Below are 54,414 nucleotides of genomic sequence, written 5' to 3' on the forward strand. Positions count from 1 at the left end.
CGTTCATGCCACCCATTCACGCGCGGCGCGGGAAATGAAAGAGCCCGCTTTACAGCGAGCTCTTTTGTGCTTTCGTCCTTCGACTACGCCCCAACAACTTCGTCGTTAGGGCTGCTCAGGATGACACACGTGACACAGTTGTTTACCGGTAGGACGGCTTCGATTGGAAGCAATCGCGGCAGTAAACCGGCTTGTCGCCGCGGGGCTGGAACGGAACTTCCGCTACGCCGCCGCACTGGCTGCAGGTGGCCTTGAACATTTCGCGCTGACGTCCGCCGCCGCCGCCGCTTTGCGAGCGTCCGGCTTTGCGCACGGCGCGGCAATCCTGGCAACGGCTGGGCTTGTTCGTGAAGCCCTTCATCGCGTAGAATTCTTGCTCGCCCGAAGTAAACGGGAACTGACGTCCGCAATCAACGCACGTGAGCATTTCATTGTTATACATGTGAACTAACGAGTCTCCTCAAGAGGGGTGTGATATTCGTACTCGGGATCCGACTCGCTAGTACTCTTGGGAGCCGCGGGACTTCACTCGGTAACCGCACCACTATACACCAAAACGGCCCAAAAGGTTACAGGGGGCCGGAATTGACGGCCCCCGGGGCGATGTGGCATACTGCCGCGGGGGCTCGGGCAATCGTCCGGGCCGTCTTAAATCCGCCGCGGGGGCCACCCCAAGGCGGTGGTGACGGGCAACCGGCCCGCCACCTGGCTAGGGTCGCCTGGATTCCCGGCGGCCGCCCAACCACCTAGTCGAAAGGACAACCCGTGGCGACCAAAACCAAGCGCCCGCCCAAAGAGCGGCGCCCCAAGCGCAAGCCGTGTAATTTCTGCGCGGACAAAGTACTCGACATCAGCTATCGCGATCTCAACCGCCTCAAGAAGTACGTCTCCGAGCGCGGCAAGATCGTTCCTCGCCGGATCTCCGGCAACTGCGCCAAGCATCAGCGCATGCTCACCGTCGCGATCAAGCGCGCGCGGATCATCGCGTTCCTTCCGTACGTCTCGGAGTAGCTGCCTGTGAAGCTCATCCTTCTGGGCGACGTCAAGGCGCTAGGAAAGAAAGGCGACGTCGTCGACGTTGCCGAGGGATACGCGCGCAACTTTTTGCTGCCGCGCAAGCTTGCGACCGAAGCCGACCGTGGCGCTTTAGCGCAACTCGGTTCGCAACAGAAGGCCAAAGAGCGCCGCGACGCCCAGACGCTAGCCGACGCGCAAGCGCTTGCCGACCGTTTGGCCGCGGCGAAGCTGGCGGTCAAGGCGAAGGCCGGCGGAAACGGCAAACTGTTCGGAGCGGTGACCAACGCCGACGTCGCGTCGGCGATTCAGGAAACGCTGTCGGTGGCCGTCGACAAGCATAAGATCGAGATCAAGAGTCAAATCAAAGCGCTTGGTTCGTATCCGGTGGAAATCAAACTGCACAAGAACGTCGTTGCCAAGACGACCGTCGACGTGGTCGCAGCGTAGCGGCAGCCGTGGGCAGCGCGCAGCTTTACGTCACGCGCTTTCGTCGGAAGTTCGGTGTCGAAGACGAGCTAAGCCGTTACGTCGGCGCGCTCTATGAGATGTTGTCCTCGGTGCTCGGCCAAGACAAAGTCGTGCTCCGTGCGGGCAAGGTCAACGCGCTCAAGATGATGCGCTCGCATCATCTGCCCGACCGCCTGTGCGCTCTGCAGCGTCTGGTCTTCGAAGACCCCACGCTCGAGCGCGCGACGACCCGCGCTCAACAGCGGCGCGTCATCGCGGAGATCGAGGAGGCGATGGCCGATCTCATCGCGCAGCGCCACGCCGAAGAGGCGATCGAGCGGCGCGTCAATGAGAAGATGGCCGAGCGCCACCAGGACTACCTCAAGGACCTCAAGCTCGAGGCGTTGCGGGAGACCGGCGGTCCGGAGACGCCCGCGTCGCAGGCCAAGCTCGAGGAGCTCGAAGCCCTGTCGGCGCGCACGCTTGCGGCCTCGGCGCTGCAGCAGCTGCGTCCCCAGTCGCTGCGCGAGATCGTCGGTCAGGAGGCTGCGGTCAAAGCCCTGCTCGCCAAAGTCAGCTCGCCGTACCCGCAGCACGTCATCCTGTACGGTCCGCCCGGCGTCGGCAAGACCACGGTCGCGCGCTTGGCGCTCGAAGTCGCAAAATCGCGACCGTACACGCCGTTTGCCAAAGACGCGCCGTTCGTCGAATCGAGCGGCACGACGCTGCGCTGGGATCCGCGTGAAACGATCAACCCGTTGCTGGGCAGCGTTCACGATCCCATCTATCAGGGCAGCCGTCGCGAGTTCGCCGATGCGGGCGTGCCCGAACCGAAGCTGGGGCTGGTGACGCGCGCGCACGGCGGCGTGCTGTTCATCGACGAAATCGGCGAGATGGACGCGTCGCTGCAGTCGCGCTTGCTCAAGGTGCTCGAAGATAAGCGCGTCAAGTTCGAGTCGTCGTATTACGACGAAAACGCGCCCAACGTCCCCGAGTACGTCAAGCGCTTGTTCCGCGAGGGTGCGCCTGCCGATTTCATTTTGATCGGCGCGACGACGCGCGAGCCCGACGACATCGATCCCGCGATCCGCTCGCGCTGTGCCGAGATCTTCTTTTCGCCGCTGACGCAGCATCAGATCGTGACCATCGTGCAGGCCGCGATTCGCAGGCTGGGCGCCAAGGTGGCGCGCGGCGTTCCGCAGCTCATCGCGTCGTATACGATCGAAGGCCGCAAGGCCGTGCAGATCGTGGCCGACGGATTCGGTCAGGCGCTCTATCGTCTTTATCCCAACAAGCGTGCCGCGGTGACGAAAAATCCCACCATCACCGAAGACGACGTGCGCGCGGTCGTGCAGACCAGCCGCCTCGTGCAGCACACGCCGGTGAAGGCCCGCGCCAAGCGCGAGATCGGCAAAACCTTCGGCTTGGGCGTGCTGCATTATCTCGGCAGCATCATCGAAATCGAGGCCGTGGCCTTTGCGGCGTCGCAGCACGGCAAAGGAACGGTGCGCTTCAACGAAACCGCCGGCACGATGGCCAAAGATTCCGTGTTCAATGCGACCAGCGTGCTGCGCGCGCACGCGGGCGTCGACATGGCCGACTACGACGTGCACGTCAACGTCGTCGGCGGCGGGAACATCGACGGGCCGTCGGCCGGACTGGCGATTTTCTTGGCGCTGTACTCCGCGGTCACCAAGACGCCGCTGCCGCAAGACGTCGCGATTACCGGCGAGCTCTCGATCCAAGGCAAGGTCCGCGGCGTCGGGGGAATCGTCGAGAAGCTGTACGCGGCGCGCCAGGCCGGAATGCGCTGCGTGATCGTTCCCAAGGAGAACGCGCGCGAGATCGACGCGTCCCTGGCCGGCCTCGAGGTCCTTCCGGTGACCGGCGTGGAGCAGGTTCTGCGCGAGCTGGGCCTCCATCGCCGCCGCGCACCGGCTAAAAACCGCCGCCGGAGCCGCTAGCCCGGCTTCACACTGCCACCCGTATGGCACACTGGGCGGCTACTATCGACAAATGATTCGCAGAATTGTGGCGTCGTGCACAAGGCACCCACAAGGTCATTCACCGCGTCCGCGCTGAGGTAGGCGGCCATGTCCTTGAGTGCGCGCTCCTTCACGCAGTCCATCGATCGCATTCCGCCGCATAATCTCGAGGCCGAGATGGCGGTGCTCGGTTCGATCCTCGTCGATAAGAACATGCTCGAAGTCGTCGACGAAATTTTGCGTCCGGGCGATTTCTACGCCCACGTCCACGAAACGATCTACGACGCGCTGCTCGGTATCTATCGCAACGATAACCGCGCACCGATCGACAAGATCGTTCTCTCCGAAGAGCTCAGACAGCGCGACGCGCTCGAGCGCGTCGGCGGATTACCATACATCAACGCGCTCATGGACACCGTGCAGACGGCGGCCTCGGCACGCTACTATGCGACGATCGTTCACGAAAAAGCGATTTTGCGTTCGCTCATTTCGGCCGGCACCGAGATCACGCAGCAGGGATTCGAAGGCGAAGAAGACGTTACCGAAGCGCTGGAGCGTTCGCAGAAGCTCGTCTTCAATATCGGACAGCGCGGTGTCACGCAGTTCCAGCAGCCCAAAGACCTGCTGCGAAAAGCGTTCGACAAGATCGACCAGCTCTTTCACGCCAAGGGCGATCGCACCGGACTCACGTCGGGCTTTTCGAAGATCGACGACGTCACCGGCGGCTTTCAAGAGGGCAACTTCATCATCGTCGCGGCCCGGCCGGGCATGGGCAAGACGTCGTTCGCGCTCAACATGGCGGTCGCCGCGGCTCGCGTCGACGAGTTGCCGATCGCGTTCTTCTCGCTCGAAATGTCCAGCGACGAACTGATTCAGCGCTTGATTTGCTCTGAGGCTCGCATTCAGATGCACGACGTGCGCCGCGGCAACATCAAGGGCGACCAATGGGAAGACCTTTCGCGCGCGATGGGCACGCTGCACGAGCTGCCGATCTTCCTCGACGACACCGGCGGTCTCACCGTCAGCGACATCCGGCATCGCTGCCGGCGGCTCAAATCGTCGAACGGAAAGTTGGGGGCGATCTTCGTGGATTATCTCCAGTTGCTGCGGCCGTCGGTCGCGTCGCGCAACGCCAACCGCAACGAAGAGATCTCGGAGATTTGCCGCGCGCTCAAAGAGACCGCCAAGGAGCTCAGCGTTCCGATCGTCGCTCTCGCGCAGCTCAATCGCGCGCTCGAATCGCGCAACGAGAAGCGGCCAATGCTCGCCGACCTGCGCGACTCCGGTTCGATCGAGCAAGAGGCCGACATCGTGACGTTCTTGTACCGCGAGGGCAAGTATCACGAGGCGACCGAAGCCGACAAAACCGAGTTTATTTTCGCCAAACATCGGAACGGTCCGACGCCCACCATCCTGCTGCGCTTTCAGCAGGAATATACGTTGTTCGTGCCTTATGGCGATGAAGCACACTACCCGCCACCGTAATGATGATGCACACGAAACTACGACTCTCGCACCTCAGCCTCGGGGTTTCGAACGTCGGAACGTCCGAGCGATTCTACGGCGATATTCTCGGCTTACCGGCGCAGCGCGTCGACGATCAAGTCGAAATTCGCTGGAACGATTTCGTGTTGATCCTGACGTCGAGCCCGCCGGCCGGACGCGGAAAGTTTCACTTCGGCTTTCGCGTCGATAGCGCCGAAGAAGTCGACGCTTGGGCCGCGCGCCTGCGCGATCGCGGCGTGGAAATCGTCATCGGCCCCTCGGGCGAGAACGGCCGTCGCCAGCTGTTCTGCATCGATCCCGACGACTACAAGCTAGAAATCTACAGCGAAGAACCCTAGCGTCACGGGGTTTCGGGGGTTTCGTCGTGCCCTAAGGCGGCGAAGAACTCCGTGGCCGTATCGCGCAGGGCGTCGAGCAGGCGGCCGAAATGGGGCCGAATCTCCTCGGCGTCGTCGACGCACAGCTCGACGGTAAAGAGCGCGTCGCACTCTTCCTCCCAAATCGCCGTCTTGACGAACTTCTTGCGCACGTTGAGCGCGTTGGCGATCGAAACGGCCTGTGCGAAGTCGCAATCCGACGCGAGCGCCCATCCCGAGCCCACCATCACGAAGTTCGGATCGTCGCGATAGCCGACGACGAAATACCGATCGCCTTCACTTTTGAACGTGATGCGCAGGGCCTCGTCGTCATCGTCGCGCGTAAAGAGCAGCCCTTCCTCCTCGATCGCGGCTTCGATCGGCGCAAGGTGATCGTTTTTCCCCAACGAGGCTACCGTTCGCCTTTCATGAACTGCCGGATGAACTTATCGGCGGCGGCCTTACTTTCGCTGCGATCGACGATGCGCTCGACGGCGGAGTTCCCGGCTTCGCGCAGCCGGCTCACGACGTTCCAAAAATGCTTGAAGAAGGTGTCCATGTCGACCGCTTGATACTCCACGGTGGCGACGAAGATGGTGTCGTCGTGCGCCAGGATGAAACGCGTTTCGGGAAAGTCCGTCTCGACGTCACCGAGCGCTTCGACCGTGTGCGTCCGGTCGCGTACCCAATCGGGTATCTCGTATGCGGTCGACAGCGTGTAGCGGTTGGGTTCCAGCTCGGAAACCGAGATCGAGAACATCTGCCCGCGCGTACGAAAGACGAGCTCGGACAACTCCCCGACCCCTTCGATCGGAGACGTCTCGACCTTGTGACCTTCGGTTTCCAGAAAACTCGCGATTTGCTCGGCGGCGGTCATCAAATCCGGATCTCCTGGTCCTCCGGCGCGCCGATGCTTTGCGCGAGATAACTGCGAGAGAGCTTGACGTACTCGCCCGCGGAGATGCGAATCCACGTGGCGGCCTCGCCCTCGATGGTCTTTTTGACCTTTGCGGGAGCGCCGGCGGCGACGACGCCCGGCGGAATCTCCGCGCGCTCGCCGACGACGCTGCCGGCCGCGATGAGCGCGCCCTCGCCGATCGTGCAGCCGTTGAGCAAGGTCGAGTTGCTGCCGATGAGCGCGTAACGTTTGATGTCGCAATCTTCCATGACGGCGGCGTGCCCGACGGTGACGTCGTCGCCGATGAGCGTGGCGCCGTCCTCGCTGACGTGCACGACGGCGTTGTCTTGAATCGAGGTGCGCGCCCCAACGCGTATCGGTCCGTTGTCCGCGCGCAGGACGGCGCCGAACCAGATGCTCGATTGAGGCCCCACTTCGACGTCGCCGATCAAGACGGCGGTCGGCGCGACGAACGCAGAGGGATCGACGCGCGGCCGCTTGCCGCGGTATTCGATGATCATTCGCCATGCTTCGCAGCCTCGCGCGGCGAACCTCGGTAGAACCGCATTATGCACAGACATCAGACTCCGCTGCGCGGCGTCAAGGCGACGCCGCAGCCCAAGGCAGACGATCCGAACTACACGGCAATCAACTACGAATATGCCGGGCGCGTCGGCCACATCCACGAGGTCGTGGAAATCGGCGGCCGCGAACTCGCGAAGGTCGGCTTCCCCGACCGTAAGATCGTCTATTACTTCCTCGACGACTTGGAGCTCGACGAGAGCGCCAAACGGGGCACGTTTCACGACGACGATCTCGCCCGCGGGTCTTCACACTAGGAGGAAGGGGCCAAGCGCCGGGTTGGGAGGCAAGGCCGCTCCGGCAGAAGGCAGGCGCTCACCGTTTGCTTCGGAGCTTCCTGATGAAACGTACCGTCGCTCTTGCCGTCGCCGCCGCGACGCTTGTCTCGTGTTCCGCGCCGGCCGGATCCGGCGCGCGCTTTACCCCGCAGAACGCGTCACCCTTTTCGTCGCTTCACGCGGACGCAGCGAGAGTCACCGGCGCATATTTCGTGCCGTCATTCGGCTGCGTCAACGTTGGCGGCTTGGCTGCCGGTCCCGGTAAAAAGATGTGGTTCACGGAGTTCGAGGGGGACGCAATTGGCTCCGTGACGACGGATGGAACGGTGAGCGTCTATCCGACGGGTTCGGGTTCGCAGCCAAACGGGATCGTGGCCAGACGTAAGACCGTTTGGTCGGGCGGTTTCGGCGGCACCGTGTTCAAAAGCACGGCGAAGGGAGCCCTCACGAGTTTTCCCATCGCGGGCGCGCACATTGGCAACCTCGTCGTCGGGCCCGACAAAAACGTGTGGTTCGGCGACTACGGAAACGACAAGGTTGGGCGAATCACCAAGACCGGTGCGATAACGGAGTTTGCGATGAATCCCGGATCTTATCCGGGCAGCATTGTGGTGGGACCCGATAAGAACTTTTGGATAGCGGAGGCTCGAGCGTTCCTGAAGATGAGCGTCAGCGGAGCGATCCTCAAGGTCTATAACGGCAACAAAAAGCTGACGAAGAACGAAACGCTCGACTCAATCATCGCGGCGCCCGACGGCAACCTATACTTTACCGAAAGCGCCAACGACAACCAGACTCCCGACAAAATCGGCCGGATCACGACCAAAGGGAAGATAAGCGAAATCGCAACGTTGCCGGTCTCCTCGTATCCCGATCGCATGGTCGTCGGTAAAGACGGAAACGTCTACTTTACGATTCACGAGATGCAGGCCGTCGGAGAGATCAACCTCGCCTCCGGCAAAGTTTCATACCACTGGCTCGCGATGACGCATGGCGATACCGGAGCGCAGTCCATAGCCGAGGGTCCCGACAAGCGACTTTGGCTGGGCGGCTGTTACACGATCTACGCCGTGTCGTATTAGCCGAAAAAAGAAGGGCTGGAGCGCGCCCTGTGGAACGAGGGGCGGCGCCATTTTCGAATGCGCCGACGTAGCTCAACGGTAGAGCAATCGCTTCGTAAGCGATAGGTTACCGGTTCAAATCCGGTCGTCGGCTCCATCATTTTACATCAACAATCTGAAGCCAAGATTTTCACGCGTTCGCAGCGAACGCATGTTTGGCATGGGACTTTCTCGCACTTGCCTTCGTGATGGTTGCACGCGCGTTACAAAGAAGAACGCATCACGGTACTGTTCCCTAAGGTGTCAGTTCGATCATCAACACGAACGGTACATCAGCAAGTGGAAAGCCGGCGCGATCGACGGCACGACTACGTCCTTTGGAAAACCGTCACTACACATTCGGCGTTACCTTCTAGAAGCGGCCGACTATCGATGTTCGATTTGTGGTTGGTGCGAACGGCACCCCAAGACCGGACTGGTGCCCCTCCACCTCGACCACATCGACGGGAACGCGCAAAACAATCGCCCAGAGAACCTCCGGCTACTTTGTCCAAATCATCATGCGCTTACGGAAACATACGGGAACGGCAACAAGGGAAACGGACGTCCGGGCCGCAGGGCTAGGTACCTAAAAGGCGTCAAGTTTTCGCCGCTGATGCATGGAAAAAGATGGATTAGCCCTCAACGACAGGGCGGTCGAGCTCTTTCGTAACGGGCGTGCCGAAGAGGCGCGCGCGCTTTTGGAAGCGTTCCTTAGCGAACATCCGCAGAGCGTCGTCGCGCGCGTCAATCTGGGTTATATGCTTTTCGCCGCGCGCGATTTCGACGGCGCGCTCGAGGCGTACGGGCGCGCCGCGGACTCGTATCCGGGCTCGGTGCAGGCGTACCATGGATTGTCTTCGGTCTACGACGCTTTGGGCGACGAGGAACGCAGCCGATGGGCGTTCGATCGCGCCTGCCGGCTCGAACCAATTCGCAAACGGCCATACCGGGGAACCGGCTCCCCAAAAAATGTGTTGCTGCTATGCTCGGCCTACATCGCTAACCTCAACGCATACGCGCTGCTCGACGCCCGTGCGTTCGCGATCACGACCGCGTTCGTCGAGTATGCCGATCCGCAGGCGCTGCGCGGGCACGACGTCGTCTTCAATGCGATCAGCGAGCCGGAACGAGCCGGCGACGCGCTCGACCGCGCGCAGTCGCTCATTGCGTCGCTCGGCATCCCCGCCGTCAATGCTCCGGCGGCAGTCCGCGCTTCGACGCGCGAGAACAACGCATTGCGTCTTGCCGGAATCGACGGTGCGGTGGTACCGCGCGTTCGGCGCATCCCGAAAAGCGCGCTCGTTGCGGGCGACGTCCCTTCAGGAACGGCGTATCCTGCGATCGTCCGTGCGATCGGCCATCACGACGGCCGGCACATGGAGCGGGTCGATACGGCGGAAGAACTCCTTGCGCGCGTCGCCCAACTTCCCGGCGAGGAGGTCCACCTCATCGGCTACGTCGACGTTCGATCCGAAGACGGCAACGTGAGGAAGTATCGCATGACGATCGCCGGTAGCGAGTTGTATCCGTTGCACCTCGCAGTGTCGAGGCGATGGAAAGTCCACTACGTCACGTCCGACATGGAAGATTCGCCCGAAAATCGCGCCGAGGACGAACGGTTTCTGCGCGATCCGGCTGCAGTCGTGGGCGGCCGGGCGATGTCGGCGCTGCACGCCGTGCGAGAGAGGCTAAAGCTGGACTACGGCGGCATCGACTTTGGACTCGACCGCGACGGAAACGCCGTCATCTTCGAGGCGAACGCCTCGATGTTCGTTCCCCCGGCTGGTAACGATGCGAAATGGTCCTACCGGCGCGAGCCCACGGCGCGCATCGTCGACGCAGTAACTAGATTCATGGTGTCGGCGTCATCGACGCGAGCGGCGTCGGACTGAGCAGCGGGGAAGGCGACGGCGTCGGCATTAGCGTCGGCAGCGGTCGCGGCGTCGGTATCGGCGTCATAACGGGCATGGGCGTGATAATCGGGTTAGGGGTTACTTGCGCGACCGGAACGCTTTGCGAGCGAGCGATTCCAAACGTCGTACCCAGGACGAGCAAAGCAAACAGAAGGGTCTTCATACTGCTTCTTTTACCCGAATTGCTAGGCCCGCGAACGTTTCGATTCGCGGGCCTCTTTTTGTGCTAGGGTGCGGCTAGTGCGACGAGGGCGCTATCCACAGCGTCGAGTCTTGCCACTTCACCTTGGTCGGAACGCAGTGCTGAACTTCTTGTCCGGCATACGTGACGTCGTTATAGAGGCTGAAATGGTGCTGGATTTCGACGCCCGGCGAAAACGTGCCGTAATCGGTGACGGTGCGCAAGAAGTGCTGCGCGGCGTTACGGTACGTGACCGCAAACGTGATTTGCGACGCTTTCTTCTTACCGTAGATGATGTAGTCGATTTGGGTTCCACTGGCATTCTTGCTCAACGGCTTGGGTGGCGTCACGAAGCACTGCTTGACGAGCACCGGCGCGGCGGCGGAAGCGGGTGCGACGCTCACGCCGGCGAGCACTGCGGCCAGTACCGTGAGGGCAGAAAGACGACCGAGAAGGCTCATAGGAATATATAGCTCCTTTCAGGCAGCCAGGTTATGCCCGCTCGTCGGCGGGCACCTGCCGGACGCTACTTGGAGACACCGGAAACCTGCGCTTCGGTAATGGCCGGAGCTTTATTTCCCCACGAGCTGCGAACGTAGGTCAGCGCCGCCGCGATATCGGCGTTGGAAAGCTGCGTTCCCCACGCAGGCATCATTCCGTTGAACGTTTTTCCGCTGACGCTAACGGCTCCCGACAAACCAAACTTCACGATGTGAATCACCTTCGCTGGATCGCCGGTGACGACCGGATTGCCGGCGAGCGGCGGAAACGCGCCCGGAGAGCCTTGGCCGTTGACCTGGTGACAGCTCGAGCAGTTGGTTTGATACACTTTGGCGCCGTTGCCCGCCGGCGCGCCTGCGGCCATCATGTTCGACGCCGACGTAGGAGCGCTCGTTGCCGGCGGAGATTCTCCCGGAGCCGCCGACTCGGCAGCCGCCGACGATTCCGACGTCGCGCTGGAGCTGCTGCTCTGCGAGCACGCCGTTATCGCGACGAATGCGACTGCGCCGGCACCGAGCATCCGCAAGAACGGTTGCATGGTCGTTCCTCCTGCGCGGAGGGCATTGTCGTACGGCTTGCGGTTTCCTGCGCCTACGCGGCGACGAAGCGTAACGCGAGACCGTCGATGCAATAACGCAGATACGTCGGCGAGGGACCGTCGTCAAAAATGTGTCCGAGATGTCCGCCGCACTGCCGGCAGTGCACTTCGGTGCGCTCTTCGATCAACTCGTGATCGGCTTGCTTTGCAATTGCGTTGGGCAGCACGTCCCAAAACGACGGCCAGCCGTCACCGCTGTCGTACTTCGTTTTCGACGTGAACAGCGCGAGATTGCAGCCGGCGCAGCGATACGTACCGACGCGCTTTTCGCCGATCAACGGGCTCGAGTTCGGCGGCTCCGTGCCGCCCTCGCGCAAAATATAGTATCGATCGTCGCCGAGGAGCTGACGCCACTGCGCGTCGGTATGCGTGACCGCATAGTTGCCGCTCGTCGCGCTGCGCGCGCGACCGAGCGTCGCCAGTGCCAACGCGCCGCCGCCCAGCGCCGCCACGAATGCCGCGCGCTTCATTTGCGCGCGATCGACGGAGTAATGTGACATGCCGCACCGCCGTTCTTCTCAAAATATCGCTGATGATACTCTTCGGCAGGCCAAAAGCGGGCTGCCGGTACGATCTGCGTCACGATCGGCCGCTGATGACGGCTCCGTTCGCGATCGCGCGACGCCGTCGCTTCGGCGAACTGCTCGGGCGAGTGGGTAAAGACCGCCGAGCGATACTGATCGCCGACGTCGGGACCTTGACGATTGAGCTGCGTCGGATCGTGAATCTCCCAAAACGCGTCGAGCAGTTGGTCGAAGCTCACGCGCTGCGGGTCGAACGTGACTTCGACGGCCTCGGCGTGGCCGGTCGTGTGGCCGCAGACTTCGCGGTACGTGGGGTTGTCGGTCCGTCCGCCGGTGTAGCCCGAGACGGCGTCGACCACGCCGGGGACTTGGCGGAAGGCTGCTTCGACGCCCCAGAAGCAGCCGGCGGCAAAGGTGGCGGTTTGGGTGCTCATACGCCTTAAGAACGCCTGCGGCCGGCGTCCGGATGCGTCGGTTATCCTCCGACCTCGTTGCGCAGCACGTCGTCGAGCGTCTCGCGCCGTACCCAGAGGCGATGCGTCCCCGCCTGAATGGCTGCGACCGCGGGCCGAGGGAGCCGATTGTAGTTGCCGGCCATGCTAAAGGTGTAGGCTCCGGTCGTCTGCATCGCCAGCAGCGCTCCGGGCTGCAGATCGCTCGGCAGCTCGGCGTTCGAGAGCTCGTCGTTTTCACACGTGCGCCCGCAAACGGTCATCGTCGTCGGAGCAGCCTTCGACGGCTCGACGGCGACGACGCGATAACGCGCGCCGTAGAGCGCCGGACGCGGATTTTCATACATACCGCCGTCGACGACGACGAACGTGCGATGGCTTTGACGCTTCACGGCGAGAACGCGATACAGCGTCGTACCCGCCGCCGCAACGATCGCTCGTCCCGGCTCGACGCCGATGCGCGGCGACGCGAGGCCGAGATCGCCCGCGCAGTCGCGGACGCAGCGCGCCACGTCGGCGATTACGGCGCCGGGGTCGAGCGCTTCGTCGTCGTCGGGATGCGTCGGTACGCCGAAACCGCCGCCGATGATGACGCGCTCGGTTCGCAGCCCGTGCGCGGCAAAACGCGCGGCGCCCTCGACGAGCGCGTGCGAGTTGGCGACGAACGGCGCGCTCTCGAAGATCTGCGAGCCGACGTGGGCGTGCAGTCCCACGAAGCGCAGCTGCGGATTGTCGAGTAAGATCTGCGCGGCCGCCGCCTCGTCGTGCTGCGCGACGCCGAACTTGGTGTCGCTGCCGCCGGTGCGCACGAACGCGTGCGTGTGCGCCTCGATTCCAGTGTTTAAACGCAGCATGACGTTGGCCGGTTGTCCGAACGAAGCCAGGCGCGCGAGCTCGTCGATCGCGTCGATGACGATTCGTCCCGCGCGCCCTTCGACTGCAGCGCGCAGCTCGGTCTCGCTCTTTCCCGCGCCGTGCAGCGTGATGCGCGCGGCGGCGAAACCGGCTCGCTCGGCGGCAACGAGTTCGCCCAGCGAACAAACGTCGAGGCCTATGCCGGGGTGCGCGGCGAGATGTCGACCGAACCCGATACAGAAGAAGGCCTTCGCGGCGTAAGCGATTTCAACGCCGTACCGATCGCACGCGACGTGAAGACTCGCAATCGAAGCGTCGACGGCATCGACGTTGATCGCGACGAGCGGCGTATCGTAGGTTTGCGCCAGGTCGGCGACGTCGACGCCGCTGATCAACAAGTCAGAACTGCTCCATAAAGCGATCGATCGTCGCTTGTTCGACGCCCGCGGCCAACATGCGTACGGGAAGAAGCTCGCGGCCTGCCGGCGGCGTTACGAGCATGAACGGTGAGCTATCGCCGGGCGAGCGGACCGTGCACCATTGCGTGGCCGCCGGCGCGAGCACCGTTTGGTACGGTTCGAGCGCGATCGTGACGTCGTTGCACGTGACCTCTAGTCGTGCGTCCAGCGACATGACGATCAGCGGCCGTTCGTTGGTCGCCATCGACGCGGGCTCCGGTCCGGCGGATGCGCGTTCGACGACGAAACGCGGGTCGGCGATGAGCGCGGTGCGTTCTATCCCCTCAAAAACGTACGGAACTTGCATCAGCGGGCCGGTCGTGCCCCGGCAATAATCCAGGACGTCGGCCGCCTTTTGTACGTGGAGCTCGCGCGGCTTCCCATCGGCGCCGACGCGATTCCAATCGAACATGCGGTAGGTCAAATCGCTGGCCTGCTGCGTTTCGAAGAGCACGATGCCCGCACCGATGGCGTGAACCGTGCCGGCCGGAATATAGACCGTGTCGCCCGCTTTGACCGGAATGCGCCGAAGAATGTCACCGAGCGTACCGTCGGCAACGCGCGCTTCGTATTCGGCGCGCGAGGTGTCGCGGTTCCATCCCAGCACCAGCTCCGCGCCGGGCTGGGCTGAAAAGACGTACCAGCATTCGGTCTTACCGTTGGGTTGATGCTCGACGCGCTGCGCGTACGCGTCGTCGGGATGCACTTGCACGGAAAGCCAGTCGTGGGCCGTGATGATCTTCGTGAGCACCGGAAAAATGCGCGACGGATCCAAATCGCCCAAAAACTGAGCGCCTAAGGTCGCGCGCAGGTCGGCCACGGTTTTCTTGGCAAACGCGCCGTCGGTCACCGGGTTGCTATCCCAGCACTCCCACGATTCGCCGAGTTTGGCGTTGGGATCGCCGTGCTTACCGAACTCGGTGACGAGCTCGTTTCCGCCCCAGATCGCGGGAGCGAGTTTTGGATCGAGCACGTAGGGATACAGAGTGCGGTCCATCACAGGGCCTATTCTCCGCCCTTACCGAAACTCCCAACCATGCAAAAAGAGATCTTGCACGAGGACGAGGAATGATCGCGGCGCTCGTCATCCTAGCGGCGCTCTCATGGCAGCCGGCTAGCGCCGACTATGTCGCGCTCAAACACGCCGCGCTCGCCGGCAACTTTCCGATCCACTACGTCGACAAAAAGCCGTCGGAGATGCCGCGCTACGACCGCGTAGCGTTTTATCCCGGTCCCGCCGACCCGCACTACATCTGGGAGAATAGCGCTGACAAGAGTTCTCCCGACCGTACGCGTTACGTCAATCGCGCGCTGATTCTCGCGGCGATGGATTTCGGCTCGGCGGGCGATCAGTGGAAGCGCTACTACGACGATCTCGTTGCGCAAGATAACGCGCAGCCCGCGCCGGTGTCAGATCCGTACCGTTATCGCCACGCATTTCTCGACGAAATGGGCGCCAAGCTCGAAGCGCTCGCACCGGCTATCCCCGCGGCGCCGGCGGATCCCACGATCGATGCCGCGGCGGCAAAGGTTTCCGAGCAGGACCTCGCGTTCGTCACGAACGGCTATATCCAGACGCCCGTGGCCGCCGAGGTGGCGGCGCTGCCCTCAGACGTGTTCGCGCGGTACGCCGGACCCCGTACCAAAAACACGTACACGATCTACGTCGTCGACCGAAACGGCCTGATCGACGACTACGAGTTTTATACCGATCGAGTTCCGGCGGGAAGCGACGATGCGGTCAGAGGCGCGTTCTTCGAGGCGATCGTCGACAGCGGCAGAGCGGGACCCGACCTCAAGGCGTCGTACGACGCGGCGGCCGACAAAACGCGCTTCGGCTTAATTCTCGCTCGAGCGTTCGACATGCAAAACGATCGTCTCGAAACATCGGGACGCGACGAAGTCGCGTGGATCTTCAAAACGCTGCGCGCCGGAATGAGCCGCGATCGCGTCAGCGCGCTGCTTAGGCGGCGCGATCTGCAAATCGACCAAAAGCCGCGAGTCGACGTTCTGGATTTTCCGATCCACTCGAGCATCGTGTGCAGCACGTCGATCCCGGTCGCGTTTACCTTCGATACCGCCGGACGTCTCACGCAAATCGAGCAGCAGCCGGATCACACGGTCTGCCTCTAGGGCCCCCACGGTTCATCCAAGGCTGAACCTTTACGATGGTACGCTGCCATCATGGAAGGCACTTCTCCCTTTCGGATCCTCGTCGATGCCGTCGACCTCGAATATGCGCGAAGAGAGTTCCGCTGTATTCGCCGCCCGAATCCCGAACTGCCGGCGCCGGCGTATTGGGATCGCGAGGGTAATGCATACGTGCCCGCCGATTACGAGGCGCAAGAGACCGACTTCGAACGTTTCGTTACGCGAGCACTCGCGGAGATCTCGCGATCCGGCGCCTCGTACGACGTGCAGTGGATTGACGATGCGTGGAAGGCCTACTGGGACGGTGTCTACGGCATCTGTCTCAGGGCGGCGACTCCCGAAAATGTCGTCCGTAAGAACGTCTTGATCGATCGCATTGAATCGATGTTGGCCAATCACCAGCCGGACGAACGGTGGCGCACGTCGCTCCTGCGAGCCGTCGACGAACTCGATGCGCTCGAGCGGCCGTTTTGCGCGTTCGACCGGCGCTACTTCGGCCGTCCGGTCTCGCGCGACACCTATGTCGAAAGCGTTCGCCGGCGCTACTCCACCAGCGTGGCACGCAACAATCCGCGGGCGGAGTTGCCGACGTAAACGGCTTGCCCGGAGCGAGCGTCCTCAAACGTCAGCACGGTTTCGCGCGCGCGTCCCGACGCGATCAGGCGGCCGCGGAGAATCCCCGGCAGTACGCCGCAGGCGATCGGCGGCGTCCACAGTACTCCGTCGCGCTCGATAAAGACGTTCGTGCGCGCTCCTTCGGTGAGCTCGCCGCGCTCGTTGCAGAGCAGTGCGTCGAAACAGCCGCGTTCGCGTGCTTCGGCGGACGCGTCGTCGTGGTGCGGTCGCCACGTCGTCTTGTGCCGCAAAAACGGATCGTCGCTGCGAACGCGCGCCCGCGAAAGGCCTATCCGAACCGGCTCCTCCGGCGTATTGGCATCCTCGGCTCGCACCTCGATCGTTCCATCGAGGTGAAGGCGGAGCCTCACGACCCTCCCCCTGTCATCCTGAGCGTAGGGCGAAGCCCGAAGTCGAAGGGCAGGCGCCACATCTGCTTCGCGCACCTCGATTCCAAATGCACGGGCGCTGCGGCTCAGACGTGCCATATGCAGCGCGAGCGTTGCATCGTCCGCATCGCCGGCAAACGTTTCGAGCAGCGCAAAAGGCGCCTCGGGGCGTAAGAAACGCGCCTTCAGCAGAATTTCCGCCCATTCGGCGGCGGCTTGCGAGTCGGCGACGATGCCGCCGCCCGTATCGTAGCGGCCCGTGCGCGCGGCAACGTCGAATTGCGCCGTGCGAATCGCGACGTTCCACCACCCGGTACGCTGCGGCGACAAAAAACCGATCGTTCCGCAGTAGACGCCGCGCGGCGCCGTTTCTGTTTGTGAGATGAAGCGCATCGCCGATCGCTTGGGCGCTCCGGTGATGCTGCCGCACGGAAACGCTGCGGCGAAGATCTGCGCCAGCGACGTGGCGGCCCGCAGCCTCGCCGCGATCGTCGACGTCATCGTCGCGTACGTCGGATACCGTTCGACGTCGAGAAACCGTTCGACCGTAACGTCATCGCTGACGCGATGCAGGTCGTTGCGCAGGAGATCGACGATCATCACGTGCTCGGCGCGGTTCTTCGGCTGCTCGAGCTCGTCGACGCGGTCGGGCGGCGCGGTTCCTTTCATCGGCTTGGTGCGAACGCACGCACCGTCGAACTCGAGAAACAGCTCCGGCGACCAAGATGCGATCGCGCGGTCGCCGTCGCGAACGTAGGCCTGATATCGCGCTCCCGAGCGCCGCGCATAATAGGCATAGAGCTCGTACGGATCCCCCCGGTACGCCATTGCAAACGGCAGGGTGTAGTTGACTTGATACACGTCGCCTTCGTAGATCGCGTGCTGCAGGCGCGCGATCGCGGCGTGGTAGCCGTCACGTTCCACGGTAGCGAGCAGCGGCGTGTGAACGACGCGCGCCGGATCGGGCAGCGCGACCGGTTTCGGCGCGTCGAAAATTCCCAGCGCCGCGTCGCCCGAATATCCGACGTACCCGGAGACCCACGATCCGGCGTCGAGCGCCGCTTCGCACCGGTCGAGAAGCGCGCCAAGCTGCGCCGCGGAGCGGGCGCGGACGACCTCGAGCGGATGCTCGAACGCGCTCGCGGAGTCCGAGCCCATCACCACGGCGAACTCATCCATAGCGGCTGCGCCGTCGTTCTAACAGCATGAAACGACCCGTATTCGCGCTAGTCTGCCTGCTCATCTTCACCGGTGCCGCCGGGACGGCGAAGACGTCGTTGCAGCCGGTTTTCGCGGCGCACGATTGGCTCAACGGACGCGCGACGCCCGCGGCGGTCGCCGGCAACGTCGTCGTGCTCGACGTGTTTACCGTCGATTGCTACAACTGCCAAAACGTCGTGCCCGAGCTGCGAACGCTGTACGCGCGCGACCGCATTCGCGGCCTCGCCGTCGTCGGCATTCACGCGCCCGAAACGCCCGCCGAGCGAGACCGTTCGTACGTCGTGCAAAGCTTGGCCCGCCAGGGAATCGTCTGGCCCGTCGCAATCGACAACGCATTCTCCCTGTGGAACGCATACGGCGTGAGTGCGTGGCCAACGCAGCTAATCTTCGATCGCCGCGGCCGGCTGCGCGAAACGGTCGTCGGCGATTCGCAGGACGCAGTAGTCGCTGCCGCCGTGGAGAAACTGCTCGCGGAGAGATGAGCCTCGACGTCGATTTCGGGAAAGCCGCAGCGGATTACGGAAAATACCGCGCCGGCTTCCCCGACGAACTTTTCGACCGCCTCTTCGCGGCGGCCATCGTGCGCCGGAACGATAGCGTGCTGGATCTCGGCACCGGCACGGGAACGCTCGGGCGCGGTTTCGCCCTGCGCGGTTGCAGCGTTACGGGACTAGATCCGTCGCAACCGATGATCGATGAAGCGCGCCGCATCGACGGCGAAGCGGGCGTTACGGCGGCGTACGTCACCGGCCGCGCCGAAGAACTTCCGTTCGAAGACGCGACGTTCGACGTCGTCTGCGCGGGGCAGTGCTGGCACTGGTTCGATCGCGCGCCTGCCGCGGTGCAGGCGAGCCGCGTGTTAAAAGACGGCGGTCGAATCGTTCGTCGCGCACTTCGATTGGATTCCATTGCCGGGCAACATCGTCGATGCCACCGAACATCTCATCATGCGCCACAATCCGCAATGGAAGATGAACGGCGGCAGCGGTTTGCATCCGCGCACGTTAGCCGACGTCGCCGTTGCGGGCTTTACGGAACTCGAAACGTTTTCGTTCGATCTGGACGTACCGTATACGCACGAAGCGTGGCGCGGACGCATTCGCGCCAGCGCCGGGGTTGCCGCGAGTTTGCCGCCTGCCAAGGTTGCGGAGTTCGATGACGATCTAGCCCGGTTGCTCAAACGCGAGTACCCCCACGATCCGCTGAGCGTCTTGCATCGCGTCTGGGTATTGACCGCTCGAAACTCTTAGTAGGCCATCTCCAGCACGTTCGGCGCCGATGTGTAACCGGTGCCGCCGCCGGCTATCCACAGGTTGCCGTTAGGGCCGATAACTATGCCGACGGATGATTGAAACACGTCGTTGGGGGTTCGCGTTTCGACGGCGTAGAGGTCGAGCGTGGGTGCGACGCCGGGCCCATTGTTCTCAACGCGCTCGATCTGCGGATGGTTGGCGAGTGCGAGGAAGATCGTGTTGCCGTCCGGTGCGACGACCATCGCGTTAGGCTCGTCGCTTCCAGTCGCGCTCGTGTACTCGCGAATCGACGCGGTGCTGAACGGCGTCATTGCGCCGATGGTATTTGGCGTGCACGTGTCGTTTGAAAACCAGAGCTGTCCGTCGGACGTTTGCGCGATTCCGGAAAGATTATAGTTGGGCCAGGCGGTGCCGCGGATGGTATTGTCCGGAACCGTCGCGATCTGCGGCGAACCCACCGAGTGGCCGGAGATCGCGTATCGATCGATCGCCTGGTCGTACCGATCGACGACGTAAAGTTTTCCGTCGATCTTACTGAGGAGCAGGCTTTGATTATTGCCCGCGGCCTCGGCAAACGCGGGTCCGGTGAGCGTTCCCGCCGTCGTGATATTTCCGATGAGGTTGCTGCAGTTCGACGTAAACCATAGGTCGCTGTTGTTCCCGGCAACGATCTTTTCGGGGCAAAACGTTCCGAGTCCGGTGACGCCGTATTCGCGCACCGTTCCGCCGGGAGCCGTGCCCCGCGGTATTTCACCGATTTGGTTCGCGTTATTTTCGGTGAACCAAACGTTACCGGCGGAGTCCTCGACGATAGCGTCGTAGGCGCTATCGTCGGTCAGCGCCGGCGTGTTGGCGTGGTCGAAAACCGCCGGCGTTCCGGTCGCCGTAAGGCGAACGATCGCGTCGATCCCGCCGGCTCCCTGCGTCGTCGTCACCCAGACGTTGCCGTCGGGACCGCTCGTTATCGCAAGCAGCGAAGCCGGCCCCACGCCGGTCGCGCTGAACGACGCGAAAACGTGCGGCGTCGGCACGAATTGGGCCGGATCGACGGTTGCGCCGCTTGCCGTGGCCCCGATCGTTGCCGAGAACATCGATTTGCCCGTATAGGTGAGCGTGACCGGCGTTCCGGGCGCGCTGACCCTCGTTGGACTTATGGAGGTCGCTCCCATTTTGTCCGTATCGATCATCTTCACCGGGACGCTGTAGTTACCGGGGCCGACGATCGCCGCGCCGCTTGCGTCGAAAGCGGTCAGGTACACCGGTATCTTTGCCGCGACGCCAGCGTTGGGATTGGGACTCTGCAGGGTCACCGAAATTCGCTTGATCACGCCTTCGAGCACGAGCGCGATTTGGGCGGCCCGGCCCGCTTCGATCGTCTTCACTATCTTTGCCCGGCTGAGAACCGCGTTTCGCGCGTCGTATAGCGCCACTCCGAACGTGACTTTGCCGGCCGGTACGCCGACCGTGAACGTACACTGCCTCGCACCGTCGATCAGGATGCAGTACTTAGTCTTGACCCAAAGCCTGAACGATCCGATGAGCTTCCCGTTTGCGGTAAGCTTCATCGTGGTCGAGTTCACCGAAATGTAATGCGCCCGATGCCGCGGGTGCTGTGGAATCCGTATCGAGACGTTTGCCGTCGCTTGCGGCTCGCGCGTTATACGAGCGATGCGCAAAGCCGGCAGGGCGTTTTGCTGCGGCACGACGACGCTTCCGCCGCATCCCGCCATCAGGGCCGTAAGAAGAAACGCGGCGGTACGCTGCTGCACGTTAGTAGGCCACCTTCACGATGGTGTTGGAGCTGTCGGTGGAATCGACGTATCCGTTACTGGTGAAGTAGAGATATCCGTCCGGGCCGACGGCCACGTCCCAAAAAATGCCGTTAACGCTGGGCGGCGTCTTTACGGCGAGATCGTAGAGCGCGGGTGCGGCTGCGTTTGCGCCCGGAATGACTTGCGTGACCTCGTTTTGACCGGATTCGGGCACCCATAGACTGCCGTCTGCGAGCGCCGTCAGAAACGCCGGTGACGAGCAGCCGGCCAGCGTCGGCACTCGCGTTGCGGTCGAGCTGCCGAACGTTGCGGCGATGGCGACGCGAACGAGGTACGAATACTGGCATCCGCCGGTCGTCGCCCACAAGTTGCCCGATGGGTCCTGCGTTAGGCCGACGAACTGGTTACCGGCGCTGCTCACGTCGAGCACGGGTCCAGGGTCGATCGATCCGTGCACGATGGTGCCTTGGAAGATCGCAGCCTTCGACGTATTGGCGTCCTCGCCGGCGACGTACATCTTTCCGTCTTTTCCGATGAGCGGCTGCTGCGGATTTTCGAAGTTGCTCGGGAGCGTGCTGACCGTCGCCCCCGACTGTGCGACGTTGAGCAGTTGCGATCCCGAGGAGCACGCGATTGTAAACCATGCGCCCCCGGTTGCCGCGCCGCTTCCATACGTGGTGACGCGTTTGGCGCTGGCTCCGCTACAAATAGCCGGGAAGTTGGCCGTCGTGAGCTGCTGTGCGCCGCCGGCGCCGGCGGCGTTGATGCCGCCGATGTAGTCGTCGGCAGCGTAGACGACGCCCTTATCTCCCAGCGTGCTCGCCGCTAAGCCGGAGATCGGTACGTTGGGAAGCGACGTTCCGACGCCGGTACCCGGAACGATTTGCGTCATCGCTCCGGTCGTCGTCATATACGTCAGGCCGCTATTGAGTGCCGAGTCCGTCACGCTGATCCACAGCTTGTTGTCGAGCGCCCGCGTAATGGCGACCGCGTTGAGCGCAACGCCAGTGTCCGCGCCGAGCGACCTCGGCAGCTCGAAGCTCCCCACGACCGCCGGCGTCGGCCGGAAGTCCGCGGGCGTTACGCTCGTCGACGGCAGCTTCGCCGCGGTCGCGCCGATCGTCGCGGTAGTGAGATTTGCGCCGGTATAGGCGAGCGTTACGGAAGTACTCGGACTCGTAATCCTCGTCGTCGAGAGCGTCGTCGCCTTGCTCGTATCGCTGTCGGTCAGCTCGATCGCAACGTTATAGTTGGCGGGTCCGATGATGACGTTTCCGCCGGCGTCTTTCGCCGTCACCGCCACGCCAAGCGACGTGGGCGTGCCGGCGGCAGCGTTCGGCCGTTCCACGGCGACGACGATGGACGCGACGACGCCGCCGAGCACGATCGAAATGAGGTTGGTGCGGCCGGTAACGATCGTCTTTGTGACGTTTCCGATGGAGAGCAGCTTGCCTTTTCCGCCGGCCGCATCGTACGTGTCGATCGCGATCGTCCGATTGAAGCCCGGCGACGTTCCGACGGTGAACGTGCAGAGCGTCGAACCGTTGCCCGATGCGCAGTACTTCGAGTTCGGCGTCGTGTTAAAGGTGCCGAGCTTCGTTTCACCCTCGGCGATCGTGAGCGATTTCGTGCTCGGCGAGATGTAACGCGCGCGGCGTTGACGCCGGGGAATCCGTAAGCGTATTTCCAGCTTCGCCGCGACGGCGCGGTCGTGTCCGACGCTAGGCGCGAAGCTTCCCGGATGCTGCGCCGGAAGCATCGCTCCGCCCGAACACGCGGAAAGCATTGCGAACGCTAGAAGTACCGCCAGCGCTCGAAATCGCATTTTCAACTCCTGCAAAGGAAGAACTCACCCCAATCGGAAAGGCGCCTGCTCCTTTCGCCCTCATGGGGGCGCCGCCATCCCGCGGGGAAGAGTCCTCGAGCGTGCACCAGATCCATATCGGCATCGGCTCCAACCTCGGAGACCGCCAGAGCAACATCTTGGCGGCGTTGCAGCGTTTGCGCGGGCGTGGAAAAGTTACTGCGGTTTCCGCTTTCTACGAATCGAAGGCGGCACACGGTGCCGAAGGGCCGGAGTATCTCAACGTCGCCGCGGTGTTGACGACCGAGCTCGACCGCGACGCGTTCGAGCGGTTCGCGCACGACGTTGAGCTCGCCGTCGGCCGATCGGGGGGCAGCTTGAACAAGCTGGCAGCGCGACCGATCGATATAGACGTGCTCGCTTTCGACGGAACCGTCGTGGCGAAGAACTTGGAGCGTCGAGCGTACAATGCGGTACCGCTTGCCGAGATCGCTCCGCAGCTCATCCAGGCGCAACCCAACGGGGTCGTTCGCAAACGCGAACGCAGCTTGCGTTTCGATACCGATCGGCAAGAAGAAGTTCCGGAAGTTCCCCTGTCGCTCAACCGAGTCGGCGTGTCGAGCGTTCGGCGCATTGTGCATCTCGACGTCGACGGGCACGAGCGCGTCTACAACGGCGAGTTCGCGATGGTCGCCGACCTCGCACCGCACAAAGCCGGCGTGCACATGTCGCGCTTCGCCGAGATCCTCGAGGAAGCGACGCTCGACGTGCTCGCGCGCGACGAAAAACCGGCGCGCATCGAACGTCTCGTGGAATCGATCGCGCGCGAAATCGTGCAAAGCCAGCGCGCCGTTCGCGCCGACGTGCGGTTGCGTGCCGAGTTCGGTCTCGAACGCTGGACGCCGGTCAGCGGTAAGCGCGGCGAGGAAACCTACACCTTGATCGGCATCGCGCACGCCGACGACCGCGCAACGCGGCGCGTGGTCGGTGTCGAGGCCGAAGGCATGACCGCGTGCCCGTGCGCGCAAGGAATGGTGCGCGAGCACTCGCGCCATCAACTCATCGAAGCCGGCTTTAGCGAAGCCGACGCGAAACGAGCTCTCGACGTGCTCCCGGGTGCGACGCACAATCAGCGCGGTCGCGGAGCGGTTCTGCTGGGGGTCGACGACGCGAACGCCGAAGCGGTGCGCGCCGAAGATCTCGTGGAGATCGTCGAAAATGCGATGTCGAGCGAAACCTACGATTTGCTCAAGCGGCCCGACGAGTTCTTCATCGTCAACAAGGCGCATTACAACCCGAAGTTCGTCGAAGACGTCGTCCGCGGAATTCTATCGAACGCGCTGGACGTGTACGCCGATCTGAGCGACGAAACGTTCGTCTTTGCCAGCCAAGTCAACTACGAATCGATCCACAAGCACGACGCGTTCGCCGAAGGCTTCGGCACGTTCGGCGAGTTTCGCGCCGAGCTTCGAACCGGCAAGCAGTCCGTCTCGAAGACCGACCTGGCCGCATGGCTGGGCACGCGTCCCTCTCCGGTAGTCTCGTGAAGATCGGGACGCTCGAGATGAAAATCGCGCGCATCGAGGGTTTTCGCGTGCGCGTCCTGTGGGACAGCCGCAACGTCCGATCCGATCGCGAAGGTATGCCGCCGTGGCCGTACGAGATCGCGGCGCGCGACTCGTGGACCGTGGCGAAGTGGCGTCAAGAGCGCTTCGTCAACCTGTATCCCGGATTCGACGTCGAAGTGCTCGATGGCGACGGTAACGTGGTCGAGCACGGCAGGATGCTGCTGGAAACTTTACGAGAGAGTTACGACTAAAGTTTTACTCCGGTCGTCGCAACGGACGTGTCGACGACGTCTAACGCGATCCGGCTAACGGACACGCGACCCGTGCCCCGCAGAATCAACCCGAAGGCGATATCGTTTGCATCTTCCGGAACGTCGAGCACGATGCTAAACGGCCGCCAGCCGGTCGTGCCCATAAGCGGACGGTCGGACATCGTATCGAGCGACGCAACGCCGTGCGGATCGTTGACCCGCATCCAAAACATTGCGCCGTTCGTCGCGTTTGCAGCGTTGAGGAGACCTTGCAGCCGTAAGCGCTTCCCGCGATACGCACCGAGCGGGATCTTCGCGCCGGTCGTCCCCACTTCGCCCACACCCGCGGTGCTTGACGACAGCCAAATGTCACCGCCCGGAACCGCTGCCGTTGAGCCATCGGCACCCGCAGTATAGCCCGCCGGATCGCTTCCTCCGACCAGCCATTTCGTCGGCCAGGTAACGCCGGCCGTACCGGTTGGAATTGCCAGCGCCTTCTGATAGACAACGGCTTTCGCCGCCGTGCTCGTCCTCACAAAAATAAGTGAATCGAAGGCCCTCGTCACGGCGACTTGCTCGATGTTTGCCGGGTCCAAGGCTTGCTCGGGCTTATAGAAGGCGCCTAGCATTCGCATCGGCTGCGGGTCGCCCAGATATTCTCCCAGCGCCGTTTTCGGGGAAATTGCGCGCAGGTTGACGCCGAAGATCGGATCGCGAATTCCGCGCAGCACCGACTCGAGCGAACCGGGTGCGGTGGCCGGAACGGAAACCGTCACACCGTTCCCAGCGACCGTTCCGCTGTCGAATGCAAAGCCGACGACGTAATACTGGTCTCCAAATATCTGACGGAGGTGCATACCCATTGATGTGATGCCGTGGTATGGCGCAGACATGACGTGGGCGTCGTGAGCCCACAGGGCGACGCGCGCGCGCGGATAGGTTTCATTCGCAACCCATGCGACGTTCTCGGCCATCGACCGGTCCCGCGACGCGTTTCGCGCGGACGGGTACGCCGACGAGTACATTTGGACGATCTGACGCTCGACGGTCGCCGCATGGCGCGCGTCGGATCCGGCAGGAAGTTCGCGCTCGACGGCACTTATCGCAGCGAGGCACTGCTCGGTCGCCGTTGGATCGGCGCTCAGGGCGCTGCGGACATTGGACAGCGACGTCAGGCATCAAACGCGCCGAGCGTCGGCCGGTGGAATGAGTCGTGCCAATGCGCTCGGATTGTCCTCGATATCGATGCCGACGAACCGCAGCCTGGCGTGCGATCCTGGAGCGGCGTCGTACGCGCGCATCCATTCGATGAGATCGAGGACCTCTTGGTTATTCCAAACCGCGAACGAACCCGCGAGAATCGCACGAGCGTTGCCTTGTCCGGTCGTGACGTACGTGTCGATCGCACGGCCGCTCAGCCAGGGCATCTCCATCGCAAAGACGGTGAATCCCATACGCTCGACGAGCATGCGGTAGATGCGGTCCTTGAGCGAGAAGACCTCGCTGGTTCCGTGCGTCGCCTCTCCCAGCCCTACCAACCGGGCCGAGCCGATGGCCTTTTCTAAGGGCTCCAGGTCCTCGAAGCCGCCGTCCGGGGACGCCGTGCGGATCGGCGCCAGGCTGCTGTCTGGAGTTGGACGGAGATGTCGGGATTCTGCGCTCCGGGCTGCACGGGCACGATCGCGAGCATCACCGCCAGACTCAGGGTCGTTTTGAGCACCCGAGTACCTCCATAGGACGCCGCGCGCTTCTAGCTAACGCTGAAATCTTATGCTGTACCTCGCCTTAAAAACCATCCACGTTCTCGCCGTGGTCGCCTTCGTCGGCAACATCGTCGTAGGCCCATTCTGGAAAGCATTCGCCGATCGCACGGGCAACGCCGCCGTGATGGCGCACACGATCGACGGCATCATGCGCGCCGATCGCATCTTCACGATCCCGGGCGTGATCGTGCTGTTTCTCGCCGGTATGGCAACCGCGGGCGTCGGTCATTACTCGATACTCGGGACAGGCTGGATTCTGTGGGGTCTCGGGCTGTTCGTCATTTCGGGTATCGCGTTCGCACCGATAGCCCGCGCTCAGCGCGAGTTGTTGAAGATCGCGCAGGCCGGCTTACAAACCGCGCAAGAGCGGGAGCAATACGAAGCCGTATCGCGCCAGTGGAACCTCTATGGAACGATTGCGACCGTCGCCCCGCTATTGGCGCTGGTCATCATGGTGATCAAACCGAGCTTGCCGGCATTTCATTAGCGCCGTCGAGCGCGGCGATGCGCTTTTTGAGCGACGGATGGGACGCGAAGAAGAACTCGTACCACGCCGGCGGATCCTCTTCGGCAAGATTTTGATCGCGTAAACGGCGAAACGCCGATGCGCCGGTTGGCGCGTCGCGCGTAGTTTCGAGGGCGAAGCGATCGGCGGCCCACTCCCGCGAACGCGAGAATCCAAACAGAAAAGGCCGCAGCAGCTGCGTCGCGACCATCATCACCGCGTAGAACCGAACCAAGAGCAGCGCGCGTTTACGCAGCTCTTCGCGCTCGTTGCGCGGTGTGGAGCGCTGCGCGATGACGAAAAGCAGCGCGGAGAGCGCCTCGCCGGCGAAAATGAGGCGCCAAGTATCCTTACTCACGTAATGCCCGAGTTCGTGCGCCACGACGAACTCGATCTCGTCTTCGGGGAAGTTGTCGATGAGCGTGTCGCCGAGCACGATGCGATGCGTGTTTCCGATGCCGGTGACGAAGGCGTTGGCCTTGCGCGTTTGCTTGCTCATGTTCATGCGCAAAATCTCGGCGTCGCCGACCCCATAGCGCGACGCCAGCGCGCGCAGCCGCCGTTCGAGCGACCCCGTGACGGGCGAGAACTCGTTGAACAACGGCATGACGTAGAGCGGAACGATCAGGTTTCCCAGCACGAACAGCGGAAGGGTGCCGAGGCTGGCGATCAGCGGCCACCACCGCGGTGCGTGACGGACGGCGACGCCGAAAAGCGACGTGACGAAGACCGTCAAACCGGTCGAAAGAGCGGCGCTCTTGGCGTAATCGACGAGCCACGACGCGCGCGATTGTTCGCTCAAACCGTAGCGCCGTTCGAGCGCGTAATCTTGCACGAAAGAAACGGGAAGATCGAGCGCCGCCGACGCTAAGACGGCCGGACCGACCAAGAGCGCCGGGCGCAGCCACGGCGGCGCATCGAGGGTCGCCTCGTCGAGCGCTTCGCCGACGGGCCCGTACGCGAAGGCGACGGCTCCGGCAATGCCGCGAACCGTCTCGGCGACTTCCAAGCGTCGTCGCGTCCGCGCGTAGGCAGCTGCGTCTTTTTCCAGCGGCGCCGGCGGATCGTGCCACTGCCGCACCGCCTCCCACGTGCGAACCGCAAAATACCCGGCCGAAACCCCGGCTCCCAGCCCGAGAAGAAGCTTTTGCAACGTTCGCGTCATAGAATCAGCGCGTGAAGCTTCTGCTCAACGGGCGATTCTACTCTTTCGACACGGCGACCGGTCAGTTCGTTCCGTACGATTCGCTGCTGATCGACGGCGGCCGCATCGCCGCGCTTGACGAAACGCCGCGAGGCATCGGCGTCGAACTGATCGATCTCAACGGCGCCGTCGTCTTTCCCGCGTTCGCCGACTGTCACGTCCATCTCACCGACACGGGCTACTTCCTCGGCGATCGCGATCTGGGGAGCAGGCGCTCCTACGACGATTTCGTGCGCGGGGTGGAACGCATTCCTAACGAAAACGGCATCGTGTTGGGCGGCCAGTATGACGAAAGCACGTGGCGCGACGGCCGTGTCGCCGATGCCGCGCCGCTGGAGCGGTTCCACGGCGGAGCGCGCGCGCTGCTCTCACGCATCGACGGTCACTCCTGCATCGTCAACCGACGGACGCTGGAATGGCTCGATTTGTCCGGCGACATCGAAGGCATCGAGCGCGACGGTGAAGGGCGCCCGACGGGCAAGCTCTTCCTCGCAGCGAACTGGCGCGCGCAAGCCGCCTTTCTCGCGCAGATTCCGTTGGCAACTCGACGCGACGCCGAACGTCGCGCGGTCGATCTGGCGCTGTCGCGCGGCGCGCTGCACTTGCACGCCCAGCTCGTCGGTTTCGCTCGCGAGCAGTACGCCGCCGAAGTCGAAGCGATGCGCGCCCTGCCGGCCAAGATTCATCCGAAGATTTGCGAGCCCGACGCCGCGCTGGCCCACGAACTCGGACTGCCGTACGTCGGCGGCGACGTCTTTCTCGACGGGTCGATCGGCAGCCGCACCGCTGCGCTCGTGCATCCGTACGCCGACGCTCCGACCAGTGGCGCCCTACGATTTTCCGACGACGAGCTGCTGGGCTATTATTCGCAAGCCGAAGCGCTGGGAATCGCGGCCGGCGTGCACGCGATCGGCGATGCGGCCATCGAACAGGCGCTGCGCGTTTGGGAGCGCGTGCTGGGCGCAAAGCCGTCGTCGCGCGGATGCCGGCACTTCATCGAACATTTCGAAATCGCAACCGACGAGCAGATCGAGGCCTGCGCGCGCATGGAGATCGCGCTCTCGATGCAGCCGCAGTTCGACGCGTTGTGGGCCAACGAGGGCGGCATGTACGACGTCCGGCTCGGCAACGCACGTAAGCGCACGATGAATGCGTTCGGCCGCATCGAACGCGCCGGCGCTTTGGTGTGCGGCGGCGACGACAGTCCGGTGTGCGCTCTCGATCCGCTTGCCGGAATGCAGGCGATTATCGAGCATCACGAGCCCTCGGAGCGCCTATCGGCAAACCGCGCGCTCGCGATCTACACGATCAATGCCGCTTGCCTCGGTTACGCGGAAAACGAGACGGGAAATCTCGCGCCGGGTCTGGCCGCCGACCTGGTCGTACTCGATCGCGATCCGCTGGAAATCGACGATTTTACGTCGTGCAAAGTTTTGGCTACGTGGAAGGACGGAGAAGTCGCGTATAGCGCGTCATGACGGCATCGTCTGCAGATATTGCAGCGACTCGATGGTTAAACCGGTATAGTCGCGCAAAGCGTGCATGTTTCCGTCGAGCCTCTGCATATCGGCGTAAAACGCGGCAAACCCATCGTGCCAGTACGAGTCTCGTTTCGGTAGAACTTTCGGCGGTTCGACGCTTTGACCGATCGTAAAGCTGAAGTTTGGATAGTGCTTGAGAATCGGTGCGCAGACCGCGTACACCGTCTTGGGGTCCGAGATATACACCAATAACGCGATGCGTTTAACGCTTGCGGCTTCGAGACCGCACGGATAGCAGATTCCACCGTTGAACCTATTTCCGTCGTTCATGTAGATCCAGTTCGCGTCGAGGGTCACCGGCCACGAGCTTGCCGTCAGGTATCGCGGCATCGCGTCCACGAGATCCATGATGACCGTCCGTATCGGCAGTCCGGTCACCTCGTTGGGTTCCAAATCGAGGTTGACGCCGGCGAAATGCACCGCGGCCAAACGATGCAGTATGCGCACCAGCTTGGGAACCCCCGACGGAACGATCCAGCTCGGGTCGCCGAGGAGCAGCTCGAACGCGACGCCGTGCTTCTTGCCTTCGGCGATCATCGCGTTCATCTGGGCCGTGCCGTCCTTTCGCGAGTATTTTGCGATGTTCGCGTCGGTGAATCCAAGCAAAAAGTCGTTCACGTGGATTGCGGCAGCGAAGGTCCACAGCGTTCCACGTTTCCAGCGTGACGTTACTTCGGCCACATTCCAGGCGTACGTGCCGTACGTTAGCGCCGGTGCGTTCGCGTCGGTCCCAGCGTGCGGGGCGGACGTCGCGGTCAGGCCGCCGCTTCCGCACGCTGCGAGAGCGGCAAGCGCGAGCATCGCGAGAAAGCGTCGCGCCGTCATTATTTCGGCAACGGACAATAGCGAACGTCGCGCGGTTCCGGTACGGGATCTTTGAGGCGTCGCGTCCAGCACCGGCCGAGCACCGAGCAGTAGCAAATCGATATGTCGACGTGCGGGCTCATTGCCATGACCTTCGGGTAGATGTCGGGACCTGCAACGCGAAGGAGCAGCATCGACGAACCGGCGGGAACGACGTCGCCGGGACCGAGCGAGGAGGTCGTCGCGTGCACCAAGCCGTGCTGGTGGCGCCGTCGCTCCGCGGCCCTCGCGCTTTCCAAGGCCGGTTCAACCGCGGTGTGAATCGCGTTGCCGGTGGTGCCGGGGCCCATAGGCTGACCGTTAACCGAGACGATCGTGCTTCGAACGATGGCCGGACCGAGTCCTACGTTACGTAATCCGAACTCGAAGGACGACCCCGACGCATCGTTACTTGAATCGAAGCTTAGGTAGGGCCATACCGTCGCGCTGAACTGCTCGTTGATGACGTACGTCTGATACGCGGCCGCGGCGGCGGCGATGGTGGCCACCAGCAGCGCGCAGACGGCAACGAGCGATTCGAGTCGAGCCTTCACTTGGCTCGATTTCGCTTACGCTCGCCCGAACTCCGCGCGGAGCGCGTCCTTGGCCCGCTCGAGCACCTTCAGTCGCTCCTTCGGCAGATTTTTTCCGGCGCGATTGATGTAGAACGTCAGCATCGACATGGCCGAACGGTAGGGACTGCTCTTGCGCCGTTTGCTGTGCTCTGCCGATCGTTTGAGCGAGCGCGCGATGGCCTTGGGATCGTCGTGTTTGAAAACGGCGGGTTCCAAGTCGAGAGCATTGCTCTCATGGGTGACTTTGTTCGACCAGTACTTGCGTGCCATGGCCGAGTTTTACCCGCGTCGTCAGTAGCGCATGTCGGCAATCGTCAGATCGGGCCGTAAAATTGCGACGGGCCTCGCTCGCTCGGACTCAAGGTAGAGGTACCGCCGGTCGTCTCTGCCCAGACCGCTAATTTCCCACTGATTGACGTGCGCGTCGGAATAATGTGATTTTGCGATCGCTTCTTTCACGGTCGCGGACAGCCGCACGAAACCGATTTTCTTTGGATCGAAGGCCTGAACGTCGACTGACGCGGCGGTAACGGGGCCCCCGTCGAGCGACATGAGCTTGACCGGCGTCGGACCCGCGATCGAACCGTTGGACGCGATGAGGTAGCGATCGACGTTGATGTGATTCTTGGGCTCCTGAACGTCGACGCTCAACCCACTTACGCCGTCGGCGCTGATCGTCGTAACGCGCAGCGGCGTACCCGACCTTTCGGCGACCGCGTCGAGCGCGTGCAGTACCGCGTTTCCGTCGGTGAGGAAATCGCCGCCGCTCGAAGGGGCGCCCGACGAGCCCGCCGAGCAGGCCGAGAGAACGATGGCTGCGAGCGCCGTGACGGCGCCGACCGATAAGCGCTTCATGCGGCTACTATGCCATCGGCACCGTCCGATAAGCGTCCACGAGGTGAGGAGCTCCCTAGATGATCGAGATGGTCTCCTTCGGCTTGGGATGCGCGGCGATCGCCTCGATGAGATGGCCGGCCAGCTCGTCGCAGATCGGATCGTCGATTTCCTCGACGCGTCCTTCGTCGGCGAGACGGGCCTTCTCGGGATCGATGGGGATGCGTGCTAAAACCGGCGCCTGCGCCAGTTCCGCGACGCGATCGGCATAGGACGGTCCGAAGATTTCGTAGCGCGTGCCGGTATCGGGAGCGACGAAGTACGACATGTTCTCGACGACGCCGATAACGGGCTTCTTGAGCTGGTGCACCAAGTTGGCGGCTTTGCGAACGATCATCGTCGCCAGGGCCTGCGGCATCGTGACCAGCACGACGCCGTCAATCGATAGCGACTGCAGCACCGTCAACGGCGCGTCCGACGTTCCGGGCGGAAGATCGATCAAGAGATAGTCGAGCTCGCTCCAGACCACTTGTTCGTAAAACTGGCGGATCACACCCGACACGATCGGGCCGCGCCACACCATTGCGGTGTCTTCCTTGTCGGTGAGAAGATTCGAGCTGACGATTTCGATCGCGCTGCGCGATACCGCCGGCACCATGAGCGGTTGCGATTGTCCTTGCGGCGTCTTCTTGACCGGATCCGCTTCGATGAGCAGCGGGGTGTGCAAGCCAAAAAGCTTTGGAATCGACGGTCCGGTGATGTCCGCGTCGAGAATGCCGACGCGCAAATGTCTTCGCCGCAATCCAATAGCGATCAACGCGGTCACGAGCGACTTTCCGACGCCGCCCTTACCCGACATGATCGGAACCACGTGTGCGATCTTCGCACGTCCTGCAAACTCACCGGGAGCGCGACGATTGGGGCGGCGATCTTCTTTGTCGATCATCGGAACGAAGCCGGAAAGGCGTGCCTGCTTGAGCGCGGCAACGATTGGTTCGACGCGCAAGCCGTGCGCGGCGGCGCCCTGCTCGATGGTTTCGTATTTGCTCACGCCGCAGCCGCTGCAGCCCAAGCCGAACGCGGTCATCACCTCGGCCGCGATGGGCAGCGCGGCGACGAGTTCCTTGATGTTGGTTTGCGGGCCGACCTCGATCTCGATATGGGGCATCGCGACGGTATTCAACGCCGAGCCCCGAATACCATCATCACCATGCATGTGCTCGGCCGTCTTCCCGAAGGTGGAATCGCTATTATCGGCAGCCGCACGCCTCCCGACGAAGCCGGCGTGTTTGCGTTTGAGATCGCGCGCCGTGTCGGCGAACCCGTGATCGCGGGCTTGGCGATGGGGATCGACTCGATGGCGCATCGCGGAGCGCTCGCCGCGGGCACGCCGACTGTGGCTTTTGTCGGATACGGCTTCGGCTGCACCGATCCGCCGGAAAATGAAGAACTCGAGCGGGCGATCATCGAGCACGGCGGCGCGGTCGCGACCTTGCGCGAACGGCACGAACCAGTTTCGCCCGAAGGGCTGATCGAGCGCGACCGCTTGCAGGCCCAACATGCGCGCGCGGTCGTCTTGGTATGCAGTGAAATCGACGGCGGTGCGATGCACGCTATGCGCTTTGCCCGCGAGCTCGGCAAGCCGCGTTTTGCGGTGCAGCCTCCCGAGGGCGCACAAGACGACGCGGTATGGGCCGGCAACGTGCAGGCCATTGCCGACGGCGCAGTCCCGATCCCGTTCGACGTCGAGAAAGCGCTGCCGGCAATCAAGTGATTCGCGATCGATCGGCGGCGGAGCGTGCGCTCGACGTGCTCGCCGGCGGATGCGATTCGCCGGTTCGCTCCGGATGGGGCGTCGGCGGCTCCATGTTCGTACAGAGCCGGGCGCAAGGAGCGTACGCGTACGACGAAGAGGGACGCCGTTACGTCGATTACGTGATGGCTTACGGACCACTGCTCTTCGGACACACGCATCCGGCGCTCGTCACCGGACTCGACGATATCGCTCGAAGCGGTTTCGTTTGGGGCTCGACGCATCCCGAAGAAGTCCGGCTGGCCGAGCGCATTCGCGCCTACCTGCCGTCGATGGAGCGCCTGCGCTTCGTCACCACCGGTACCGAAGCGATGATGAGCGCGATCCGCGCGGCGCGAGCGTTTACGCGCCGTACGCTGGTTCTCAAGTTTGCCGGCAACTACCACGGGCATTTCGATCTCGCGCTTCTCAACGCCGGCGCGTCGGCGCATACGCCCGACGGCGCGGCGAGCGGCATCCCCGACGGTGTGATGCGCGACGTTGCCGTCGCGCGGTACAACGACCTCGCATCGGTCGACGCGTTCTTGCGCGGGCGCGAGAAAGAACTCGCTGCGATCGTCGTTGAGCCGATCGTTGGTAACATGGGGTACGTTGCGCCGCAGCCGGGCTTCTTGGAAGGTCTGCGCGAGCGCGCTGCGCGCTACGGCGCTCTCCTGGTTTTCGACGAAGTGATCACGTGGCTGCGCTTTGGTTTGCGCGGCGCGCAAGAACGTCTGGAGATCGTGCCCGACGTGACCGCGATCGGAAAAATCATGGGCGGAGGCGCGCCGATCGCTGCCTTCGGCGGGCGTGAAGACGTCATGGCCGTGCTGGCGCCAACCGGGAGCACGTTCACCGGCGGAACGCACGCCGGGAATCCGTTTTGCGTTGCGATGGCGCATCGCGTGATCGACTTGCTCGAGGCGCATCCGGAATACTATCCGTACATGGATGCGCTGGCGAAGCGTTTGGCCAACGGAATCCGCCGCATCTTTGCCGAGCGCGAACTGCCGTATACCGTCGTGCAGCACGAATCGATCGTCGACTTCAAGTTCCGTGCCGGCACGCCGAACCGCAACTACGACGACGCGCTTTCGGCGGACAAATCGCGCTACGCCGGCTACTATCACGCGATGCTCGAACGCGGCGTTCTGCTCCCGCCGTCGCAAAACGAGGTCATGTTCGTGTCGACCGCGCATACCGCGGCCGACGTCGACGAAACGCTCGACGCGATCGGCTCGTCGCTCTCGTTATAGAGCGCTAACGCTGGGATGGATCGCCGGTTCGTATCCCGAGAGTAATATCGTAACGATCGCAGGGGGCGTCAACACGTCGACGTGGCCGTGCGGCAATGCTCGGCGCGACGCGTACCCCGCATCCGACCACGCGTAAAGGTTCTTTCCGTGTACCAGCCACGCAGCGTCGTCGATCGCGACGAAGGTTCCGTCGGGAAGCGATGCTGCGGCGTCGCGGTACGTGCGCTTGGCGCGCCCCTCGACTCGCTGGCGATGCAGCACGGCATCCATAGCGTCCGCGCTCGCGTCCGCCGAAACGTGACGCTGCCACAGATCGCGAAAACGCCGGTAGTCGTCGCGCCGGCACTCGGCGCAGGGGCGATGACCGGCCGCCAGGGCGGCCGCCTCATCCAAGAAGAAAAGCTCGGTCCAAGCGTGCGGCTGCATGACCTTGCGGCGAATGCCCTTATACGACAGCCGGCACGCGATCCAGCGCTTCGTCTGCCAGCCCCGCACGATACGACGCCGTTCGTCGATCAAAATACCGCGGTTACCGGTCAGCGTTCCCGTTCCGGGCAGCGCGACGACGTCGCCGAAGGGCGTCACCCGATTGCGTAGCGGCATCGAGTCAACGCGCGTCGACGCGGAGCCGCCGCAGCAGCAACCCTTTTGCCGATTGCAGCTCGCCAAACGAAAAGCGCAACCGGTGCGCGCGTCCGCCCTCAAGACGGAGAGGTCCCAGCACGATTTGTCCGGCGCCTCCCTTGCGCAACGTGTGCGCGCGCTCGTCGTTCGCAAGCGAGGTGTGGAACGTCATCGGCTCGCGTTTTGAAGCGGCGCTCGCCGAGAACCGGACGGTCACCAAATACTCGCCGCCGGCGGGCACGCGGAAGAAAACGTCGGAAACGGCGGCGTCGCTCCAGATTCCTTTCGGCTGGGCGCCCGACCAGCCCGATCCCAAAACGCCGCGTTCGCCCACCGGTGCGTCGAACCGGTACTCCTTGCCCGGACGCGCAACGTCGATGCAGTCATCGAGCTGAGTTTCGACGACGCCGACAGGACCGGTGAGCCGTTTGCTCCGCCACGTATCGATGGCGTCGCCGAGGGCAGAGCGAACCGCGGCGTCTTCGGCGTGCGAGAGCACGTTTTCCGCCGGACGCGACGGCCGCACCAGCCCGCTCGTGTCGCGGAGCTCGACGCCGAGAAAGCGTCCTAATCCTTGGAGCGTTCGATCGGTGTCGTCGATGAGGTCGTCGTACCGGATGACGTACGTGTGCTCCGGATAGCTCGACGCGCACGACAGCAGTAAGCAGACCCCTTCGCGATACCGGGAGATCGCTTCGGCGATCGGCTTGTCGGGCCACAAATCGCGGCCTTCGCGCGCGGCGTTTCGGCGATTGACGATCGAGTTTATCGTATCGAGCGGGTTGCGCACGATGAAGACGTAGCGAACCTGTTCGAACAGCTCTTGGACGATGCGCAGCTCGTAATCGTTCCAGTGTCCCGGCGTTTTGGAGCCGATGATCCGCGCCGCCGGCTTTTCGAGCGACGCGCCGACGATCGCCGCGACGATGTGGGCAAAGCGGTCGCGCATCGGATAGCGTCGCGGATACCGCATGCGATCGGGATTCTCAATCGGATCGTAGTGCTTCGCGCCGTGCTTCTTTGAGGCCTTACGGCTGCGCGCCGCGATCGTCTCGCGCTGCTCGTCGCGGTGTTTTTCGAACCAAAAGATCCCGGCGATTCCGTGAGCGAGGTCCCCTAACGGCTGCTCGACCAGAATCGCGATCTCCGGATTCTCGTTCATGATGTCGGAAAGCAGGGTCGTTCCCGAACGGGCCGATCCGCGAACGAACGCTACAAGAGGCTCGGTAAGGCGCACCGGTTAGGCGGCGGTGACGGGCGCCTTCCAAGCGTACGCCGTGAGCCCGTCGACTTCGGCGTCGGCCGGCCCGAAACCGGATCGGTCGTCGAGCGCGTTATACAGCTCTTCGCTCATCCACAGCGTGTCCGGCGCCGCGTGCTTCTGCATGTGTCCGGCGACGTCGATGATGTGGTCGACGACTTTTTCGAGGTTGGTATCTTCGAAGATCGCGACGTCGCCTTCGTTCATGCCGCAGCGAACTTGAAACGGCGTCTTGAGCTTGTTGTCGCGGCGGTTGAACGGATCGAGCTTCTCGAGGATACTCTTCGCGGACGCCAGCGCCTTGTCGCGGTCGACGAAGCAAATCATCACGCCGTCGGGCGTCCACGCCTGCTTCCAGGCGCGATTGACCAGGAACGTGCGCTTGAGGAGATCCTCGTACGCTTTAAACGTCGCGGTGATATCGATGTCGCTCTCGCCGTCCTTCATTTGCGTGGAACCCACGACGTCGATCGAAAGGAACGTGCAGCGCTTACGTTTGGCATCGTTGAGCGCCTGTTCGATCTCGCGATACTTTCTGACGAGCTCCTCGCGCGCTTCTTCCGAGTCGGCTGCTAAGACGCTCTTTTGCGCCGCCGGTAACGGGGCGCGTGCCCAGAGCTCGCGATGGATGAGCGCAAAAACCCGATCGAGGGCCACGATCAGAAGGTAGAACACGAGTGCCAGGACCAGCGGCACGTAACGCTTGGCTGCGGGTACGTGCAAGGCACCGGCTGCGCGGGTCATCAGCGGATCGCCGAAACGGTGCAGCTGCGCGATGCCGGCAAACTCCGCGACCCGGGGCGTGTGAACGAACGAGACGGCAAAGTAGAGAAGGCACAGCACGATTGCGAAGCCGAGCACGAAACCGACGATCCGATGGACCGCGTCGAGCACGTTGGAAACAAACCCGAATTGGTCCCTTTTCAATGGGAGTCTCCCGCAAGCTGCTGCTACGAGCATCCTTTTGACAGCTTCTGCTGCAGCCCTCCGGCTGGTACGGATGAAAATCGCGCGCGCGGGTAAGGGCATGTGATGACCGCGCCGGAGCTCGAGGCGATTCGCCGCCAAGGACCCAAAATCAAGCAGTTCGTGGCACGCTACGGCGCACGTTCGTCGCGGATCTTTGCCCGCGCGCTACGCGCCAGCTTTTCCGGGCCGAAAACCTTCGCGACGTTCGTGTTTTGCGAGCCTAATCCGCGCGAGCGAATCGAAGCGTGTTTGATCGTTCGCGCGCTGGGCTACAACGCGGCCGCGCTGCTTCCGCAGATGATCTCCAGCTATTACTGCGGGACGCAGCACATCGATCGGACGGCCTAGTCCCGAGCGGCGACGGGATAGACGGCAGGGCTGCGCAACCCGTTGGGGTCCACGCTGCGTACGCCCAGGATGAAATCGTCCTTACTCACCGGGACCGTCGCTTCGGTCACGTTGCCGACGTCTTTGACCTCGTCCCATCGTGCGGCATCGGTCGCGCGCCAAACGATTTCGTACGATGCGGCATCGGCAGCGGCGGTCCAGCGCAGCGTCGAGTCGTACCCCAAGCGTTTGGTGAGGAGCTGCACGTTGCCCGGGGGTGCGGGTCCTAGAGCTAGCGCGGCGAGCGCGGCGACGTTTGCCTGGGTCGCCCGCGCGAGATACTGCCAGTCGTTGTACTGCGGCAGATCGCCGTATTGAACGCCGTCCTGCATTCGTACGTCTTGGTGCTGGTGCGTGAAGTTCTCGTGCGCCTCTACGAAGCGAATGGCCGCAGCGTAGCCGGCGTCTTGAAACGATTCCTGATCGCCGCCGCGCAGAAAGCGATCGGCTCGGTAGATTTGGCGGACCTCAAACCCCGGCACGTATGCGGGAACCGTCTCGGCGACGAAGCGCGACAGCTCCCTCGACGGTGAGTCGTTTTCGGAGCCGACGAGATCGACGCGCTCCATCGAAGATCCCGCGGGCAAGGCCTGGCTGAAGACGCGAATGACGCCGGGCTCGTGGCTTCCGTCTCCGCCGGTCGAGTTCCCGATGATGTCGTTGTTGAGCACGGCCAGCACCGGCGCGTGACGCGCCGCGAGCTCGCGGGCGTAATGGTCCGATCCCCACAGTCCGAGTTCTTCACCGTCGAAACACGCAAAGACGATCGTGCCTTTAAACGGCGTCGCGGCCATGACGCGTGCCGCTTCTAGGACGGCCGAAACGCCCGAGCCATTGTCGTCGGCACCCGGCGCCACACCGCTACCATCGGTGCAACGGCCGTTGCAGTCGTCGTAGTGGCTCGACATCACGTAGATGCGCCCCGGCTCGCTTCCGCGCAAGGTCGCGATCACGCTGGATTCGAGCACGGCGCGCGGCGTACGCTTCGTTTGAGGCTGCTCGTAGTTGTCGAGGTCGACGGTCATCCGTCCGCCGGTTGCGGCAGCGATGCTGCGAAACTGCGCGACGATCCAGTCGCGAGCGGCGAAGATGCCGTGCGTCGACGTCGACGCGCGCTCGGAAAAATCGTTGCGGGTGCCGAAGTTGACCAAGGTCGTATCGGTCTGCTGCAGCCGAGCCGGATCGACGGCGCCGACCATCGAGGCGATCGGCGCGTAAGGCGCCGGCGAGGCCGCTCCAAGCGTGAGAGCGGCGATGAGAAGAAGGCAGAGGCGCATGCCTCGCTGCTTCAACGCCGGCGGTACCGGCCCATCGTAACGATCGTCCCTTCGCCTGGGGTCGAACGCACATCGAAGAAATCGGTGCAGCGCTGCATGATCGCAAAGCCGCGCCCCGTTTCGGTCAGCTCCCGCGGCATGTCGGCGGTGCTGGGCGGCGGATCGGCCAAACCGCGACCCTGGTCGCTCACGGTCGCGACGACCGCGGAGTCGTCGATTTGGAAACCTACCGCAATATCGTTCTGCGTGTGTGCGTGCTCGATGGCATTTGCGAGCGCTTCGCCGAGGGCAAACGTCAAGTTCTCGAGGTCGCGCGGCGCGATGTGGTGGTACGTACCGAATGCGTGAAGCGCGCCGCGCGCCGATCGAACGTAGCGCGGTAACGGCGGAATCCTCAGTTGGAGGCTGAAGGAGGCTGGGGTATGAACTTTGCCGTTGTGGGTTTTCATGCTCATGACGGACGCTGAGATTCTACCGCAAGTGGTGCCGGCCAAACCGAAGGAGCGACCTGCCGTTTACATATTGACGTGCGGCGACGGGTCGCTTTACACGGGTGCGACCACGAATTTGGCGCGCCGATTGGCCGCACACCAGCAAGGCAAGGCCTCACGGTACACGCGTAGCCGCCTGCCCATTGAGCTGCTGGTGTGGTGGTATCCCGGTACCTACGACCTCGCGCGGTCGCACGAAGCGCGCTTTAAAACCCTGACGCGCGCTCAGAAGCTCGCCTTGCTAGCAGGTGACGAGGCTTTCGGATGCCCGTTGCGAAGGCCATCGGATGCCTACGCTACCGCAAGCCGACGAACTGCCAAAATATAAAGAAAATGCCGTAAATTCGCAGGTTCGCATCGCGACCGACAAGGGCGACATCGTCCTGCGGCTCTTTCCCGACGACGCGCCGATGCACGCGGCGGCGTTTTTAAAACTCGTTGAGAACGGCTTTTACGACGGCCTGGCGTTCCACCGCGTGGAACCGGGTTTCGTCATCCAAGGCGGCGATCCCGACGGGGATGGAACGGGCGGTCCCGGCTATCGTTTGAAAGCAGAGTTCAACTCGCGCCCGCACGTGCGCGGAACGCTGGCAATGGCCCGTGCGTCGAATCCCGACAGTGCCGGATCGCAGTTCTACATTTGCTTGGGCGACGCGCGTTTTCTCGACGGCCAATATACCGTCTTCGGCGAAATGACCGACGGTTTCGAAACGCTCGACGCCATTCGCCGCGGCGACAAGATGCAGAAGCTAACGATCGAACCGCTGGCAAAGTAGTTGGCGGAGATCCTCGTGAATTCGACGGCGACGCTGCAGGAGTATCAGCGTTGTCAAAGCCTGCTATCGGTACCCAAAGGGCTGCGTAGCATGCTGACCTTGCTATTGGCACTGGGCGCGTGCGCGCTCGCCTTCAGCGTGGTCGAAACGTGGGGGTTGCCGGCGGCTGCCGCGGGCGCCGTGGCGCTCGTCTCATTCTTCGTGTACGTTATGGTTCTTGGGCAAATGACGAATGCTCGTCTACGCGCGTCCTACCGGCGCCTTAGGGAAGCCGGGGTAACGTATGTTTTTTCAGACGACACCATAAGCTGGTCGATGCGCGGCGGCCACGCCGAAGTGGCGTGGGATTGGCTGGATCGAATCATCTCAGAGCACGATCTATTGGTGTTTGCCAGAGGTTACTGGTATCTCTGTATTCCGGTACGCGACGTCCCGGCGGACAGACTCGCGGATTTACGGGATTTGATCGTTAAGCACGACCGGCAACTGCACGCGTAATCGCGTGAATGGCCGCGTACGACGCCCCATAGTCGTACGCAGCTTTCGTCATGATCGCGAGAATCCACGGCGACGTTCCGTAGGGATTGACGATCGCGACGTCGTTGCGCGTACCGGTCATTTCGCCGGTCTTGTTGGCGATTGGCGTTCCCGCCGGCAAAGCGGCCGGAATCGCGTCGCGATCGGTCTGCCCGAGCATGACGTCGACCATGGTACGGCAATGCTCCGGTGAAACGATCGTCCTGATGCCCTCGTGCGCTCCGGTTTCGATGAGATACAGAAGATGCGCCATGTCGGCGGGAGTCGAGACGTTATCGGAGTGCCGCACGATGGCGTACCAGTCGAGGAACTTGCGTTGAAGGTGCGTTTGATTCATTCCGGCGCGAAGTGCCACGTCGTTGATCGCACCAACGCCGAAATGACCGATCAGCATGTTGGCCGCCGTATTGTCGCTGACTTGAATCATCGGAACGATGAGCTGCCGCACGGTAAACTCGTCGCCGTCACTCGCACCGCTCATGAAATCCGACCCCGCGATGAGCTCGCTTCGGTCGAAACGCACGCGTCGATCGAGCGTCCCGGGATGCGCTTCTTCGAGGGTATAGGCGGTCGTCATGATGACCAGCTTGATGATCGAGGCGGTCGGAAACGACTCGAACGCGCGATAGGCGACCAGTGGGTTACCGGGCGCAAGCGTACGCGCGAAGACGCCGATCGCTCCGGGAAAATCGTCGGCGATTCGCACGACTTTGCGGCGCAGGACGCTCGCGTCGGCGGGGCTCGTCTGCAAGGCAAAAAGTGCGGCACCGCCGGCTAAAAACAGCGAACGCCTCAAGAGCCGGTTCCTTGATAGTGACGCAATCCGACGAGCCAGAAAGCGTAAGAGACCGCAAGCCACGCGATGCCGATGGCCGGGGTCAGCAAGCCGACCGCGGGGTTGAGGTGCAGACCGATCTCGGCTTTCTGCAGAAAATACGTTGCCGGGAAATAGTTCATGAACGCGAACGGCAGTACGAACGTCAGCACGATGCGCACGCCGCGTGAGTAAATGCTGATCGGATAACGCGTAAAATCTTGTTCGAGCGACATGACCACCCAGCGCAGCGTATCGACGCGGATGAACCAGAACGAGACCGTCGCCACAACCAGCGAGATGCCGAGATCGATGAGCGCGCCGCCTGCCACGACCAGCGGCACGAACACCACGTACGTCCAGTCGACGTGCACGCCGGCGGCCGCCGTAGCAAAGGCAAGCGTGATAATGCCTAGCAGCAGGCCGTCGGGGACGTTTTGCTGCGGCACCGTCAGCACTTGAAAGAGCGTGTCGAGCGGCCGGACCAGGAAACGGTCGAACCGCCCTTCTCGAATGTAGTCGGGAACCGTGACGACGTTGAAGAAGAGGCCGTTATGCAACTCGTGTCCGGTCATCCACAAAGCATAGAGAAAGAACATCTGGCGAAAGTCCCAGCCGTTCATCGACGGGAACTGGCGCATCGTTACGTAGAGCGCGCCCAGTGCGACGCCGTGATAGACGATCGTAAACGCGAACCACATGATGAAGTTGGCTCGATACTCGAGCAAGGTCAGAACGTTGATCCGCCAGTATTGCCAATATGCCGCGAGCATCGTCTCGAGCGACTGTGACGTTTTGGTCGTTAATCCTTCCTCCCGTTATGAAGTTGATTGGAGCTACGCATGTCCCTTGAGTGGGTAACCGCACTTGCCACGCTAGGCACCTTCATCGTCATCGCGGCTTCCGCCGTCGCCGCGCTGCTGCAACTCCGTCACATGCGCGGCAGCAATCAAATAGCGGCGCTTACCGAATGCCGCGAAACGTTGGAGTCGGAGGCGTTTCAGGATGCCCGGCAGTTCGTCATGACGGTTCTTCCCGAGCGCTTGAAGGATCCGGATCTCGAGCGTCAATTGTTGCAGCCGATTTTCCCAAAAGAGCTGCGCTCGGCAAGCAACGTGGCAAACTTCTTTGAATCGATGGGTGCGTTCGTGCGCTTCAATATCATCGACAGAACGATCGCGTGCGACCTTTGGTGCGGCGTCGTGCTATCCAGTTGGAGCGCTATGCTTCCAGTCACGCGCCTTCGGCGACGCCTTGATCCGGGCATCTGGGAGAACTTCGAATATCTGGCCGTGTTGTCAAAGCAGTTCGTCGAGCGTTGCCCGTCGTCGTATCCACGCGGCATGCCGCGGATGGATCTCGGGGAGGACGTCTGACGCGCTCCGAGTTGCCGGTTCGTTCCCCCTTCCGCCTAGATTTGACTGCGCTCGCGTTACAGCGGCTCGCAGCCAACGTCGTCGACGTCATCGACGCAGGCGGCACGTACCATCGTGCGTTCGAAGACGAGAAGGGTACGTCGATCGTGGCGGTCTCGCAAAAGACCGCTGACGCGATCGACGTGAGCGCGAGCGGGCGCGGGCCGCAACGCTGGCTCCCGGCGGTCGCTCGGATGCTGGGCACGCAAGTGGATTTGACGCAGTGGTACGAGCGCAGCGAGCGAATTGCTTGGCTGCACCGGTTAGCGGTGGCATTCAAAGGCGTGAAACCGCCGCGCTACGCAACGTTGTGGGAGGCGTGCGCGCACGCGATCGTCTTTCAGCAAATCTCGATTCACGCTGCCGGATCGATCATGCGCCGAACGATCGAGGCGCTCGCGGCCCCGATCGATGCCGGCGGCGTGAGCTGCATTCCGTTTCCGCCGCCGGAACGGTGGCTCACGGCAAGTGAGGAGCGGTTGCGCACCGCCGGACTCTCGCGCAATAAAGTGGCGCATCTTCGCTCGGTGGCCGCCGCGTTTGCCGAGGGCGCGATCGACGAGGTTACCTTGGAGAAACTGCCCACCCCGCAAGCCGCGGAGCGGCTGCGTACGATTCGCGGTATCGGGCCGTGGAGCGCGGCGGTGATTCTACTGCGCGGCATGGGACGGCTCGATACGTTTCCGCTGCGGGATTCCGGTGTGGCGCGCAGCCTCGCGCTGTTGGCCGGAGAGGCCGTCGATCTGGATTTCGTTCTCGAAACGCTCGGTCCGGCACGCGGGATGCTCTACTACCACTTGCTGCTTGGCCGGCTGCGCAACCCTTCCGCTCAGAGAGCGGGTCGATAAGGGCATGGCTACCCTCACCTCTCCCGTGTTTGCAATCCAGCGTGCCGGCGATCGGGCGTTCTTCGACCACGAGTGGCTAAAGACGTATCACTCGTTTAGCTTTGCCGAGTATTACGATCCCAACAACCAGAACTGGGGCGCGCTGCGCGTCTTCAACGACGATTACGTCGCGGGCGGTGCCGGATTTCCGACGCATCCGCATCGCGATATGGAAATCGTCACCTACGTGCTTTCGGGAGAGCTGGCGCACCGCGACAGCATGGACAACCACGGCGTCGTCGGGCCAGGCGGCGTGCAGTTCATGAGTGCCGGCACCGGCGTACGGCATAGCGAGTTCAATAACCAGGCCGACGAGACGCTGCACCTCGTGCAAATGTGGGTGCTACCCGGCAAACTTGGCACGGCGCCGTCGTACGGTCAGCGCGATTATACCGTCGACGACCGGCGGAATAGGTGGCTGACCATCGTGAGCGGTGAGGAGGGCGTCGACGCGCCGATCCGCATCACGCAGAAGGCGACGTTCTCGGTTACGCGGCTGGAAAACACGAGCCTGGTCAAGGCATTCGCGCCGAAGCGCTACGGCTTTCTCTTCGTCGCCGACGGGAACGTCGAGGTCAACGGAGAGTTGCTCAAAGGCGGCGACGCCGTGCGGCTCTTCGACGTGGAGCACCTAGCGGTCAAGGGCTCGGGCGAGCTCGTCCTCTGGGATCTTCCGGACGTCGAGTAACAACACTTGAGCGCCGCGGTGCGTCTATAGAGCATGGCGCTCAACGTAGACCCCGCGCTCGTAGAATCGGCGACGACCGGCGATCCGTCGCTGGAACGGCTGATCGTAGCCGTTTGGCCCGAAGCGTTTCGGCTCGCCGCAAGCATTTTACGCGACCGGAGCCTTGCCGAAGACGTCGCACAGGAAGCCTGCGCGACGATGGCGCGCTCTTTGCGAACGCTCAAAGACGTCCGGACGTTTTCGTCGTGGTTCTACCGGATCGTCACCAATCACGCGATGAGTGCCGGCCGCCGGCTTCGCCCGACGGTCCCGATCGACGCGGCAGCGGAGTGCGGCACGCGCTTCGACTCAAGCGACGCGCTCGATCTGTACAATGCGTTGGCGACGCTGCCGATCGATCAGCGCGCCGCGATCGTGCTTCACTATTACGGCGGACTCAAGAGTTCCGAGATCGCCGCGGCGCTCGGCGTTGCAGCGCCGACGGTTCGTTTTCGCATCATGCTGGCTCGGCGCGCGCTCGCAAAGGCGCTCGCAATTCCGAGCGACACGCCAAACGAGGTACTTTCACATGTACGCTGATGCTCGGCTTTACGCTGCGATGGAATCGATGGTGCGCGGCATCGACGCTCCGCCGGTACCGATGTCCGCAGTTCGCGATCGCATCGCTGCGCCGCTCGGACCTCAGGTTCGGCCGCACATTCCGTTCTTGCGCTACGCGCTGGCGGCCGCCGCCGCGATCGCGCTGTTTTTTGCGATCTTTCCTAAGGCGTCGCTCGCCGTCATCGATCGTTTCGAACGCATCGTCGTCAACAGCTACGCCGCAGCCTATCGAGTCATGGGATGGACCCCACCGCCGGAGCCGCCCAAAGCGCTCGAGACCGGGGCCGCCGCTCAGCGTGTCTCCTTGAAAGAGGCTCAAGCGAAAGTTGCGTTTACGATTGTCGCTCCGGTCGGTCTGCCGTCCGGATCTACCTTGGCGGCAATACAAACTCTGCGCGTATTGGTGTACGACAAGACGACGCGCAAGTGGTCGAAGGCCTCGCCCGCCATTGAATTTGATTACGACCGTCCAGGAAAGCGTCAGTTCGCACTGATGGCCGTTAAAGACGACCCTCGTACCGGTCCGCCGTCGAAGTATGTCTACGAAGCCCTAGACTTACCCGGCGGAAGGGTGGAACTCATAAAGCACGCGCACTTCGACTGGCGAAACGGCGACCAAGTTATGGCCGCGACTGAAGACGACGGCATCACGTCGGCGGAGATTCAAGCCATCCGCGCGGCTATGCACGGAGAAGCCGTGATTCACTCCGCGCATACAACCGTCGAAAAGCAGTACCTGCTCCCATAAGCGGCCGTTCATGACTCGCGCGGAGTCGCTGCGTTTAGGACTCGGGCTTCTTGTCGCAGGATGCGGCGCCAGGCGAACGATCGGCCTAAGAGTAGCTTCTACCGGCGTGAACGAGAACGCGGTCATCGCGGAAGTTTATGCCGCCGCTTTGGAACGCGCAAATATTCGCGTCGAGCGGCACATCGGATACGGCGACGCGCAAAGCTTAATGGGTGCCTTACGGGCCGGGAAGATCGACGTATTCCCCGGCTACGTTCCTGAAAAGCTCCGGTACGAAGATCATGACGGGGTAACGTTCCTCGAACCGTCGCCCGCGACGGAGGGGCCCTGCGTTCTCACCTCCCAGGTCTCCGCCGAAAGGTTCTGGCTCGTAACCTTGACGCGCTGCGCGAGGATCGCTCCCCGGCTTCGATTGGCCGCGACGCGCGACTTCCTGGCGCCAAACGGCGGCCTGCAAAAGCTGCAATCGGTTTACGGCGGGTTCCACTTCAAAAGCGTTACCGTTTGTGACGACGGCGATCAATACGGCCTGCTCAATCTCGACGATGCCGACGTGGCGAACGGCTCTTCGACGGACGCCCAGATCGCCCAAGACCAACTCGGCGTTTTGTCCGATCCGAAGAGTTGCTTCCCTGCGAGCAGCATCGCACCGATTATCCGCGTTGGGTCGCTCGACGCTCGCGGCGCCCGGGTCCTCAACCGCATGTCGCAAGCCCTTAACGAGTATGCCGTGCAGCGGCTAAACATGCAGTGCGATCTGGGCACGTTCAGCGCGCGTTTCCTCGCGGAAGAGTTCGTGATCGCGGAGTCACACAGGGCTACACCCAATCGCGCAGCGTTACGGTAATCGTCTTGGTGGTACCGTCTTTCCCCAAGATTTGCAGGTGTAAGAGGGTTCCGGCGGGGCCGTTGATCGCTTCGCGCAGCTGCGCCAGCGTTGGAGCGGTACCGTCGAGCGTGGTGATGACGTCGCCCTTGACGATGCCCGCCTCGGCCCCCGGAGTATTCGGACGCACGTCGTAGACGATAACCTTCCCGTCGTGCTGGATCAAGAAGAGTCCGGCGCGCTCGTAGGCGTCGCGCGTGGAGAGACTGGCGTTGGGCTCGAGCGCCATCGTCTGCTTGCCGTAATCGAACGTGACGGTAAAGCGCTTCCAGACGTTCCCGCCCACGTTGGCGGCGAGGAAAGGTGAGGCGAAGAAACCTTCTTTTTGCGTCGAGTAGTCGGCGATGACGTCGTCTAGCGTAAACGTCCCGATTTGGAGCGACGCGAGGCGCCCTAACATGCCTCTGGCGCCCCCGCCGACGCCGAACCCGTTGACACCCTCGGCGCTGCGCGTCGGGGGAACGACTTGCGGGTGCGCCGCAACGAACGGTGCCAGCAGCGTAATCGAATCGCGCGCGCCGGTGTCGACGGAGCAGCGGGTCGCGATGCCGTCGATCGTGCAGGCAAACTGCGGCTGCGTCGATCCGAAGACGAACGGGACGACGTCGGCTCCGGCCGGCGGCGGCGCGCCCGGCATCGTGAGAACCACTTTCCGGTTCGCGTAATCGAACGTCGTGATGAACCGTGCGAGCACCTCGAATCCGATCAAACCGTCGACGTTCTGTCCGGCCGAAACGCCGAACCCTTGGCGCACCGGTAAAACGGCGAAGACTTGATCGCGCAGAACCGCGTCGCCGACGCCGAGCGAGTCGACCTTTGCAAAACTGAACGTCTCGGAAGCCGAGCCCGCGCCCGTCCCTTGGAATGAGCCCGCGCCGGCCGTACCCAGTTCCTTCGCGACGGCGGGATCGATGACGTTGCTGCCGCCCGTGTCGAAGATGAAGCGGTAGGGCCCCTTGCCGTCGAGCATCACGTTGAGATACACGTGATTGTCGACGATCTCGATCGGCACCGAGGTCGACGCAGCGCCGCCGGTTATCGAGAAGTCGTGAACGGTCGACGCCGGTTTAGCCAAGTCCGCGTCGCCGGAAACGATTTTTGCCGACGTTGCGTGCGAATCCGAAGCGTTGCCGGTCGTCGATTCGGAGTGGGTGCGGTACGGTACGAGCAGCCCACCCGTGCGATGGTACTCAGAGACCGTCGTGACGTAGCTGACCTGACCGATCGCGACGACGTATCGAGCGGGTAGATGGGTGGCCGTATCGATCCAGATTTGCATCGGCAGCTTCGAGTGCGGCGGCGTGACCGATACGGTTGCGTACCGGTGGGCGCCGCCGTTCTTGAAACCGCCCCACGTTACCGACGCTCCGCCGGCATTGCGCGTAAACAGCGTATCGTTGAAGCCGTATGCCGAATCGATCTCTTGCGAAAGGCCGGCATCGCTGCCGTCGACCCACACCAGGCCGGTTTGATCCTGACTCCACGCGACGGCACCGTCGTAGCCGTCGGCCTGAACGAGCGGCGGCAGCGACGCGCGCTCGGAAAACTTCAAGCTGCCGATAGCTCCCGCGGTGGTCCCCGTGCCGTTGAGCCCGCTGCTCGAGACGGTGCCCGCCATTTGAAGCGTTCCGCCGCGATCCAACGCGGCCGCGCCGAGCGCGGCGCGAGTCTGCTGCAACGTCCGTGCAACCTCGGGCGAGCCGGCGGGAGTCTGAGCTACGGCCGGAACGGTAAGACAGGCGGCGGCACACGCCGCCACGGCAAAGGCGAATCGATACATGGCCTCTATACGGGGCGACGAAGGGAGTTGTTTCGATGGAGTGCGAGCACATCAGAGATGCGGGCGATTCGGTCCCGCGCACGCCCGCGGGCTGCGAAGAATGCCTCAAAACGGGTTCGCGCTGGGTCCATTTGCGGCTTTGCCTAGGCTGCGGCCACGTCGGATGCTGCGACGATTCGCCGAACAAGCACGCGACCAAACACTACCACGCGACCAAACATCCCGTCATCCGCTCGTTCCAGCCCGGTGAGTCGTGGCGCTGGTGTTACATCGACGAAGTGATGTCGTAGGGTGCCTAGCGCAGTGCGGCTTTGAGGCGTCCCTCGGCGACGCTGCGGCGTTGACGTCCGGCGACATCGGCCGGATCGATCTCGTGCAAGGCTTCGACGAGCCGGCTGTCGATGATCCGCTCGCGCATCGCGCGCGCGAATCGTTCGGCGACTTCTAAACTTTGGCGATCGTCCCAATGAACGAAGCCGGACGCACAATCCGCGACGGCGTCGACCAGCTCGAGCGTTCGATACGACCCCCGCGCATTCTCGATCGTGACGGCCTTCTTCAGGATGCGCTCGTTCGGCCCAGAAGAGAAGTGCAGCGCGTACTGGGCGCCGTCGCGCGTAAAAAGCCGGCCGGCGGGACGAAATCCTATTTTTGCAACGGACTCCGCAACGCTGCGGCGGCCGATGCCGTCGGGGACGGCGAAGTCGATTTGCGTCACGTCGAAGAGATCCGGCGCGTACGACGCGGCGGCGCTCGCACCCACGACGACGGCATCGAGGCCATCGCTCTTCAGTTGAGCCGTGACGATCGCGGCTAGCTCGGACAGCGTGGCGATGCTAGCCGCCCTGAATCACGACTTTGCGCGACGCCGCCTGCCAAACCAACGACGAGAGGCCGGCGAAGAGGACGAGCCATAGGACCTGCACCGCGAAGCTCGCGAGCCACTGGCTCGGCGGAATGATCCCGACGTAAATGAGCAGCGGTGTGGAATAGATCGCCGCGAACGGCAGCGCGAACACAATCCGCCCGAAGATGCCCGGAAAAAACGTCAACGGGATGACTTGCCCCGACAGCAAATCCGATGCCCAGCGCACGATCAGCTGAACGGCAAAGGTTTCGAGCGTCCAGAACGCGATCGAGTTCATCAGGAAGTTCAAAAAAAAGTTGACGCAGTAGCCGATGAGAAACGCGATCGCGAACGCGCCGAGCGTTGCCGGTGGCGGAACGTCGATATGCACCAGCAACAGCGCGAAGAACAGCGATGGAATGACGAGCAGCGCGTGCAGCAGCGTTTGACCGATTCCGTCGCTGAAGAAATACATCGGCAAGCTGATGGGCTTCATGAGATCGGTCGCAATCGTCCCCTCGCGGACTTTCTCGCGAACCATGCGCGTGCCGTCGACTTCGAGTACCAACGACATGAGCATCGCGACGGTTGCGTACGTGATCATGCCGTGCAGCGGTAGATTGACCGGCGCGAGATTCTGCGCGTAGAGCGCCGTCCACAGCGACCGCAGAATGTAGACGCGCAGAACTAGCGAGCCGACCTCGGTGAGGACCTCCATGCGGTAGGTCGCCTCGCGTGCGAACGCCTTGCGCGCGAACTCGACGTACGGCTCGAAATTCACTTGCCCTTTTGCCGCTTAATCGCTTCCTGGCGGCGGTGCTCCATCTCCTCGAGCTCGAGCATCATCACGTCGACGACCTTGTCGACCTCCGTGGCCTGTGTCGGGGGCGGCTCCTCGCCCGACCGCCGCGGCGGCGGCGCCGCCGTGCGGTGCTCGTCGAGCACTTTATCTTGTGCGTGCGCTTTGCGTAGGAACTTCGCATAGGTTTGCGCCGCGCGCGCGCGCACGTCGTCGCCGGCTTCGAGGTTGAAGACGTCTTCGTAGAAATGCATCTTCGCGTGAATCTCCGGCGCTTTATCGGGCGGATAGATCGTCGCCGGATTGCCGAACGCGACGTGCTGCATGGGAACCGACGTGCCTTTGCCCACACGCGAGTTTACGTGCACGATCGCGCCAAGGGCCACGCCGCTGCCGTCCTCCAAAACGGCGCCGTTGAAAATTTTGGTGCCGCTGGCGACGAAGCAGCCGTTTCCAACCGTCGCGCCGACAACGTAAGCCTGCGGTCCGACGATGCAGCGGTCGCCGATGCTCAGTGCCCACTGCAGCGCCTTTCCACCACTAGCCTTGAGCACGGCATTTTCCATTACGACCGTCTCCTTGCCGATCGTCACCGGCGCGCCTTCGGAGGCGATTACCGCGCCGTGCAGCACGGCGCAGTCGGCTCCGATGGTGACGTCGCCGGAGATGGTGGCGGTTGGCGCCACGTACGCGCTGGAATGGATCTTCGGCTTTTTCGTGCCGCTGGAAACGATCACTGTGCAGTCTCCTTGTCGCGCGCGTATCCTTCGACGTAAATGCGCCGGATAATGGATTCGAGGTCGGGTTCTTCGATGCTGACGTCTTCGACGCGATATCGTTCGCTGGCTTGCCGAACGAGAACGTCGGCTCGCTGCCGGTTACGGTCGAATCGGAAGCGCGCCATGTTGCCGTCGGTCCCGGCGAGCTCGGCGCCCTCGAGCGACGGCGCGTCGACGTGCTCGGCCAAATGCAGTACCAGCGTCCGGTAGCGTCCGTACTCTCCCTTAATGCGTTCGATGTCGCCGTCGTAGATGATCGCACCCTCGTCGATGAGCACGATACGCCGGCAGAGCCGCTCGACGTCGGCCAAGTCGTGCGTCGTCAGGATGATCGTCGTTCCACGCTCGGAGTTGATCCTCGCGATGAACTGCCGTATTGCTTCTTTAGCAACGACGTCGAGTCCGATGGTCGGCTCGTCGAGATACACGATCTTCGGACCGTGCAGCAGCGCGGCTGCAAAATCGCCGCGCATGCGCTGGCCGAGCGAGAGCTGGCGCACGGGAGTGTGCAGAAAATCGGTCATTTCGAGCAAGTCTACGAACTCGTCGAGATTGCGGCGGTAGACGTCGCGGGGGACGCTGTAGATCGCGCGGAGGAGCTCGAACGACTCGATCAGCGGCAGATCCCAATACAGCTGGCTGCGCTGGCCGAAAACCACGCCGATATTGCGAGCGTTTTCCTTGCGCGTCTGCCACGGCACGAGCCCCGCGACGCGCACCTCGCCGGAGGTTGGAACCAAGATGCCGGTGAGCATCTTGATGGTGGTGGATTTACCGGCGCCGTTTGGACCAATATACCCGACGAGCTCGCCGGACTCCAGCGCCATCGTCACTCCCGCCACCGCGACGCGATCTTCGTACGTCGCCGAAAAGAGCGTGCGCAGGGCGCCCAAGGCTCCGGGAATGCGTTTGACCGACCTGAAAACCTTGCGCAAGTCGCGCGTCTCGATGATGGGCACGAAGACAACCTTCGGCGCGGGCAGAAAGGATCATCGTGATCGTCACGATCTCGAATGAGTACGGCTGCGGAGCGCTGGCGATAGCCCGACGCGTCGCGGACGCGCTTGGGTACGAGTACGTCGACCGCCAGTTGCCGGTCGTCGTGGCGAAGCGGTTGAGCGTATCGCCTGAAGAGGTCGAAGCCAGCGAAGATACCGGGCGAACGTTGGGGGAGCGGTGGATCACCAGCCTCGAGCGCGCGACGCCGGAACTGGCGCAAGGGTCGATGACGGAGGACTTCGACGAAGAGATGCTGCGCGCCGTGCAAGCCGCGGTTCGCGAGTACGCCTCGCACGGAAACGTCGTTTTGGTCGGTCGCGGCGCGGCCGCAATTCTCGGCGAGCGTCCCGACGTGTTGCGCGTGTTCATGTACGCGCCGCGCGCGTGGCGCATCGCGCACATCGAGCAGTCGATGGCCGTCGACCGCAAAACCGCCGAGGCGGAAGTCGATCGCGTCGATCGTGCCCGCGCCGCATATTTGCGGGACTGGTATGACGCGACGTTCGGCGACCCGCACGCGCACGATCTGTGTTTCGATACGTCGCGTTTGACCGAGGCGGGCTCGGCGGAGCTCATCGTTGCGGCGGTGTGTGCCGTCGAGTGAACGAACGGCTCCCCAAACGCGCGCCCTCGATTCTCACCGCGCTGCGCTACCGCGACTTCCGGCTGCTGTGGATCGGGCTCATGGTTTCCAATCTCGGCACGTGGATGCAGTTTACGGCGATGGGTTTCTTCGTCGCGCAGGTCGCGGGCACGCCGCACCGCGCGGCGCTCGACTTGGGTTTCCTCGGCGCGGCGCGCGCGGTGCCCGTGCTGCTGCTCTCACCGTTTGCCGGCGTCGTGGCCGACCGGCTTCCGCGGCGGCGCGTGCTCATGGTCACCAACTCGACCATGGCGCTCGTCGCGCTGCTCCTCGCCCTGTTGGCGAGCACGCACCATCTCGAGCTCGTCGGCCTCGTCCTGCTCTCGGCGCTCAACTCCGCTGCGAACGCGTTCGACTCGCCGACGCGGCAGAGCTGGGTGCCGCTGCTGGTCGACCGCCAATACGTTGGAAACGCGGTCGGCTTGAACTCGGTCGCCTTCAACGCGCCGGCGGTAGCCGGTCCGGCGCTCGCGGGCGGGCTCATCGTTTGGGTTGGCGTCGCCGGCTCGTTTTACGTCAACGCAGTGCTGACGCTGGCGGTGGTCGTCGCGGTGATCCTGATGCGGGAGTCACCGCGTCCGGCAGTGCGGCGCGACGAGCCGCTGCTGCAATCGATGCATCAAGGCTTGGTCTTCGTCGCTGGACACCCCATTCTGCGCTGGATCGTCCTGGCGTTCTTGATAACGGCCGTCTTCGCACGACCGTACAGCCAGCTGATTCCGGCGTTCGTCGTCAACGTGCTGCGCGCGGGGCCGCACGGACTGGGCTTGGCGGTGTCGGCGATCGGCATCGGCGGATTCGGCGGCGCACTCGTCACCGCGTACTTCGCGCAGCGCGAGCGACGGTCGCGGCTGTGGGTTCAAGCGGGCATCGCGATGTCGTGCGGCGTGCTCGCGCTCGGCTTCGTGCCATCGATCGGACTCGCGCTGCCCGTGCTCTTTGCGATCGGCGTCGGCACGATGGCGCTGCTGGGCGCGACCAACACGTTGATTCAAACGCTTTCGCCCGACGACGTGCGCGGACGCGCGTTGGCGGTCTATACGATGATTGCGATAGGTGTCGTTCCCGGCGGCTCGCTCGTCGACGGCGCGATCGCCGCGGCGGTGGGATTGCACGTCATGTTTACGTTCGCCGGAGCCTTGTGCGGCGCGATGTTTCTGTGCATCTGGTTCTTCCGTCCGGTCGTCAAAACCGTATAGCGGGCCGGCAAAAAAAA

General features: G+C 63.0%; 65 protein-coding genes and 1 tRNA gene. 31 read left to right on the top strand and 35 right to left on the bottom strand.

Translation table 11 applies throughout. The annotated features are described in order from the left end of the window. Positions 1-142: 142 nt before the first annotated feature. Complete coding sequence (locus VGG89_09150) at positions 143-427, bottom strand: zinc-ribbon domain containing protein (GenBank protein ID HEY1976699.1); 285 nt, start codon at positions 425-427, stop codon at positions 143-145. A 338-nt stretch (positions 428-765) separates the two neighbouring features. Here VGG89_09150 and rpsR point away from each other — a divergent pair, with 338 nt between their 5' ends. The 5 genes from rpsR (at position 766) to VGG89_09175 (ending at position 5,293) form a co-directional block, all read left to right on the top strand. Further along, entirely contained in the window at positions 766-1,011 is a 246-nt protein-coding gene (rpsR, locus tag VGG89_09155; GenBank protein ID HEY1976700.1) for a 30S ribosomal protein S18, read from the top strand. A gap of 6 nt (positions 1,012-1,017) precedes the next feature. After that, positions 1,018-1,464: a 50S ribosomal protein L9 gene (gene rplI, locus VGG89_09160; GenBank protein ID HEY1976701.1), complete on the top strand. Its 447-nt coding sequence runs from the start codon at positions 1,018-1,020 to the stop codon at positions 1,462-1,464. Between the two features lie 8 nt (positions 1,465-1,472). Then, positions 1,473-3,428 carry a Lon family ATP-dependent protease gene (lonC, locus tag VGG89_09165; protein ID HEY1976702.1) on the top strand — a complete coding sequence of 652 codons (1,956 nt, stop codon included), beginning with the start codon at positions 1,473-1,475 and terminating at the stop codon, positions 3,426-3,428. A gap of 129 nt (positions 3,429-3,557) precedes the next feature. Continuing rightward, positions 3,558-4,934: a replicative DNA helicase gene (dnaB, locus tag VGG89_09170; GenBank protein ID HEY1976703.1), complete on the top strand. Its 1,377-nt coding sequence runs from the start codon at positions 3,558-3,560 to the stop codon at positions 4,932-4,934. Next, positions 4,934-5,293, top strand: coding sequence for a VOC family protein (locus VGG89_09175; protein ID HEY1976704.1), 360 nt, complete (start codon positions 4,934-4,936; stop codon positions 5,291-5,293). Before dnaB ends, VGG89_09175 begins: the two co-directional genes overlap by 1 nt. Positions 5,294-5,295: 2 nt before the next feature. Here VGG89_09175 and VGG89_09180 read toward each other — a convergent pair whose 3' ends face one another. Genes VGG89_09180 through VGG89_09190 form a run of 3 tightly spaced genes read right to left on the bottom strand, consistent with a single transcriptional unit; the run spans position 5,296 to position 6,730 of the window. Beyond that, entirely contained in the window at positions 5,296-5,718 is a 423-nt protein-coding gene (locus VGG89_09180) for a YbjN domain-containing protein (protein ID HEY1976705.1), read from the bottom strand. 5 nt (positions 5,719-5,723) lie between these two features. Then, a complete protein-coding gene (locus tag VGG89_09185; GenBank protein ID HEY1976706.1) occupies positions 5,724-6,191 on the bottom strand; it encodes a hypothetical protein in 468 nt (155 codons plus the stop codon). Beyond that, on the bottom strand, positions 6,188-6,730 hold the full coding sequence (locus VGG89_09190; protein ID HEY1976707.1) for a gamma carbonic anhydrase family protein: 543 nt from the start codon (positions 6,728-6,730) through the stop codon (positions 6,188-6,190). Before VGG89_09190 ends, VGG89_09185 begins: the two co-directional genes overlap by 4 nt. 48 nt (positions 6,731-6,778) lie before the next feature. On the opposite strand from VGG89_09190, the gene VGG89_09195 reads away from it, so the two are divergent. From VGG89_09195 to VGG89_09210, 4 genes are all read left to right on the top strand, one after another. Next, positions 6,779-7,048 carry a hypothetical protein gene (locus VGG89_09195; GenBank protein ID HEY1976708.1) on the top strand — a complete coding sequence of 90 codons (270 nt, stop codon included), beginning with the start codon at positions 6,779-6,781 and terminating at the stop codon, positions 7,046-7,048. Between the two features lie 83 nt (positions 7,049-7,131). Next, positions 7,132-8,151 carry a hypothetical protein gene (locus VGG89_09200; GenBank protein ID HEY1976709.1) on the top strand — a complete coding sequence of 340 codons (1,020 nt, stop codon included), beginning with the start codon at positions 7,132-7,134 and terminating at the stop codon, positions 8,149-8,151. Positions 8,152-8,212: 61 nt separating this feature from the next. Continuing rightward, positions 8,213-8,287, top strand: a tRNA-Thr gene (locus tag VGG89_09205). Between the two features lie 502 nt (positions 8,288-8,789). Further along, complete coding sequence (locus tag VGG89_09210) at positions 8,790-10,064, top strand: tetratricopeptide repeat protein (protein ID HEY1976710.1); 1,275 nt, start codon at positions 8,790-8,792, stop codon at positions 10,062-10,064. On the opposite strand, the gene VGG89_09215 is transcribed toward VGG89_09210, so the two are convergent. The 7 genes from VGG89_09215 to VGG89_09245 form a co-directional block, all read right to left on the bottom strand. Next, the gene (locus tag VGG89_09215) at positions 10,024-10,248 is read right to left on the bottom strand and encodes a hypothetical protein (GenBank protein HEY1976711.1); all 225 of its coding nucleotides are present in this window, start codon (positions 10,246-10,248) and stop codon (positions 10,024-10,026) included. The genes VGG89_09210 and VGG89_09215 overlap by 41 nt on opposite strands. Before the next feature lie 74 nt (positions 10,249-10,322). Then, positions 10,323-10,727, bottom strand: coding sequence for a hypothetical protein (locus tag VGG89_09220; protein HEY1976712.1), 405 nt, complete (start codon positions 10,725-10,727; stop codon positions 10,323-10,325). Positions 10,728-10,792: 65 nt separating this feature from the next. Beyond that, positions 10,793-11,305, bottom strand: a complete 513-nt coding sequence (locus VGG89_09225) for a cytochrome c (protein ID HEY1976713.1) — start codon at positions 11,303-11,305, stop codon at positions 10,793-10,795. A 53-nt stretch (positions 11,306-11,358) separates the two neighbouring features. Continuing rightward, the gene (msrB, locus tag VGG89_09230; protein ID HEY1976714.1) at positions 11,359-11,865 is read right to left on the bottom strand and encodes a peptide-methionine (R)-S-oxide reductase MsrB; all 507 of its coding nucleotides are present in this window, start codon (positions 11,863-11,865) and stop codon (positions 11,359-11,361) included. Next, positions 11,832-12,323, bottom strand: a complete 492-nt coding sequence (msrA, locus tag VGG89_09235; protein HEY1976715.1) for a peptide-methionine (S)-S-oxide reductase MsrA — start codon at positions 12,321-12,323, stop codon at positions 11,832-11,834. The genes msrB and msrA overlap by 34 nt, the downstream gene beginning before the upstream one ends. Positions 12,324-12,364: 41 nt before the next feature. Beyond that, complete coding sequence (gene lysA / locus VGG89_09240; protein HEY1976716.1) at positions 12,365-13,591, bottom strand: diaminopimelate decarboxylase; 1,227 nt, start codon at positions 13,589-13,591, stop codon at positions 12,365-12,367. Between the two features lie 4 nt (positions 13,592-13,595). Then, positions 13,596-14,651, bottom strand: a complete 1,056-nt coding sequence (locus VGG89_09245) for a type I phosphomannose isomerase catalytic subunit (protein ID HEY1976717.1) — start codon at positions 14,649-14,651, stop codon at positions 13,596-13,598. A gap of 71 nt (positions 14,652-14,722) precedes the next feature. Here VGG89_09245 and VGG89_09250 point away from each other — a divergent pair, with 71 nt between their 5' ends. Beyond that, positions 14,723-15,787: a hypothetical protein gene (locus VGG89_09250; protein HEY1976718.1), complete on the top strand. Its 1,065-nt coding sequence runs from the start codon at positions 14,723-14,725 to the stop codon at positions 15,785-15,787. Positions 15,788-15,838: 51 nt separating this feature from the next. Then, on the top strand, positions 15,839-16,399 hold the full coding sequence (locus VGG89_09255; protein ID HEY1976719.1) for a DUF6058 family natural product biosynthesis protein: 561 nt from the start codon (positions 15,839-15,841) through the stop codon (positions 16,397-16,399). On the opposite strand, the gene VGG89_09260 is transcribed toward VGG89_09255, so the two are convergent. After that, the gene (locus VGG89_09260) at positions 16,348-17,988 is read right to left on the bottom strand and encodes a chorismate-binding protein (GenBank protein HEY1976720.1); all 1,641 of its coding nucleotides are present in this window, start codon (positions 17,986-17,988) and stop codon (positions 16,348-16,350) included. The genes VGG89_09255 and VGG89_09260 overlap by 52 nt on opposite strands. Positions 17,989-18,014: 26 nt before the next feature. Between VGG89_09260 and VGG89_09265 the strand changes: the two genes are divergently transcribed. Beyond that, complete coding sequence (locus VGG89_09265) at positions 18,015-18,512, top strand: redoxin domain-containing protein (GenBank protein ID HEY1976721.1); 498 nt, start codon at positions 18,015-18,017, stop codon at positions 18,510-18,512. 188 nt (positions 18,513-18,700) lie between these two features. Here the strand turns inward: VGG89_09265 and VGG89_09270 are convergent, their stop codons facing one another. After that, positions 18,701-18,847, bottom strand: coding sequence for a hypothetical protein (locus tag VGG89_09270; GenBank protein HEY1976722.1), 147 nt, complete (start codon positions 18,845-18,847; stop codon positions 18,701-18,703). 91 nt (positions 18,848-18,938) lie between these two features. Between VGG89_09270 and VGG89_09275 the strand changes: the two genes are divergently transcribed. Beyond that, the gene (locus VGG89_09275) at positions 18,939-19,280 is read left to right on the top strand and encodes a hypothetical protein (GenBank protein HEY1976723.1); all 342 of its coding nucleotides are present in this window, start codon (positions 18,939-18,941) and stop codon (positions 19,278-19,280) included. On the opposite strand, the gene VGG89_09280 is transcribed toward VGG89_09275, so the two are convergent. Both VGG89_09280 and VGG89_09285 read right to left on the bottom strand, forming a co-directional pair. Beyond that, positions 19,277-21,052 carry a hypothetical protein gene (locus VGG89_09280; protein ID HEY1976724.1) on the bottom strand — a complete coding sequence of 592 codons (1,776 nt, stop codon included), beginning with the start codon at positions 21,050-21,052 and terminating at the stop codon, positions 19,277-19,279. The two genes, VGG89_09275 and VGG89_09280, sit on opposite strands and share 4 nt — an antisense overlap. Before the next feature lies 1 nt (position 21,053). After that, the gene (locus tag VGG89_09285) at positions 21,054-22,841 is read right to left on the bottom strand and encodes a hypothetical protein (GenBank protein ID HEY1976725.1); all 1,788 of its coding nucleotides are present in this window, start codon (positions 22,839-22,841) and stop codon (positions 21,054-21,056) included. A gap of 140 nt (positions 22,842-22,981) precedes the next feature. Between VGG89_09285 and mptA the strand changes: the two genes are divergently transcribed. Together mptA and VGG89_09295 are read left to right on the top strand one after the other, a co-directional pair. Beyond that, positions 22,982-24,406 carry a GTP cyclohydrolase MptA gene (gene mptA / locus VGG89_09290; GenBank protein ID HEY1976726.1) on the top strand — a complete coding sequence of 475 codons (1,425 nt, stop codon included), beginning with the start codon at positions 22,982-22,984 and terminating at the stop codon, positions 24,404-24,406. Further along, positions 24,403-24,678, top strand: coding sequence for a hypothetical protein (locus VGG89_09295; GenBank protein HEY1976727.1), 276 nt, complete (start codon positions 24,403-24,405; stop codon positions 24,676-24,678). Before mptA ends, VGG89_09295 begins: the two co-directional genes overlap by 4 nt. On the opposite strand, the gene VGG89_09300 is transcribed toward VGG89_09295, so the two are convergent. Together VGG89_09300 and VGG89_09305 are read right to left on the bottom strand one after the other, a co-directional pair. Next, positions 24,675-25,853, bottom strand: coding sequence for an erythromycin esterase family protein (locus VGG89_09300; GenBank protein HEY1976728.1), 1,179 nt, complete (start codon positions 25,851-25,853; stop codon positions 24,675-24,677). The genes VGG89_09295 and VGG89_09300 overlap by 4 nt on opposite strands. A 3-nt stretch (positions 25,854-25,856) precedes the next feature. Then, positions 25,857-26,216, bottom strand: a complete 360-nt coding sequence (locus VGG89_09305; protein ID HEY1976729.1) for an erythromycin esterase family protein — start codon at positions 26,214-26,216, stop codon at positions 25,857-25,859. A gap of 232 nt (positions 26,217-26,448) precedes the next feature. On the opposite strand from VGG89_09305, the gene VGG89_09310 reads away from it, so the two are divergent. Then, complete coding sequence (locus tag VGG89_09310; protein HEY1976730.1) at positions 26,449-26,928, top strand: DUF2269 family protein; 480 nt, start codon at positions 26,449-26,451, stop codon at positions 26,926-26,928. On the opposite strand, the gene VGG89_09315 is transcribed toward VGG89_09310, so the two are convergent. Beyond that, on the bottom strand, positions 26,900-28,111 hold the full coding sequence (locus VGG89_09315) for a M48 family metallopeptidase (GenBank protein HEY1976731.1): 1,212 nt from the start codon (positions 28,109-28,111) through the stop codon (positions 26,900-26,902). The genes VGG89_09310 and VGG89_09315 overlap by 29 nt on opposite strands. Before the next feature lie 11 nt (positions 28,112-28,122). Between VGG89_09315 and VGG89_09320 the strand changes: the two genes are divergently transcribed. Continuing rightward, entirely contained in the window at positions 28,123-29,628 is a 1,506-nt protein-coding gene (locus tag VGG89_09320) for an amidohydrolase family protein (GenBank protein HEY1976732.1), read from the top strand. On the opposite strand, the gene VGG89_09325 is transcribed toward VGG89_09320, so the two are convergent. Genes VGG89_09325 through VGG89_09345 form a run of 5 tightly spaced genes read right to left on the bottom strand, consistent with a single transcriptional unit; the run spans position 29,623 to position 33,111 of the window. After that, a complete protein-coding gene (locus VGG89_09325; protein ID HEY1976733.1) occupies positions 29,623-30,516 on the bottom strand; it encodes a hypothetical protein in 894 nt (297 codons plus the stop codon). The genes VGG89_09320 and VGG89_09325 overlap by 6 nt on opposite strands. Then, positions 30,516-31,088 (bottom strand): hypothetical protein, encoded by a 573-nt coding sequence (locus tag VGG89_09330; GenBank protein HEY1976734.1) that lies wholly within the window; start codon positions 31,086-31,088, stop codon positions 30,516-30,518. The genes VGG89_09325 and VGG89_09330 overlap by 1 nt, the downstream gene beginning before the upstream one ends. 15 nt (positions 31,089-31,103) lie before the next feature. Continuing rightward, the gene (locus VGG89_09335; protein HEY1976735.1) at positions 31,104-31,379 is read right to left on the bottom strand and encodes a DUF3175 domain-containing protein; all 276 of its coding nucleotides are present in this window, start codon (positions 31,377-31,379) and stop codon (positions 31,104-31,106) included. A 21-nt stretch (positions 31,380-31,400) separates the two neighbouring features. Beyond that, a complete protein-coding gene (locus VGG89_09340; protein HEY1976736.1) occupies positions 31,401-31,964 on the bottom strand; it encodes a hypothetical protein in 564 nt (187 codons plus the stop codon). 55 nt (positions 31,965-32,019) lie between these two features. Then, positions 32,020-33,111: a P-loop NTPase gene (locus VGG89_09345; protein HEY1976737.1), complete on the bottom strand. Its 1,092-nt coding sequence runs from the start codon at positions 33,109-33,111 to the stop codon at positions 32,020-32,022. A gap of 42 nt (positions 33,112-33,153) precedes the next feature. On the opposite strand from VGG89_09345, the gene VGG89_09350 reads away from it, so the two are divergent. After that, positions 33,154-33,717 carry a DNA-processing protein DprA gene (locus tag VGG89_09350; protein ID HEY1976738.1) on the top strand — a complete coding sequence of 188 codons (564 nt, stop codon included), beginning with the start codon at positions 33,154-33,156 and terminating at the stop codon, positions 33,715-33,717. Next, positions 33,714-34,991, top strand: a complete 1,278-nt coding sequence (locus VGG89_09355) for a glutamate-1-semialdehyde 2,1-aminomutase (protein ID HEY1976739.1) — start codon at positions 33,714-33,716, stop codon at positions 34,989-34,991. The genes VGG89_09350 and VGG89_09355 overlap by 4 nt, the downstream gene beginning before the upstream one ends. Here VGG89_09355 and VGG89_09360 read toward each other — a convergent pair. Genes VGG89_09360 through VGG89_09370 form a run of 3 tightly spaced genes read right to left on the bottom strand, consistent with a single transcriptional unit; the run spans position 34,986 to position 37,770 of the window. After that, a complete protein-coding gene (locus tag VGG89_09360; GenBank protein ID HEY1976740.1) occupies positions 34,986-35,594 on the bottom strand; it encodes a hypothetical protein in 609 nt (202 codons plus the stop codon). The genes VGG89_09355 and VGG89_09360 overlap by 6 nt on opposite strands. 4 nt (positions 35,595-35,598) lie before the next feature. Beyond that, positions 35,599-36,852, bottom strand: a complete 1,254-nt coding sequence (locus tag VGG89_09365) for a sulfotransferase (protein HEY1976741.1) — start codon at positions 36,850-36,852, stop codon at positions 35,599-35,601. Positions 36,853-36,855: 3 nt separating this feature from the next. After that, the gene (locus tag VGG89_09370; GenBank protein ID HEY1976742.1) at positions 36,856-37,770 is read right to left on the bottom strand and encodes a hypothetical protein; all 915 of its coding nucleotides are present in this window, start codon (positions 37,768-37,770) and stop codon (positions 36,856-36,858) included. A gap of 135 nt (positions 37,771-37,905) precedes the next feature. Here VGG89_09370 and VGG89_09375 point away from each other — a divergent pair, with 135 nt between their 5' ends. Next, entirely contained in the window at positions 37,906-38,193 is a 288-nt protein-coding gene (locus VGG89_09375; protein ID HEY1976743.1) for a hypothetical protein, read from the top strand. Here the strand turns inward: VGG89_09375 and VGG89_09380 are convergent. Beyond that, the gene (locus tag VGG89_09380; GenBank protein ID HEY1976744.1) at positions 38,190-39,509 is read right to left on the bottom strand and encodes a M20/M25/M40 family metallo-hydrolase; all 1,320 of its coding nucleotides are present in this window, start codon (positions 39,507-39,509) and stop codon (positions 38,190-38,192) included. The two genes, VGG89_09375 and VGG89_09380, sit on opposite strands and share 4 nt — an antisense overlap. 11 nt (positions 39,510-39,520) lie before the next feature. After that, positions 39,521-39,964: an ATP-binding protein gene (locus VGG89_09385; GenBank protein HEY1976745.1), complete on the bottom strand. Its 444-nt coding sequence runs from the start codon at positions 39,962-39,964 to the stop codon at positions 39,521-39,523. A gap of 323 nt (positions 39,965-40,287) precedes the next feature. Between VGG89_09385 and VGG89_09390 the strand changes: the two genes are divergently transcribed. After that, positions 40,288-40,776 carry a peptidylprolyl isomerase gene (locus tag VGG89_09390; protein HEY1976746.1) on the top strand — a complete coding sequence of 163 codons (489 nt, stop codon included), beginning with the start codon at positions 40,288-40,290 and terminating at the stop codon, positions 40,774-40,776. A gap of 90 nt (positions 40,777-40,866) precedes the next feature. Then, positions 40,867-41,274 carry a YcxB family protein gene (locus VGG89_09395; protein ID HEY1976747.1) on the top strand — a complete coding sequence of 136 codons (408 nt, stop codon included), beginning with the start codon at positions 40,867-40,869 and terminating at the stop codon, positions 41,272-41,274. Here VGG89_09395 and VGG89_09400 read toward each other — a convergent pair. Then, the gene (locus VGG89_09400) at positions 41,246-42,109 is read right to left on the bottom strand and encodes a serine hydrolase (protein ID HEY1976748.1); all 864 of its coding nucleotides are present in this window, start codon (positions 42,107-42,109) and stop codon (positions 41,246-41,248) included. The genes VGG89_09395 and VGG89_09400 overlap by 29 nt on opposite strands. Next, complete coding sequence (locus VGG89_09405; protein ID HEY1976749.1) at positions 42,106-42,900, bottom strand: ABC-2 family transporter protein; 795 nt, start codon at positions 42,898-42,900, stop codon at positions 42,106-42,108. Before VGG89_09405 ends, VGG89_09400 begins: the two co-directional genes overlap by 4 nt. A 69-nt stretch (positions 42,901-42,969) precedes the next feature. Here VGG89_09405 and VGG89_09410 point away from each other — a divergent pair, with 69 nt between their 5' ends. From VGG89_09410 to VGG89_09435, 6 genes are read left to right on the top strand one after another with little or no spacing between them, the layout of a single operon-like run. Continuing rightward, positions 42,970-43,503 (top strand): hypothetical protein, encoded by a 534-nt coding sequence (locus tag VGG89_09410; GenBank protein HEY1976750.1) that lies wholly within the window; start codon positions 42,970-42,972, stop codon positions 43,501-43,503. Positions 43,504-43,544: 41 nt separating this feature from the next. Next, positions 43,545-44,390 carry a hypothetical protein gene (locus tag VGG89_09415; GenBank protein HEY1976751.1) on the top strand — a complete coding sequence of 282 codons (846 nt, stop codon included), beginning with the start codon at positions 43,545-43,547 and terminating at the stop codon, positions 44,388-44,390. Positions 44,391-44,394: 4 nt separating this feature from the next. Further along, a complete protein-coding gene (locus VGG89_09420; protein HEY1976752.1) occupies positions 44,395-45,117 on the top strand; it encodes a pirin family protein in 723 nt (240 codons plus the stop codon). 33 nt (positions 45,118-45,150) lie between these two features. Continuing rightward, a complete protein-coding gene (locus VGG89_09425) occupies positions 45,151-45,696 on the top strand; it encodes a sigma-70 family RNA polymerase sigma factor (GenBank protein ID HEY1976753.1) in 546 nt (181 codons plus the stop codon). Then, positions 45,686-46,465: a hypothetical protein gene (locus VGG89_09430; protein ID HEY1976754.1), complete on the top strand. Its 780-nt coding sequence runs from the start codon at positions 45,686-45,688 to the stop codon at positions 46,463-46,465. Before VGG89_09425 ends, VGG89_09430 begins: the two co-directional genes overlap by 11 nt. A gap of 10 nt (positions 46,466-46,475) precedes the next feature. After that, a complete protein-coding gene (locus tag VGG89_09435; GenBank protein HEY1976755.1) occupies positions 46,476-47,312 on the top strand; it encodes a glycine betaine ABC transporter substrate-binding protein in 837 nt (278 codons plus the stop codon). On the opposite strand, the gene VGG89_09440 is transcribed toward VGG89_09435, so the two are convergent. Beyond that, the gene (locus VGG89_09440; GenBank protein HEY1976756.1) at positions 47,284-49,131 is read right to left on the bottom strand and encodes an aspartyl protease family protein; all 1,848 of its coding nucleotides are present in this window, start codon (positions 49,129-49,131) and stop codon (positions 47,284-47,286) included. The genes VGG89_09435 and VGG89_09440 overlap by 29 nt on opposite strands. A gap of 35 nt (positions 49,132-49,166) precedes the next feature. Here VGG89_09440 and VGG89_09445 point away from each other — a divergent pair, with 35 nt between their 5' ends. Then, complete coding sequence (locus VGG89_09445; protein ID HEY1976757.1) at positions 49,167-49,421, top strand: UBP-type zinc finger domain-containing protein; 255 nt, start codon at positions 49,167-49,169, stop codon at positions 49,419-49,421. Between the two features lie 5 nt (positions 49,422-49,426). Here the strand turns inward: VGG89_09445 and VGG89_09450 are convergent, their stop codons facing one another. The 4 genes from VGG89_09450 to VGG89_09465 all read right to left on the bottom strand — a co-directional run bounded on the left by VGG89_09450 (position 49,427) and on the right by VGG89_09465 (position 52,515). Then, positions 49,427-49,894: a hypothetical protein gene (locus VGG89_09450; GenBank protein ID HEY1976758.1), complete on the bottom strand. Its 468-nt coding sequence runs from the start codon at positions 49,892-49,894 to the stop codon at positions 49,427-49,429. Between the two features lie 73 nt (positions 49,895-49,967). Next, entirely contained in the window at positions 49,968-50,759 is a 792-nt protein-coding gene (locus tag VGG89_09455) for an ABC-2 family transporter protein (protein HEY1976759.1), read from the bottom strand. Further along, positions 50,756-51,514 carry a gamma carbonic anhydrase family protein gene (locus VGG89_09460; protein ID HEY1976760.1) on the bottom strand — a complete coding sequence of 253 codons (759 nt, stop codon included), beginning with the start codon at positions 51,512-51,514 and terminating at the stop codon, positions 50,756-50,758. Before VGG89_09460 ends, VGG89_09455 begins: the two co-directional genes overlap by 4 nt. Continuing rightward, entirely contained in the window at positions 51,511-52,515 is a 1,005-nt protein-coding gene (locus VGG89_09465) for an ATP-binding cassette domain-containing protein (GenBank protein HEY1976761.1), read from the bottom strand. Before VGG89_09465 ends, VGG89_09460 begins: the two co-directional genes overlap by 4 nt. Positions 52,516-52,550: 35 nt before the next feature. On the opposite strand from VGG89_09465, the gene VGG89_09470 reads away from it, so the two are divergent. Together VGG89_09470 and VGG89_09475 are read left to right on the top strand one after the other, a co-directional pair. After that, the gene (locus tag VGG89_09470; protein ID HEY1976762.1) at positions 52,551-53,159 is read left to right on the top strand and encodes a cytidylate kinase-like family protein; all 609 of its coding nucleotides are present in this window, start codon (positions 52,551-52,553) and stop codon (positions 53,157-53,159) included. Next, the gene (locus tag VGG89_09475; protein ID HEY1976763.1) at positions 53,156-54,397 is read left to right on the top strand and encodes an MFS transporter; all 1,242 of its coding nucleotides are present in this window, start codon (positions 53,156-53,158) and stop codon (positions 54,395-54,397) included. Before VGG89_09470 ends, VGG89_09475 begins: the two co-directional genes overlap by 4 nt. Positions 54,398-54,414: the final 17 nt, after the last annotated feature.

The sequence above is a fragment of the Candidatus Baltobacteraceae bacterium genome (genome assembly GCA_036488875.1).
GTDB lineage: Bacteria > Vulcanimicrobiota > Vulcanimicrobiia > Vulcanimicrobiales > Vulcanimicrobiaceae > JAFAHZ01.

What these genes read in the sequence shown, in the direction of transcription:
- VGG89_09390 (HEY1976746.1), top strand. Translation starts at nt 40,288, where the DNA reads ATGCCTACGCTACCGCAAGCCGACGAACTGCCAAAATATAAAGAAAAT.
- VGG89_09285 (HEY1976725.1), bottom strand. Translation starts at nt 22,841, where the DNA reads ATGCTTTCCGCGTGTTCGGGCGGAGCGATGCTTCCGGCGCAGCATCCG.
- VGG89_09260 (HEY1976720.1), bottom strand. Translation starts at nt 17,988, where the DNA reads ATGGATGAGTTCGCCGTGGTGATGGGCTCGGACTCCGCGAGCGCGTTC.
- VGG89_09195 (HEY1976708.1), top strand. Translation starts at nt 6,779, where the DNA reads ATGCACAGACATCAGACTCCGCTGCGCGGCGTCAAGGCGACGCCGCAG.
- VGG89_09435 (HEY1976755.1), top strand. Translation starts at nt 46,476, where the DNA reads ATGACTCGCGCGGAGTCGCTGCGTTTAGGACTCGGGCTTCTTGTCGCA.
- VGG89_09200 (HEY1976709.1), top strand. Translation starts at nt 7,132, where the DNA reads ATGAAACGTACCGTCGCTCTTGCCGTCGCCGCCGCGACGCTTGTCTCG.
- VGG89_09440 (HEY1976756.1), bottom strand. Translation starts at nt 49,131, where the DNA reads ATGTATCGATTCGCCTTTGCCGTGGCGGCGTGTGCCGCCGCCTGTCTT.
- VGG89_09380 (HEY1976744.1), bottom strand. Translation starts at nt 39,509, where the DNA reads ATGCGCCTCTGCCTTCTTCTCATCGCCGCTCTCACGCTTGGAGCGGCC.
- VGG89_09315 (HEY1976731.1), bottom strand. Translation starts at nt 28,111, where the DNA reads ATGACGCGAACGTTGCAAAAGCTTCTTCTCGGGCTGGGAGCCGGGGTT.
- VGG89_09225 (HEY1976713.1), bottom strand. Translation starts at nt 11,305, where the DNA reads ATGCAACCGTTCTTGCGGATGCTCGGTGCCGGCGCAGTCGCATTCGTC.
- VGG89_09255 (HEY1976719.1), top strand. Translation starts at nt 15,839, where the DNA reads ATGGAAGGCACTTCTCCCTTTCGGATCCTCGTCGATGCCGTCGACCTC.
- VGG89_09210 (HEY1976710.1), top strand. Translation starts at nt 8,790, where the DNA reads ATGGAAAAAGATGGATTAGCCCTCAACGACAGGGCGGTCGAGCTCTTT.
- VGG89_09410 (HEY1976750.1), top strand. Translation starts at nt 42,970, where the DNA reads ATGTCCCTTGAGTGGGTAACCGCACTTGCCACGCTAGGCACCTTCATC.
- VGG89_09405 (HEY1976749.1), bottom strand. Translation starts at nt 42,900, where the DNA reads ATGCTCGCGGCATATTGGCAATACTGGCGGATCAACGTTCTGACCTTG.
- VGG89_09395 (HEY1976747.1), top strand. Translation starts at nt 40,867, where the DNA reads ATGCTGACCTTGCTATTGGCACTGGGCGCGTGCGCGCTCGCCTTCAGC.
- VGG89_09245 (HEY1976717.1), bottom strand. Translation starts at nt 14,651, where the DNA reads ATGGACCGCACTCTGTATCCCTACGTGCTCGATCCAAAACTCGCTCCC.
- VGG89_09335 (HEY1976735.1), bottom strand. Translation starts at nt 31,379, where the DNA reads ATGGCACGCAAGTACTGGTCGAACAAAGTCACCCATGAGAGCAATGCT.
- VGG89_09215 (HEY1976711.1), bottom strand. Translation starts at nt 10,248, where the DNA reads ATGAAGACCCTTCTGTTTGCTTTGCTCGTCCTGGGTACGACGTTTGGA.
- VGG89_09310 (HEY1976730.1), top strand. Translation starts at nt 26,449, where the DNA reads ATGCTGTACCTCGCCTTAAAAACCATCCACGTTCTCGCCGTGGTCGCC.
- VGG89_09350 (HEY1976738.1), top strand. Translation starts at nt 33,154, where the DNA reads ATGCATGTGCTCGGCCGTCTTCCCGAAGGTGGAATCGCTATTATCGGC.
- VGG89_09190 (HEY1976707.1), bottom strand. Translation starts at nt 6,730, where the DNA reads ATGATCATCGAATACCGCGGCAAGCGGCCGCGCGTCGATCCCTCTGCG.
- VGG89_09430 (HEY1976754.1), top strand. Translation starts at nt 45,686, where the DNA reads ATGTACGCTGATGCTCGGCTTTACGCTGCGATGGAATCGATGGTGCGC.
- VGG89_09385 (HEY1976745.1), bottom strand. Translation starts at nt 39,964, where the DNA reads ATGAGCATGAAAACCCACAACGGCAAAGTTCATACCCCAGCCTCCTTC.
- VGG89_09220 (HEY1976712.1), bottom strand. Translation starts at nt 10,727, where the DNA reads ATGAGCCTTCTCGGTCGTCTTTCTGCCCTCACGGTACTGGCCGCAGTG.
- VGG89_09150 (HEY1976699.1), bottom strand. Translation starts at nt 427, where the DNA reads ATGCTCACGTGCGTTGATTGCGGACGTCAGTTCCCGTTTACTTCGGGC.
- msrB (HEY1976714.1), bottom strand. Translation starts at nt 11,865, where the DNA reads ATGTCACATTACTCCGTCGATCGCGCGCAAATGAAGCGCGCGGCATTC.
- VGG89_09325 (HEY1976733.1), bottom strand. Translation starts at nt 30,516, where the DNA reads ATGACGGCGCGACGCTTTCTCGCGATGCTCGCGCTTGCCGCTCTCGCA.
- VGG89_09445 (HEY1976757.1), top strand. Translation starts at nt 49,167, where the DNA reads ATGGAGTGCGAGCACATCAGAGATGCGGGCGATTCGGTCCCGCGCACG.
- dnaB (HEY1976703.1), top strand. Translation starts at nt 3,558, where the DNA reads ATGTCCTTGAGTGCGCGCTCCTTCACGCAGTCCATCGATCGCATTCCG.
- msrA (HEY1976715.1), bottom strand. Translation starts at nt 12,323, where the DNA reads ATGAGCACCCAAACCGCCACCTTTGCCGCCGGCTGCTTCTGGGGCGTC.
- VGG89_09420 (HEY1976752.1), top strand. Translation starts at nt 44,395, where the DNA reads ATGGCTACCCTCACCTCTCCCGTGTTTGCAATCCAGCGTGCCGGCGAT.
- VGG89_09175 (HEY1976704.1), top strand. Translation starts at nt 4,934, where the DNA reads ATGATGATGCACACGAAACTACGACTCTCGCACCTCAGCCTCGGGGTT.
- VGG89_09250 (HEY1976718.1), top strand. Translation starts at nt 14,723, where the DNA reads ATGATCGCGGCGCTCGTCATCCTAGCGGCGCTCTCATGGCAGCCGGCT.
- VGG89_09345 (HEY1976737.1), bottom strand. Translation starts at nt 33,111, where the DNA reads ATGCCCCATATCGAGATCGAGGTCGGCCCGCAAACCAACATCAAGGAA.
- VGG89_09360 (HEY1976740.1), bottom strand. Translation starts at nt 35,594, where the DNA reads ATGCCGCTACGCAATCGGGTGACGCCCTTCGGCGACGTCGTCGCGCTG.
- VGG89_09340 (HEY1976736.1), bottom strand. Translation starts at nt 31,964, where the DNA reads ATGAAGCGCTTATCGGTCGGCGCCGTCACGGCGCTCGCAGCCATCGTT.
- VGG89_09425 (HEY1976753.1), top strand. Translation starts at nt 45,151, where the DNA reads ATGGCGCTCAACGTAGACCCCGCGCTCGTAGAATCGGCGACGACCGGC.
- VGG89_09265 (HEY1976721.1), top strand. Translation starts at nt 18,015, where the DNA reads ATGAAACGACCCGTATTCGCGCTAGTCTGCCTGCTCATCTTCACCGGT.